Below are 46,499 nucleotides of genomic sequence, written 5' to 3' on the forward strand. Positions count from 1 at the left end.
ATCACGCCGATGATCGCCATGGCGCATCGGCTGCACAGTATCGGCGCGGATTTCGCATTGCATTACAGTGTGCGCAGGCGGTCCGATGCGGGGTTCCTGGATGATTTGGCAACGGTGCCTTGGGCCGGACATGTGCATTTGCATGTCTCTGAAGAAGGTGGCCGCGCTGATCTTGCGCGTCTGACAGAATACAAGACCGGCGCACACATCTACACCTGCGGGCCAGACGCCTATATGCACGCCGTCATGGAAGCGGCAGAGGCCAACGGCTTTCCCGAAGACGCCCGCCATCTTGAATATTTCGCGGTGCCAGAGCAACCGGACTATATCAATCACCCGTTTACACTGACACTGAAAGACGGCCGCGAAATTGCGGTATCAGCGGATCAATCTGCCTCTGACGCGCTACTGGCTGCGGGCGTTCATGTGGACGTGAAATGCGCCGATGGGCTGTGTGGCGTGTGCAAATGCGGCGTGTTGGAAGGCGCGGTCGAGCACCGCGACTTTGTGCTATCAAAGGCGCAACAAAGCCGCGCGATGATTCTGTGCCAAAGCCGGGCAAAAGAGGCGGGCGCAACGGTTAAGATCGACCTCTAGGTCCAGTGCACGCTTTCAGCCCCGGGCAAGGCATATCGGGCGCGCAGCGGCTGATCATAGCCAATGCCTGCGCTGTCACAAAAGGCGATGATCCATTCGTCATCCATCGTGATGAACTCCAGAACCGCCGCCTGAAACGCGGGATCGGTCGCTCTTTGACGCAGGTCATCGACAGAACCGCCCGTGGTGCCAAGAAAGGTGGTACAAAGATCATCATTTCCGGCCAGCCAGGCGAGGCCTTGTAGCGCGATAACCTCGGCCTGTTCTTGTTTCATTCTAACTCCTGACGTCGACGGAAACAGTTTATTAACCATTAAAGCAGATTTTACATCCTACAAGCCGCTCCATCATCAAGGAAGGATGTTCAAGTTGCCAGCGCGCATTCTGATTTTCGACAGCATCGCAACAAACCGGATCCTCCTGAAAGTAAAAATGATTGCTGCCCGTTTTGCTGTGGACGCTTGCGCCAACCTGGCCGAGGCCGAAATTGCGATTGCCGCACATCGGCCAGACATTATGCTCATCAATATGGCGCAAGCTGACGCGGACCAGACCGCGTTTTGTGACAGGCTCCGCGCTGTCGCAGATGCGGCACCGATAGCGATTATTGCCATCGGCGTGCCTGATACCTCCTATGCACGGTTCGCCGCACTTGATGCAGGTGCGGATGATGTCATGTCACATCCTATAAATGATGCGCTTTTGCTGGCCCGTATCCGCAGCCTTCTGAGAGTGCGCAGCATCCATCAAGAGCTAGTCTCGCGCGACACCATCAGCCGGGCACTTGGTTTTCAGGAAACCCCAGCCCTGTTCGAGGACGCAGCCCAGATTGCCTTTGTGACCTCTGGGCCAAAGCGGTGGGCAGACCTGTCAGCGACATTCAGCGGCACCATGCCCCATAAAGTCCAGCTTCTTGATATGGCGAATGTCTTGAATGTTGTGGATCTGACCCCCGCCCCTGATCTCTTTATTCTTGATGCGACATCAGGCGCTCTGCGGCAAAATGATTTCTCTGCCTTGGCGTCCGATCTGCGGTCGCGCAGCGAAACACGGCTTGCCAAGCAACTGGTCGTGGTTGATGCGGACTTGCCTCAGGTTGCTGCCATGTTTCTTGATCTCGGGGCGGATGATGTTGTGCAAGCAGACAAGGACATGCGCGAAATGGCACTGCGCGCCAAGGCTTTGATCCGGCGCAAACACCAAAATGACCGGCTCCGTGATACGTTGCGCAGCGGGCTTCATGCGGCCATTACCGATCCGCTTACCGGTCTTTACAACCGCCGCTATGTTATTCCCCACCTCACGCGCATGGCCGAGGATGCAGACAAATCAGACAGACCATTCGCGGTGATGATGATCGACATCGACCACTTCAAGGTCGTGAACGACAGCTATGGTCATGCAGCTGGCGACCGCCTGTTGATCCAGTTGGCTGACCGGCTGTGCAAGAATTTGCGCGCTGTCGATATGGTCGCGCGGATGGGCGGAGAGGAATTTCTGGTTGCGATGCCACGGACCACCATCAGGCAAGCCAAACTTGCCGCTGACCGGCTACGTCGGGTGGTCAATAATACGGTTTTTGACCTTGGCGCCGGCCAAGAAGATATCAAGGTCAGTGTGTCGGTTGGTGTCGCTGTCAGCGACAAGGCATGCGGGGAAACGCCAGGTTTGGAAAGAATCTGCGATCTGGCCGATAAGGCGCTCTATGCGGCGAAATCAGCAGGCCGCAATCAGGTTGCGATCAGCAAATCAGCCGCCTGAAGGACGGGTTCTTTCGGGGCGGTCGCGCGACAGTTCCTGGATCAGTTGATCCGCAAAGGCGGCGCGGCGTTCCGGGCTCATCTGGGATATCATGTCCACAAATGCATCTTGGGCCTTGGCTTGCACCTCTGAGACACGTGCCGCGTGTTCGGCCATCAGGCCGCGCAGCGCGGCCTCGTCAAAGGGCTCGGCCTGAATTGCCGCGACCATTGCGGACACACGGCCCCGCAGATCGAAACTGCGCAATCCGCGGTCCCGGCGCAACGCCCGCCCGATCTCGCGCCGCTCGTCTTGGGTCAAGGCGCGGGTCACCGGACCCAACCCCAGATCAAAGCTGCGCGGTGGGCCGTCGCCGAAACGCCCCGAAATCACAGCCCCCGCAACCACACCGACAACGGCCAGATTCAGGGCCAGCGATAGCACCAACACACTACGCCAAAGGCGGCTTGGCTTCGCGGCTTGCTTCTCTTGATCAGCCATCGACAAAATCCCCAGCCACAAGCAACACTTCGGTCGGGATCAGTTCCAAACTCTCCTGATCACCGATCAGAAAAGCGGTGATGTCCTGCACTGATGTCGGCGGGGCCACGCCAACCCAGATGCCGGCAACCGTCGCAGCCGCGAGACCGCCCAAAGAAGGCCAGCCGCCGATCGCCTCCAGCATCCGGTTCCAGATATCTTGTCGCGGACGGTCGCGCACAACGTTTTGGGGCTGGACCGTCGCGGCATCCGACAGAACACGCGTCATCAGCGCGTCGCTTGGCACGACGGCAAGATTGCGCATATCAGCGAACAGATCGTCCAGATCATCCTTTTTTGGGTCAGTCATCGTCGTACCCCAGTTCTGCTTTCCGCCCTGCCATCAAATCGGCCAAGGCCCGTTTTCCGCGTGCTGTCAAACTTTCCACGGACCGCACGCTGATGTCCATGATTTGCGCGATATCTGGATTGGATAACCCTTCGAGATGTCGCAGCGCCACCGCCTGAGCCTGCCGTTCAGGCAGTTGCGCCAGAGCATCCGACAGGGCCTTCATGCGCGTCTGCGTCTGCATATTTGCAGCAACGCTTGGTGCGCTATCCATTGGTTCTGCGACCTGATCCAGCGACAGGCCACCCCGGCGTTTGCGGAGCCTGTCGGTGCAAAGATTGGCCACAACACGGTAAAGCCATGTGCTGACCTGTGCTTCATCCTGTCGCCACGCGGGTGCGATCTTCCAAAGGCGCATCATTGCATCCTGAGCCACATCTTCTGCCTCGGTCGGGTTTGCCAGCATTCGGGTGGCCTGCGCCAAGACGCGCGGCAACAGGCGCTGGGTCAAGATCCGCGCAGCCTGCTGATCGCCATTGGCGAAGGCCGCCAAGACTGCGGCGTCCGATGCTCCCGCAAAAGGATCTGACTGTGGGTTCATTGGGCAAAGTGCTAGCCGGATTGGCTGACCAAGGCAATTGGCGGCAGGGCATGAGACACGCCCGGCCGCCGTCCTGATTAGCCCCGATCGCGCGGGCCTTGACCATGGCGATCACCGTGCCGTTCTCTTGCAGTGTCGAATTCCTCTTGGGAAATGGTGCCATTTCCATCGGCATCGACACGTTCGAACATGCGGGCTGCGCGATCACCATCACCGCGACGCGGCTGCATTTCATCTTGTTGCAGCACCCCGTCACCGTTTTCATCCAGACGTGCGATCATCGCGGCAGCACGTTCCGCTGCACGGGCGTTAGAGGCTGCAATCAGTTCGTCCGCAGACACCGCGCCATCGCCATTTGCGTCGACTGTTGCGAAACGTGCCTCGCCATGGGCTAGCAGTTCTTCGCGTGTCAACGCACCGTCGCCATCCAGATCAAGTGTCGTGAAATCAGGACGCTCGCGCTGGTTTTGCGGCTGCGCTGCACCGGCGGTTGCGACCAATGCGGCGAGAACGGCGGCCATCATGATTTTCGTTTTCATCGTGTTTCCTTTTGCGTTTGGGGCAGCGCTGTGTCGCTGCTGACCCTCCTTCAACGCAGGTCAGGAAAACTTCCGTCGCGGTCTTTGCAAAAAAACCTGTTGCACGGCCCGCGCCACAGATAGCCGGCGCAACTTGCAGGGTCCGGAGCGAAAACCGGCAGCACTGTCAGCCAGCGATGGGCGGGCTTTGACGGCCCGCCAGCACCGCTTGATGTGATGGATCTTCCGCCTGCGCGGCCAAGCAACTTGACTGCAGATCACATGTCGCTGCAGGATCGTGAAACCAGAACGCAATTCATCGGCTGGCTATCGTTGGATGGTCTTGCGGCAAGGGCCGGACTCATCGAACTCGGACGTTATTTGAAGGAAAAGAACACATGCTCAGTAGAATAATCGTTCCAGTTCGCGGCGATGGCATGATCGAAACGGTGCTTGGGCATGCTGCGGCGCTCGCACGCCTTCATAATGCACATATCATCGTGACCCACTGTCGCGCACGGGCCGAGGATCTGATGCCCTTTAGCCGTGCGCTGCCAGCTTTCGCGCGCGAGACCATGATCCAGCAGGCGACCGAACTGGCAGACCAGCAAGAACAGGCCGTTCGCGCGCAATTGCACGCGCTGACGCAGTCGCTTGCACTGACCGAAACCGACAGACCTATGCCGCGCACGGCTTCGGTCGAATTTCTGGAAGAATATGGGATGATGGCCGATGTCATCAAACATAACGGCAGGCTGGCAGATATCATTGTCGTCGCCAAGCCGGACCGAGACCGCAACCTCGGTGCGAATTCACTGAAGTCAGCGCTTTTCCGCACCGGCCGCCCGGTCTTGATGTGTCCGCCCAACCGCGCCGTGCCACCGGATTTCGGAAGTCGCATTACAGTCGCTTGGAACGGATCGTTAGAAGCATCGCGCGCCGTCGCAATGACCCTCGATATTGCCAAGTCCGCCCAGTCCGTCACAATCCTCGCGGGCGGGAAAGGCGAGCCGCATGGCGCCCCTGCAGAGGAACTGGTCGAGTACTACCGTCTACGCGGTATCTCTGCCGAAGTGCATCGCTTTGAGGTCCGAAACCCAGCAGAGGCCTTGTTGCGCATCACCGAAGAACTCCACGCCGATCTGCTGATTATGGGTGCTTACGGACAAAACCATGAGCGCGAAACTCTCTTTGGCGGAAATACGCAAGTCGTTGTAGACAAAGCAGAAATTCCTGTGGTTTTGGTACACTAGTGTATTCATTGCCAGCGCAACAAAGTTTTACTTGAAATGCAATTTCAACAAGATAATTACTAATGCTACTTAGGCTTGTTAATCATGGAGACCATTCTCCTGTAACACTTTTCTCGATTTCTTGGCGGCTTAAGTCCATAAAGGGAGTAATAAAATGAACTTGACCAAACGAACGCTGCTCGGAATCGTTGGCGCATCTATTTTTGCAACAGCACCAATTCAGGCATTCGCCCAAGACTGGCAACCGCGGAAACCTATTGATTTTGCCATTATGGCTGGTGCGGGTGGGGGTGCCGACCAGATCGCACGCTTTATCCAGGCAATTGCCGAACAGGAGGACCTGACAACGCGTCCGCTTGTACCAAATAACAAGGGCGGCGGTTCTGGCGCAGAAGCCCTGATCCATCTCAGCACAACCAATGACCCCGATCACACCATCCTTGTGACACTTAATTCTTTCTTCACGACCCCGTTGCGCCAGTCAGACCTGGGTATTGATATCCAGACCTTTACCCCCATCGCGATGATGGGCGTCGATCCGTTTGTGCTTTGGGTACACAAGGACAGCGGTATCACGACTTTCGAGCAGTATATCGACACCGTCAAAGAAATGGGTGGCGAATATGTGATGGGCGGAACTGGAGCAGGTCAGGAAGACAGCATCGTGATTGCCTTCATGTCCGGCGCCTATGACCTGGACGTCAAGTACATTCCTTATGACGGCGGTGGCGCTGTTGCCAAAGACCTTGCAGGCCAACAGATCATGGCAACCGTGAACAACCCTGCCGAGGCCAAAGGTTTCTACGAAGCCGGTGATTTTGTTCCGCTTCTGGCATTCTCTGATGAACGCATCCCTGCTTATCCGGATGTGCCCACGATGAAAGAGATGGGTCAGGATTTCTCTTACTACAACCAGCGCGCTGTTGTTGGTGCGCCGGGCATGTCTGATGAGGCCGCGGCCTACTATCAGGAACTGTTCGCAACGATCTACGAAACCGAAGCATGGCAGGGTTACCTTGAGTCAGAAAGCCTCTCTCCACTTTGGATGAATGCAGATGAGCAGCGCGACTACTGGGCACTTCAGGTTGAAAACCACAAGGCGCTGCTTGCCGCCTTGGGTGAATAAGAACGACGCGACCACGACACTTTATGCCTTACGTCGGGTTTGAATAAACAAGGAGGGCCAGATGCGAGTTGGCGAAATTGTAACCGCCGGATTTCTGGCCCTCTTCTCCATCTATCTGATGTGGAAGAGCACCGAACTACCCATTGGATATATCGCAGGAACGGGACCAGGCGGGGGCGCCTGGCCTTTTTGGCTTTCTTTCATCATGCTGATCTCTTGCTTGGCGATCGCGTTCAACTGGTGGCGTGGCACAAGCCCGCCTTCTCAGTCGGATGAACCGGTCCTCGATAGCCACGGCTGGCGTTCGCTGATTTTCGTCGGCGGTGGGATCATCGGCTTTGTCGCGCTCGTAAGCATCATTTCGATGTATGGCGCTATCGCCGTGTTCTTGTTCTATTACACTTGGTTTCTCGGACGGCATAGCCTGGTCCTGAGCTTATCCATGGCGATCATCAGCCCTATCGCTTTGTTCTTCTTCTTTGAAGGGGCGATGCGGATCACGATGCCTTCCGGTTTGCCTTTCACCGATCCGGTCTTCAACTTTCTCTACGACATCATTTACTGAGGCCGCGCCGCCTCTACCCAAAGGAAGCACCTGACGATGGAAGTCCTTTCTCTACTTGGCAATGGTATGCTGTTGTCGCTTCAGCCTCTGAACATCCTGATGATCCTTCTCGGGGTCACCATGGGCTTGTTTATTGGTGCAATGCCGGGGCTGGGGTCCGTGAACGGCGTCGCGATCTTGCTACCGGTCACGTTTCTGGTGCCTCCTGGTTCGGCAATCATCTTTCTTGCAGCGATCTACTATGGGGCGATGTATGGCGGGGCCGTGTCCTCGATCACTTTGGGAATTCCGGGTGCGTCGACGGCGGTGGCAACGACATTTGACGGCAGGCCGCTTGCGCTTCAAGGACGTGCGAGTCTTGCCCTTGTTACAGCGGCTCTTGCGTCCTTCGTTGGCGGGACGGTTGCGAATATCCTCTTTACCTTGTTTGCACCGCTGTTGGCGTCGGTCGCGCTGTCCTTTGGCCCGCCCGAGATCTTTGCCCTGATGCTGCTGGCATTTGCGACCTTCGTTGGCTTGGGAGGAGATGACATTCCCAAGACGATTTTGTCGATCTGTCTTGGTCTTGTTCTAGGCGCTGTCGGCTTTGACCAGATATCAGGTGCGCCTCGACTTGTTTTGTTCGAATACAACGGCTTTTTGCAGGGAATTGGATTTCTTGTCCTTGCGATTGGTGTCTATGGCATTGGCGAAATGCTTTGGACCATCGACCAGACCCGTGGTGAAGTCACGGCAACAACACCAAAGATGACCCTAAAAGGGATGGCGTCGGATACAAAAGAAGCGACCAAACGCGGCTGGAAAGGCAGCATGATCGGCTCTTTCCTCGGCTTTTTTGTGGGTATCTTGCCTGCGGCTGGCGCAACACCGGGATCGCTGATGTCGTATGGCGTCGCCAAAATGGTGTCGCGCAATCCCAAAGAGTTCGGCAAGGGCTCTATCGATGGTGTGGCAGCACCCGAGGCTGCAAATAACTCGGCATCGACCGGTTCAATGCTTCCGATGCTGACGCTGGGTATCCCCGGTTCTCCGACAACGGCTATCTTGCTTGGCGGGATGGTGATTTGGGGCTTGGTGCCGGGGCCAAGGCTTTTTGTGGACGAAGAAGAGTTTGTCTGGGGATTGATCGGCTCGTTCTATATCTCGAATGTGGCCGCTGTTCTGATCAACCTTGCGTTCATCCCGGTCTTCATCTGGATGTTGCGGATGCCCTTTACGATACTGGCACCGGTTATTTTTGTGCTTTCGATCGTCGGCGGCTACGCGGCCATGCGTGATATCTTCGATCTCTGGCTGATGATCGGTTTTGGGTTCGGGGCGTTCTTTCTGCGCAAGTTCGATTACCCACTTGCGCCAGCTGTACTTGCTATCGTGCTGGGCCCTATTGCAGAACCGACATTGCGCCAGTCGCTGCTGCTGTCTTCCGGTGATCCGTCGATCTTCTTTACACGTCCTATCGCTGGGCCGATCACGATCGCTGCCTTGATCCTGATTTTCCTGCCTGCATTCAACTTGATCCGCAGGAAACTCGGAAACAAGAAAAAGCCAGCGTAACAACGCTGGCTTTTCACGCGCTAGAAAGAACGGGGTCTCGTCAGCTGTAAAGACCAGCGACCTTGCCGCGTAGCTGAACCAGGGCAAGAACTGTGTCGATCGTCGGAGTAGGCGTTCCAGTGACACGGCCCAATTCCTGGACAGACCCAACCAGCGCATCAATCTCCATCGGGCGCGCAGCGTCCAAATCTTGCAACATGGACGTGCGGTGCGCACCGACTTCCGCACCCCCCTGAATACGACGATCAACGTCGATAGGGAACTTCACACCAAGTTTTTCGGCAATCGACTGCGCTTCAAGCATCATGTTCCGTGCAACCTCACGCGTACCGGGATCAGTGCAAAGCACATCAAGGGTCGCGTGTGTCAGGGCTGAAATCGGATTGAACGAGAGATTGCCCCAAAGTTTGACCCAGATCTCATCGCGTATCTTGGGACGCACCGGTGCCTTCAGGCCCGCCGCAGTCAGGGCTTTGGACAGTTCCATCGCGCGTTCGGTTTTCTCGCCGGAAGGCTCGCCAAGAGAAAAGCGGTTCCCTTCGATGTGTTTGACAACACCGGGTTCTACCACTTCGGCTGCGGGATAGACGACGCAGCCCAAAACTCTGTCAGGGCCAAAACCATCCCATTGCGCGTTGCCCGGGTCGACACTGGCCAAACGCGTGCCTTCCAGATCACCGCCACTCTTGTGGAAATACCACCAAGGCACACCGTTTACGCCTGAAACAATGGTCGTATTCTCACCGATAAGTGGCATCATCTTGTCAACGACAGGCGGGACCGAATGCGCTTTGAGCGTCACAATGACATAGTCCTGCGGCCCAAGATCGGCAGGGTTATCCGATACCGTCACCGGCACCGTCTTTGACACGCCCTCCTCGATCAGGGTCAACCCGTTCGCTTTCATGGCAGCCAGATGCGGTCCGCGCGCGACCAGACTTACGTCGGCACCAGCCTCGGCAAGCTTTGCGCCCATGTAGCCGCCAATTGCGCCCGCGCCAAAAACACAAATCTTCATGACGTTGCCGGATCAACAAGGCCCAGCTTTTCAGCCAGACCGATCCGCTGCATTTTCCCAGTCGCTCCTTTGGGAATTTCGTCAAGAATGATCACTTTGCGCGGCACCTTGAAATCGGCAAGCCGTTCAGCTGCAAAGTTCCGGACATCGCGCTCGGTTATTTCTTCTCCCTCACGCAACACAACTGCCGCGGCCACTTCTTCGCCAAGCTTCGGATGCGGGAGCGCAAAGGTCACGACCTGCGCAATAGCGGGATGCGCAGACAGCACGCCGTCGACCTCAAGCGGGCTGACCTTTTCGCCGCCACGGTTGATGATCTCTTTCAAACGCCCCGTCAGAGTGAGATAGCCATCAGCATCAAAGGTGCCCTGATCGCCGGTGCGGAACCAGCGCTTCCCATCAACTTCAAAAAAGTTCTTAGCGTTGGCATCGGGGTTGCTTTCATAGCCGGGTGTCACATTGGCCCCGGAAATCACGACCTCGCCAATCATGCTATTGTCAACCAATTGCGGCTCGACTTCATGCGCGATGCGTACTTCCGGCCCCGCAGGGACCCCCACGGCACCCGGCTTTTGCGCTCCGGGTCTGAGCGGATTTGAACACATCTGATGTGCAGCCTCGGTCATGCCGTATCCTTCAATCACAGGAACGCCGAAAGTCTCGAACAACTTTTCCATGACAGGTCCGGGCAACGATGCCGAAGAGGACCGCAGCAAACGCAGACGCGCGCCCTCGATCACATCGGCGTTGCGCGCGGCGCGCGACAGGATTGCTTGGTGCATCGTTGGAACCGCTGTGTACCAGGTCGGGTCCGCATCACGCAGCCAGCCGAAAAAGCGCAACGCGTCAAATCCGGGCGCGCACCATACCTGACCGCCTGATGACAAAGTGGCAGACACAGCCGCCAAAAGCCCGTGGATGTGAAACAGTGGCATCACATTCATGCACCGATCATCGGCAGTCAGATCCAGCGACTTGGCAATGTTCTGCGCGGATGCCGCGACGTTTGACTGAAGCAGCGGAACGATCTTGGGCCGCGATGTCGTGCCGGAAGTGTGCAGGATCAGGGCAACATCATCTGCTTCGGGTGGCGCTTGATCGCAGGTGCCTGTGCTTTCGGTCTGCAGCGTGAAGTATCCAGCGGGTTTCCCCGCATCGCTCTTGAGCCGCAGGACCGTGATACCCAGTTTTTCGGCGGCAGCGCTCGCAGGGCCGTCGTCGCCTTCCATCAAGACCACCGCCTTGGCTTTCAAGTCTTCCATATAAAATGCGAATTCGTCTTCGCGGTAGGCAGGGTTCAGCGGTGCCGTCACAGCTGTCTGTGCAATGGTGATGAAGGCGGTCGCCATTTCGGGACCGTTTGGCAGCACGATCCCCACCCGATCGCCACGCCCGATGCCCGCTCCATGCAGCAAAGTCGCCACGTCTACAGCAAGCGCTCTTAGCTCACCGTAGGTCAACCAGTCGCGATCCGGCGCGCCGATTGCATGTGCCGAGCTCTCGTGGCTCTCGAGTAGTCCTTTAAGCGTGTCTGCCAATTCTATTCTCCACCCAAAATTATCCGTAAACAGTAGCGCACCCGCTCCCGATTTCAACGCAATAAGTAACAAAGCTATCGAGGTTTATCCATGCCAGATCAAGGATCGCTATCTTGACATATCCGGTGACAGAAATTGGCGGTCGAGCGGGTGGCGATGCCTGTGATCGGTGGCATACCATTGGACATCGGATATCCAAATAAGAGCACTGAACGACAGCGATTTGGCGCAACGCGGACGCTTGCGATCACTGAATTGGATGACCTACTCGCGGGCAAATTCCGGCAATATGATCTGGAAATTCCTTCTTGCTCTTGGATATCCCGCGCCTAGCGCCACGACCTTCGGCCAAAGCTGAAATCCGCCCGAGGGTTTGCGGGGCACGATGCCCTTTGCAAATCATGCGCATATGGTCCATGTGAGGGGCAACGATGGAGAACACAAATGTCGGACGCCTACACCCAGATCGAAGACCGCCCCACACGCCAAGCGCTGCTGCGTGGCTGGCGCGAGCGCTGCCCGAACTGCGGGAAGGGTCACATGTTCACCAAATATCTGAAGGTGGCCGATACCTGTCCGGAATGCGGCGAAGAACTCTTTCATCACCGTGCGGATGACGGCCCCGCCTATCTGACGATCCTGCTGGTGGGCCACATCATGGGTTTCGCCATTCACCTGATGTGGGTTCATTTTCGGCCCGAACCCATCGTTATGGCGACTGTGCTCACCACCGGTGCTGTGGCCTTGTCGCTCTTTCTTTTGCCGCGCATGAAGGGCATGGTTGTGGCCATTCAATGGGCCCGGCGGATGCACGGGTTCGGCCACAACCACTGAGGCAGGACAAAGGGCAAGCATGGACAAAACGGCCATTCGCGACGCTGCGACCCTGATTGTCCTTCGCGACGCTGACAAAAATCCCGCAGTTCTGATGGGCCAGCGTGGCGCTTCTGCGGCCTTCATGCCCGGCAAATTCGTATTTCCCGGTGGAGCTGTGGATCGCAATGATGCGGCGGTCCCGCTGACCCCGCTACCGGACCTGGACCAAACCCGCCTTGAAAGCGAAAGCACTGTTCCTGCCGCCGCACTGGCCGCCGCTGCGATCCGCGAGTTATGGGAAGAGACCGGCCAAGTCCTTGGCACCCCAGCACCGTGGACCGATCCACCGCAAGGTTGGCGCGGGTTTGCCGCCACTGGCCACGTTCCCAATGCAACGGCTCTGCAGTTCTTCTTTCGCGCCATCACGCCGGTCGGCCCACCGCGCCGCTTTGATGCGCGGTTCTTTCTGGCCGACGCCGCCGATCTGGTCACGCCACCCGATGATTTTTCCAATGCCGAGGATGAACTGGCCCATCTGCAGTGGGTCCCTTTGGCACAGGCCCGCCAGTTCAATCTGCCCTTTATTACCCAAGTGGTACTGGCCGAATTGTCCAGCCATATTACGCGCGGTGGCCCACCCGCCAGCGTGCCCTTCTTTCGCAATGATGACGAGGCGCATCTGGTCAGCCGCTTGGGTGGCCGCAGCCTGCTTTAGAGCAGCAAAACCAGCAGCACTATGCTGAACGTCAACACGAGCAATCCTTGCCATTCGCGCGCCGTCACTTTCTCCCCAAAAACGAATGCACCGATGATCAGAGAAAACAGCAGTTCGATCTGGCCCACTGCGTTGACGTAGGCCGCGTTTTGCAACGTGTAGGCCGTGAACCAGCAGATCGACCCGATCATGCTGGTCAGTCCCACCAGTCCCGCCACGCGCCATGCGGCCAAGACCCGCATGATTTCGCCCCGCTCACGCCAGACCAGCCACAGCGCCATCGCCACGGTCTGCAACGCCGTCACAATGGCCAAGGTCATAGTAGCGCGGTAAAACACATCGCCATCGCCCAGCGACAGCGATGCCCCGCGATAGCCATTGCCGGAAACTCCGAACAGGACGCCAGCGCCCAGACCCAAGGCGGTCGCGCGGCTGAATATCCGCTGATACCAGCGCCCGATACCGCCCGGCTGATCCGACAGCAAAAGCACGCCCACCAGACCCAGACACATCGCGGCAATCGTGGGCGCGGTGAACGTGTCACCAAGAATCAGGAAACCGACAAGCGCGCTGAGCAGGACTTCGGTTTTCTTGAAAGTGATCCCAACGGCGAAGTTGCGGTGACTGAACAATGCCACAACACACATGGTCGCCAAAATCTGCGATGTGCCGCCCGCCAGCGCAAAAGGCCAGAAGGCCGCAGGAATATCCGGCGCACCCTGCCCCGTTGTCGTCGCATAGAGGATCGCGATGACAGCGACCAAAGGCGCGGAATAGATGAACCGTGCAAAAGTTGCTCCGGCGGTCGAAAGCGCCAGACCTTTGAGTTGCTTTTGCAGCATAAACCGCAAGGTTTGCGCCGCCGCCGCACCGATTGTGATCAGGATCCAGGGTTCCATGAACCCCCTATGCCCCTAAAAATCTAGCGCCGCCAGAGGGGGTGCGCGACCGGGTCTTTCGGCGTCACAAGATAGCGCCGGATCACCTCGCGGTAGGATGCAAACACATAGCCGCCATTGCGCCGCAGATAGTGGTCGCGCCGCGCGCGGTAAAGTCCTGGCAGGGCATACCACGCCACGCGCGGGTGCATGTGATGGACCACATGCAGGTTGTTGTTAAGGAAGAGGAAGCCAAAGACACCACCGTTTTCGACGATCACACTGCGTCCGCTGGCACGCTCGTGCGCTTGGTGTTCCAGAAAGGTGCGCAGCTTGATGATCGACATGCTCAGATAGGCGGCAACCAGATAGGCCCAGATCGGCATGGGTGAGACCGCAACCACTGCCAAGACCACAGCCACCGCCGGCAGGTGCCAAAGCCACCCACGCATAATGGTTGCATCGCGCGACCGCCATTCGCAGATCGCAAAGGCGATCGTCCCGATCAGTGGCCCGACCAGCAAGCGCCCCGCAACAGTATTGTTGAACCGCAAAAGCGCTTGGAACATGCGCGGCAGCCGTTCCCATACGCCGGGGTCCAGATAATTGGTTTCGGGGTCATCATAGGGGTCGGTCAGGATTTCATCATGGTGGTGTGCCAGATGCGTCGCCTTGAAACGGGCATAGGGCACGGTCAGCATCAGCGGCGGCCAGATGATCAGATCGTTCAGCCATTGGCCGCGGAACGGGTGGCCGTGGATCACTTCATGTTGCAGCGATGCGTGCAAGGCGATGGTGATGCCGCCAATTATGATCCCCAAGGGCAGCGGCAAGAGCCAAAGTGCTGCACCCCAAGTGGCATAGCATGCCAAGATCAACATCAGCGTCGGCCACTCGATCTGCGCAGGCACGATCTTTTCTTTTTTTCCCATGACTTAGCACTAGCGGACCAAGCGGATTGGAACCATCCAGAGACTAGTTCACAAAATCCCAAATTTGTGATTAAAATGGAGTATGGTGATAAAAATTGACAAACGTGACCGTGCGCAGCTTTTCCGTGATCGCCTGATCGCGGGTATGACGCAGGCCAATATGACCCAGAGCGCGCTGGCACGGCGGGCTGGTGTTGACCGCTCGACCCTGTCGCAACTGCTCAAAGACACGGGCGCACGCTTGCCAAATGCGCAACTGGTCGCGGAATGCGCGGCGGGGCTTGGGGTCAGTGCGGATTGGCTGCTGGGGCTGTCGGACCGTCCCGAACAGGCGGTCGATCTGGTGGCCGCCGCCATTTCCATGACCGAAGCACCGCGCGCGATGGTTGATGACCAGATATTTGCATGGCACCAAGAGGCCGCAGGATACAAAATCCGCCATGTCCCCGCTGCCCTGCCCGATATGCTCAAGACAAAAGACATGCTGCGTTGGGAATATGCGCCGTCGGTGGGCAAGACGATCGAGCAGGCGATTGGCGCCAGCTCTGACAGGCTGGACTGGATGCGCGGCGCGCGCTCGGACTACGAAATGGCGATACCGCTGTCCGAACTCGATACCTTTGCCCGCGCCGAAGGGTATTACGCAGGTCTGTCTGTTGGGTTGCGCAAGGCCCAGCTTGAACAGTTCCGCGACCTGCATACGCAGCTTTATCCGTCGTTGCGGCTGCATCTTTATGACCAGCGCCAGTTGTATTCGGCCCCTGTGACGATCTTTGGGCCACTGCTGGCTGTGATCTATATCGGACGCAACTATCTTGTGTTCCGCGATACCGAACGGGTCACGGCGATCACCGCCCATTTCGACCAGCTTGTGCGGGCCGCAAGCGTCAGTCAGCGTGATCTGGCGGCCTACTTCGACCGCCTGATCACGCGGGTGACCTAGCCGCGCACTCCGACAGCTTTGCCCGCCCCTTCGGGTTTCGGCAGGGTCGCATGCGCTTGGGCCAAACGCGCCAGCGTTGCGGCCAAGGCAGGGGCGGGTTCTGCGGCTTTGCGTGTGGCAAGGCTCACGTGGATCAGCATATGCTCGCCCGTCGCCAGTTCGCGGTCGCCCTCGAACATACGGTGGAAGAGGTGCATTTTCTTGCCCGCGCCCGCAAGGACTTGGGTTTCGATGCGGATGACCGCACCGGCATGAACTTCGTCCAGATGGCGGATATGGGTTTCTGCCGTGAAAAAGCTGCCGCCCGTCGCGACATAGTCGGCATCGCATCCGACCAGAAGCATCATCCGGTCCGTGGCATCACCAAAGGCCTGCAAATAGCGGGCTTCGTTCATGTGCCCGTTGTAGTCGGTCCAGTCCAAGGGGACAGGACGGTGAACCGTCACGATCGGTTTGCTGAGATCGGCAGGCAGGGCCACGTCGCCCTCAACTCTGCGGTCTTGGGCGTTGAGCAGTTTACCCGCACCCCAATCCTGCGCCTTGAGCCCGCGCAGAATGGTCACAAGGTTATTGTCCCGCGCCCGTTCCAACTCGCGGATCGTATATTGACCCGATTGCGCATCAGACTGGCCCGCGACAGCGTCGATCAATTCTTCGGTCAGTTCCGGCACGTCCATCAGTTTGGTCCAGGGCCATTCAAGGCAGGGGCCGAATTGTTCGATGAAATGGCGCATGCCCGCCTCGCCGCCCGCGATGCGGTAGGTCTCGAAAAGGCCCATCTGCGCCCAGCGCAGACCGAAACCATAGCGGATCGCGTTGTCGATTTCCTCGGTCGTGGCGATACCGTCCTTGATCAGCCAAAGGGCCTCGCGCCAGACAGCTTCGAGAAAGCGGTCGGCGATATGGGCATCGATCTCGGCGCGCACATGCAAAGGGTACATGCCGATACCGGTCAGGATCGCCTTGGCCTTGTCCACGATGGCGGGAGAGGTGGCAGCACTCGGGACCAATTCGGCCAGAGGCAGCAGATAGACGGGATTGAACGGATGGACCACGACGATTTGTTCGGGACGGACTGCACCCTGCTGTAATTCGGATGGCTTGAACCCGCTGGTTGACGATCCGATCACCGCATCATGCGGGCAATGGTCCTGAATCGTCTTGTAGACCTTCAGCTTGAGGTCCAGCCGCTCTGGCACGCTTTCCTGTATCCAGTCCACGCCAGCGACAGCCGTATCAATCGTCGCATGATAGCTCAGCGTGCCTTCGGCAGGCAAAGCAACATCTGACAGGCCCGGCAAGGACCGCCGCGCATTGGCCAAGACTTCGTTGATTTTACGTTCGGCTTGCGGATCAGGGTCGAAGACGCGCACATCCCAGCCCATCAACAGAAAACGGGCGGCCCAGCCGCCACCGATCACGCCGCCGCCGATTATCGCTGCTATATGAGGTGTCATTGATCAGGATCCAGATTTGTCGTTGGGGTGGTCGAATTCGTCTGCCGGTATGGACTCACGGCGGATGGACGGGTCACAGGCGACCATGGCGGTGTTGCTGTCACGGATGATCAGACCACCGCTTGCGCGGCATTCATCAAAAGTCATTCGACTTCCGATGACCATGTATTCGCGCATACCGCTTCCCGATGTCGCCATCCCTGCTCCCTCGCATGCGGCCAAAGCCAGGATGCTCACCAAAACCAGACGTCTCATGACGGCACCTCCAAAAGTCTTGTCAGATCGTAACCATTGAATTCGAGTATATCACGCGCTGCCTCGAACCTGTCTGCACGGATTTCGGGGGTTCGGTTCAAGATCCAACCCGAACGCCCATTGGGTGCGCCGACAACAGCCGTGCGATAATCCTCGTCAGTCCACAAGACCCAGTAGTCCGCAGCGACAAAGGGCACCGAAGGAAAGCGCACCTTGAGACGGCCCGGACCGACAATCTCGGCGGTTCCTTCGATGCGTGCTGTCTCGGCCCCGGCGGGGTTGCGGCAAATGTTGAGAACCGAAAGCAGTCCGTCGTCGCGCAACCCATATTCTGCGGTAACGCCGACACAGCCTGTCTGGAACGGCACGGGATAGCGGGCGACCTCATACCAGACACCCAGATAGCGCTCTGGTTCAAAAAGCGCCTTGGACGCGATGGGCGCATCAGTATCGCGATAAACGGAAAAGAGCCCGCCGCTGTCTTGCGTTGCGCACCCTGCCAAGGCGAGGACGAAAAGGAATGCTCTCACTTGGCGACCGGCGCGCGCTTGGTCAGACCCAGCTTAGCCCGGACCTCGGCAGGGCCGATCACCTTTGCGCCTAGATTTTCGATGATGCCTGCAGCCCGTTCGACCAACTGCGCATTGGTCGCCAATACGCCACGATCCAGCATCAGATTGTCCTCCAAGCCCACACGGACGTTCCCGCCCGCCAGCACAGAGGCGGCCACATAAGGCATCTGGCTGCGTCCAAGGCCAAAGGCCGAGAAGGTCCAGTCATCCGGGACGTTATTGACCATCGCCATGAAAGTGTTGAGGTCATCAGGGGCACCCCAAGGCACACCCATGCAAAGCTGCACGAGTGCGGGGCTATCCAGCACGCCATCCTTGACCAGTTGCTTGGCATACCACAAATGGCCGGTGTCAAAGGCCTCGATCTCGGGCTTGACGCCCAGTGCCGTCATCATCCGGCCCATCGCGACCAACATGCCCGGCGTGTTGGTCATGACGTAATCGGCTTCGGCAAAGTTCATAGTGCCGCAATCAAGCGTGCAGATTTCGGGCAGGCACTCGGCCACATGGGCCACACGTTCGGTGGCCCCCACCATATCGGTGCCAGCGATCGTCGGTAGCGGGTTTTCCACCCCGCCAAAAATGATATCGCCGCCCATGCCTGCGGTCAGGTTCAACACCACATCCACCTCTGCATCGCGGATCCGGTCGGTCACTTCGCGGTAAAGATCGACACGGCGCGAGGGCGCACCGGTTTCAGGATCACGCACATGGCAATGCACGACGGCGGCACCTGCCTTGGCGGCATCAATCGCGCTTTCCGCGATCTGCTGGGGCGAACGGGGCACATGCGGGCTGCGGTCTTGCGTCGACCCTGATCCGGTGACGGCGCAAGTGATAAAGACTTCGCGGTTCATCTGAAGTGGCATTGGTATTTTCTCCCTGACCGGTCTTTGATTTTTGCAGACCTTCGGCAACTTGGCAGGCTTACGCAAGGCATATTTCTTGACAGCCAAGCGACATTCCTGAAAAGAAAGCGGCATGACACAGATGGCCCAATTCCAGACAGTCTATTTTACCAGCGCCAAATAGCGGCTGCTGGGTTCTTTCTGACATCTTACCTCAACAGCCGCCCGCAAGGGTTGCTGTGATCTGCTGTCCTTGCGGAGGCAAAACCGCAAGGACGACACGATGACCGACATTACACATGTGACCCCCAAAGACATGCCTGACCTGCTGGGGATGATCCGCAAGCTTTGCGCCTTTCATGGCGACACCTGCGTGATGGGGCTTGCCGCGACACAGGCGCAGTTCATTGACGGGCCTTTGACGGGCCTGATTGCGCGGATGGATGGCAAGGCTGCGGGCTATGCCGCGCTGGAACCGCACTGGAGACCGATGCTGCACGGCGATCTGCTTGATATCGCGCATCTGTTTGTCGAAGAACCTTTGCGCGGGCGCGGCATTGGCAAAGCGCTGATTGCAGCGGCCCGCACGCATGCAATGCAGGTTGGCGCGTCTCGTTTGGTGATCGGAACGTCACCTGACAATCCGGGTGCGGCTTCGGCCTACCGCGCGATGGGGCTGGCCGAGATCAGCACAGCCCCGGGACCACGGTTTGAAATTCCGATAGATGCGGGATGGTAAGGTGGATTGAAATCCACCTTGCTCAATAGGGCATGGGATGCGCTTTATGTACCTGATCAATCTCGGCGATCAGGTCATCGGACAAAACCACATCCTTGCCCGCCAAAATCTGCTCTAGCTGCGCAGAGGTCGTGGCCCCGAAGATCGCGGAGACCGCAAAAGGACGTGTCCGCTGCCACGCCATCGCCATATGCACCGGATCAAGCCCATGTTTGGCTGCCAGATCCAGATAGGCCTGTGTCACCGGCCAAAGCCGCTCTGTCACGCGCCCACCCAGATCACCGTTGATCGACAAACGGCTACCTGCGGGCACCTGCCCGTTCTGGTATTTGCCCGTCAGAAGACCACACGCCAGTGGCGAGAATGACAACAGGGTCACATCCTCGTTCACCGCCATTTCAGCCATATCGGTGTCATACAGGCGGCAGAGCAATGAATATTCGTTCTGCACGGACGCCATACGCGGCAAGCCTGCGCTTTCCGCCTGATCAATCCACTTGGTCATGCCCCAGGCGCTTTCGTTGGACATGCCGATCGCGCGGATTTTGCCCGCCTTGACCATGTCGCCCAGCGCGCCGAGCACATCCATCATATGGTCCATCGTTTGTTGGCGGTTCTGGCCCGAAGGGTCATAGGTCCAGTTCTGGCGGAACATATATGAGCCTCGGATGGGCCAGTGCATCTGGTAAAGGTCGATCACGTCCGTTTGCAGCCGCTTGAGCGAGGTCTCAACCGCCTCGCGGATCACGGCACCATCATAGCCGCGCCCTTCTCGGACCCAACCGGGGTTGTTACCCGATACTTTGGTGGCAATCACGACCTCATCACGCCGCCCGGTCTTGGCCAGCCAGTTGCCCACGATCTGTTCCGACAGTCCCACGGTTTCGGCGCGGATCGGATTCACCGGGTACATCTCGGCGGTATCGATAAAGTTGATTCCCGCATCCAGCGCCATGTCGATCTGGGTATGCGCATCTGCTTCAGGGGTCTGGTTGCCATAAGTCATGGTGCCCAAGCACCATTCAGAGACCATGATATCGGTCCGGCCAAGGGGGAGTTGTTTCATCGGTCTGCCTCTAAATGAATGTCGAGCCAGACCCTAATGTGATGCGCGGCAGGGGCAAGGGCACAAACACGACATTCGGGTGGTCGATTAGGTCTTGGCAGCAGCCCGTGACCTAGCGCAGGGTCCGCCTATGCGTATGCTCATTTCCTTTGCGGCTTTGTTCCTGTCCATCGCCCTTTTGCAACTGTCCTCGGGCGGGGTCGGTCCGCTGGATGCGCTGACGGGGTTGGATCGCGGATTTTCGCAGCCGGAGGTCGGTTTTCTGGGCTCTGCGCATTTCTTTGGCTTCTTCATCGGTTGCTGGTGGGCCCCGCGCCTGATGGGCAGTGTCGGGCATAGCCGTGCCTTTGCGACCTTTACCGCGATGGGGGCCATCGGGTTGGCCGCGCATGTGATCGTGGTGGACCCTTGGTTCTGGGCGCTTTGCCGGATCGGATCGGGCCTTTGCGTCGCGGGCTGCTATACCGTGGTCGAGGCATGGTTGCAGGCCAAAGTCACCAACGAAACCCGCGGCCGCGCGATGGGCAGCTACCGGATGGCCGATATGGGTGCATCACTGGTGGCGCAGCTTATGATCGGCACATTGGCCGATCTGGAAACCTATATCGCCTATAATATCCTGACGATCCTGTGTTGCGCGTCCTTGCTGCCTTTGGCGCTGACCCGCCTGCCGCAACCCGAAACGCCCAAAGCCACACGCCTGCGCCCTGCCCTTGCCTGGGCCTGTTCACCCATGGGCGTGGCCGCAGTGATCGTTGCAGCGCTATCGAGCGCGTCATTCCGGATGGTGGGTCCGATATACGGGCAGGAGGTCGGTTTGACCCCCAATCAGATCGGCTCTTTCCTTGCCGCCTATGTGGCGGGCGGTGCGCTGGCGCAGTATCCGGTGGGTTGGCTGGCCGATAAGTTCGACCGCCGCTGGGTGATGATCTGGCTGTCGGTCGCGGCGATTGTCGCCTGTGCCGTTACGGTGGCCACCTCCGGAAACGGGACTACCAGCATCCTTTTGGCCTCGGCTTTCTTTGGCCTGACGACCTTTCCGATCTATTCGGTCGCAACGGCCCACGCCCATGATTTCGCGACCTCTGAGCAAAGGGTCGAACTCTCTGCGGCCCATATGTTCTTTTATGCGATCGGCGCGATTGCCGCCCCCTATACCACATCGGCCCTGATCGGCAGCTATGGTCCAGAGGCGCTGTTCTACTTCATCTCGGCGGGCCATGTCGTGCTGGTGATCTTCGGCCTGTTCCGGATGCGCGTGCGGCGCGCGCCAGAGGACCGCACACGCTATGTTTATGCGCCGCGCACCAGTTTCAGCATTGGCCGCCTGTTGGGGCGCAGCCGCGAACGCTAGAAGTTGTAGATCACAGCGACCCGCGTGGTCGTGACGTCCGAAGTGAAATCGGTGTCCATGAAGTCGCGGATAAACTCGCCGCGCAACGTCAGAGTGTCCGATATCGCCCGCTCTGCCCCAAGGCCGAAGTTGAAACCGCCTGCGGTACCTGCGTCAAAATAATACTCGGTCACGCCTCCCGCAAAGCGCAGCGTGTAATCCCCCCAGTCATAGCTGGTCCAGATCCGCACCCGTGACGTGTCATAGTCGTTGTCGCCCGCGATCCGAAAACCGGCCTCGGCCTCGGCGCCAATGCCGAATGCTCCAGACCCAAGCCCCATGCCCGCCACGACTGACGCGACGGTCTGGGCATCGCCCGAATGCGGGAAGTGATAATCAGCTGTGCCACCGACATAAAAGTCTTGCGCTTGTGCGGCTGTGCCCAAAGCGGCGAAAGTCAGGGCGGCGATCAGGGTTTTCATCGGGTCTCTCCTTGGACGAATGCGCGATTTTCTGATGTGTACCCAGACCGCCCGCAAAACGCCAGCGCCACGCAACATCTGGCATCTGCGCCACAGCCTCGCTAGATAGGGCCAAACGCGTAAGGACAATCATCATGGCCCGCCATCTGATCACATCAGCCATCCCCTATATCAACGGGATCAAACACCTTGGAAATCTGGTGGGCAGCCAATTGCCTGCCGATCTATATGCCCGCTATCTGCGCCAGCGCGGGCACGAGGTCCTGTTCTTATGTGCGACCGACGAGCACGGGACCCCGGCAGAGCTTGCCGCTGCCAAGGCGGGCAAACCTGTCGCCGATTATTGCGCCGAAATGCATGATGTTCAGGCGCAGATTGCCGATGGGTTTCGTTTGTCGTTCGATCATTTTGGCCGCTCTTCCAGCCCGCAGAACCACAAACTGACCCAAGCCTTTGCGGGTCGTTTGGCCGAAGTCGGATTGATCAAGGAAGTCACCGAGGAACAGGTCTATTCCGTGGCCGATGGCCGTTTCCTGCCCGACCGTTATATCGAGGGCACCTGCCCCAACTGCGGCTTTGAATCTGCGCGCGGCGATCAGTGCGACAACTGCACCAAACAGTTGGACCCGACTGATCTGATCAATCCACATTCCACCATTTCCGGATCGACAGAATTGGAGGTGCGCGAAACCAAACACCTCTATCTGCGCCAGTCCGAACTGAGGGATGATCTGGCCGCATGGATCGAAAGCAAGAAAGACTGGCCGATCCTGACCACCTCTATCGCCAAGAAATGGCTGAACGATGGGGACGGTTTGCAGGACCGCGGCATCACCCGCGATCTAGACTGGGGGATCGCGGTCAAGCGCGGCACCGAAGACTGGCCCGGCATGGAAGGCAAGGTATTCTACGTCTGGTTTGACGCCCCGATCGAATACATCGCCTGTGCACAGGAATGGCAGGACGCAGGCAAAGGCACCGACTGGGAACGCTGGTGGCGCACGGACAAAGGCGCGGGGGACGTGACCTATACCCAATTCATGGGCAAGGATAACGTGCCGTTTCATACGCTTTCGTTCCCCGCCACGATCCTGGGCAGTCAGGAGCCATGGAAACTGGTCGATTACATCAAGTCGTTCAACTATCTCAACTACGACGGCGGCCAGTTCAGCACCTCGCGCGGGCGCGGCGTGTTCATGGATCAAGCGCTTGAGATTCTCCCGCCAGACTATTGGCGTTGGTGGCTTTTGTCCCATGCGCCGGAATCCTCTGACGCGGAATTCACGTGGGAAAACTTCCAGACGGACGTGAACAAAGACCTTGCCGACGTGCTGGGCAATTTTGTTAGCCGGATCACTAAGTTTTGTCGGTCGAAATTCAGCGAGGACGTGCCGGCGGGCGGGTCATATGGCCCTGCCGAACAGCAGCTGATCACCGATCTGACCACCCGCATCCGCGCCTATGAAGGTCATATGGACGCGATGGAGGTCCGCAAATCGGCGGCAGAGCTGCGGGCGATCTGGGTCTTGGGTAACGAGTATCTGCAAGCCAACGCACCTTGGACCACCTTCAAGACCGAGCCGGAAACCGCCGCGATGCAGGTCCGCCTCGCGCTGAACCTGATACGGATTTATGCGGTGCTGTCGGCCCCTTTCATTCCAGACGCCTCGGCCACGATGATTGCAGCGATGCAGACAGAAGATGACAGCTGGCCCATGGATGTGGCGGCCGCCTTAGAGGTTTTGCCAGCAGGTCACGCCTTTACCGTTCCGGAAAACCTGTTCCGCAAGATCACCGACGAAGAGCGCGAGGAATGGGCGGCGCGTTTCGCGGGCACACGCGACTGAGCCATCGTGAGAAAGCCGCTGTCAGATAAGCCTCAAGTCGTTTTCGAAACGGTTGATGCCTTGCGTGACTGGCTGGCAGCAAAGGACGAAAACGCAGACGGCATCTGGGCGGTGACCTACAAAAAGGCTGTGCCTGACAAATACATCTCGACAGGGCAGATTGTCGATGCGTGCCTGTCCTATGGTTGGGTCGACAGCCTTGTGCGGGGCCTCGATGCAGAACGCACGATGCTTTATATCTGCCCCCGCAAGACGGGGTCGAACTGGAGCCGTGTGAACAAGGACAAGGTCGCCAAGCTGACAGCCGAAGGCTTGATGACCCCAGCAGGCCAAGCCGTGATCGACCGCAGCAAGGCTGACGGAAGTTGGACCGCGCTTGATGACGTCGAAAACCTTGTGATCCCTGCGGACCTGCAAAGCGCGTTTGATGCATATCCGGGGTCGCTGGCGCAGTGGGAGGGATTTCCACGCTCGGTCAAGCGTGGCGCGCTGGAGATCGTGCTGAACGCGAAACGCCCCGAAACGCGCGCCGCGAAAATCGCCCAGATCGCGCGCGACAGCGCCGCAGGCAAGCGCCCGTTTCAATGGACCGGACCAAAAGCAAAGGGCTAGGCCGTTGACGCAGGTTCAAACCTTCGGCACACCCCAAGGAAAGTCACAGGAGACCTGGACAATGATCATCGGCCACATTGGCGCACGGGCGGGCAGCAAGGGCGTCCCGAACAAGAACTTTCGGATGATGCATGGCAAGCACCTGATCGACTGGTCGCTTGACCAACTGCTGGACAGTGACCGTGTGGATCATGTTGTCGTCTCGACAGATTCGCCCGAAATGTATGAACACGGGCTGAAACGCGGGTGCCTTGATATCGGCCTGCGCCCTGCGCATCTGGCCACCGATACGGCGGGCAAGTGGGGTGTCTGGCAACATGCCTTGGGCGAGGTTGAAAAGCAGACTGGTCCGGCAACGGCCTTTCTGGACCTTGATTGCACCTCACCGCTTCGGCCTGACACGGCCATCGCCGAGGCGCTTGATCTGTTTTTTGCCGAAAGCCCCGACATGGTCATGTCGTGCTGCGAGGCCCGCAAGAACCCCTATTTCAATCTGGTCGAACCGGATGCGACCGGCGCGCTGCATGTCAGCAAACCCCTCCCCGGGGGCGTCGTGGCCCGTCAGCAAGCCCCTGCGGTCTTTGAACATGCGGCATCGACCTATGTCGTGGCCCCTGCCTATCTGCGCCGCGCCTCCAGCCTGTTTGAAGGGCGCGTGATCCCTTACATGATGGCCCCCGAAACCTGCGTCGACATCGACAGCCCGTTTGATTTCAAACTGGTGGACTTTCTGATGGGTGAGAAATTGAAGGAACAAAGCGATGCATGATCAACTCAAAGACAAAACCATCTTTATCACCGGTTCAGGCGGTGTTCTGGGGAGTACCTATGTGCGGCGGATGCTGGCCGCCGGCGCGCGGGTCGTTGCATCGGATTTGACAGGGCACCGCGCGGATGCCTTGGTCGCCAGCCACGGCGACAACCCGAATTTCCGTTTCTACGATCTGGATGTGGGTCAGGAGGACGAGGTCGTGGCGATCTTCCAGCGCATCATGGCGGATGGATGGGAACCCAATGTCGTGCTGAACAACGCTGCCATCACAGGCGAGTTGCTGATGGGCGCAGGCAAGGCCTTTCCCGATTTTGCCAATACCAGCGTTGAAGACTGGGAAAGGACGCTGCGCACCAATATGACCGGCGCTTTCATGATCGCGCGGCAGATGGACCGCGATATCGTCGGGCGCTATCCGGCAACGTTGATCAATGTGGCGTCGATGTACGCGCTCAACGGACCGCACCACCAGATTTACGAGGACATGCCGTTCAAATCATTCTCGGCCTATTCCGCGACCAAGGCAGGCATCCACGGCCTGACCCTGTGGCTGGCGGGCTATTGGGCCAAGCGCCAAGCGACGGTGAACACCATCGCACCCGGTGCCGTATTCAACGGACATTCCGACGAATTCCAGCGCCGTGTGGGTGAGTTGATCATGGCTGGCCGCATGGCTGCACCGGATGAAATCGCCGATGCGATGCTGTTCCTGTGTTCAGCGCAATCGGGCTATATGACCGGCCAGTTGGTCAATGTGGATGGCGGCTTTAGCGGATGGTAGCGGATACCTTTCTGGTCATTGGTGCAGGGTCGATCGGGCAGCGCCACGCCCGCAACCTTGCGGCATTGGGCCAGAAAGCTGACCTGATCCCCTACCGCGCATTCGACGCCGCAACAGTGGCCCAGCGCCGCGATGTGGCAGGCGTCATCATCGCCACGGCGACACCCATCAGGCTATCGCTGATCACCCTTTGCGCGGCACAAGGCTGGCCCTTTTACGTCGAAAAGCCGCTCGGGTGGACCCAAAGCCAGATTGCCGAGATTTACGCAGCCGCAGGGCCAATCGGGGACCGGTCGATGGTCGGTTTCATGATGCGCTATCACCCTGCCCTGCGTGCGCTTGCCCAGCTTGATCTTTCCGATATCTACAGCTTTGCCTTCGAGATCGGGCATGACGTCCGGCAATGGCGGGCGAATTGGTCATTCGCGCAAAGCTATGCGTCCGATCCGGCAGGTGGCGGGGTGCTGCTGGACCTGTGCCATGAACTCGACATCGCACATTGCCTGTTTCCAAACGCCAAGGTGACGCGCGCCACCAGCCTTGACCACCCCGATTTCGCAGGCGTCGATTTCGCGACACGTGTCAGCCTTGCCGCACCGCTGGGAAGTGTCGCGATGGATTATCTGTCGCCTGTCAGCCTGCGCAGGGGGCAATTACGCGGCACGCGTCAGGTCATTGATCTGGACCTGCTTGCCCCTGCCTTTACCCGCAACGACGGGACCGGACAAAAGACCACAACATTCGATTTCGATCGCAATGACATGTTTCTGGGGGCGATGGGTGATTTCATTGCACTCGCCACAGGCCACCCGCCATCGGACAACCCTTTGATCCCCCGCTTTTCAGACGTTCGGGCAAGCTGTGATCTGATCGCGCAAGCATGGGAAGCGCGGCAGTTTGCAGGGCAAGTCGCCGTCGCGTTCTAGCGCCAGCCTTGCCAGACCTTCAGGGCGGCCTGCTTTTTGGCAAAACTTTGCGTCAAGGCTTCGGGATCATATTCGGTCTCGATCCATGTAACGATCCCGATAGGCGATTGCGCGTTGCGCGCGGCGTAGACATCGAGGAAATGATCCAGAATACCGGTGGCCGTGCGGCGGATATGCAGATAGCGAAAACTGAGCTGACGGCGCGCAACCTGAAGCGGTTGGTCTTCCTGCACCATCAGATAAAGCGCCGCTGCCAGCCCTGTCCGGTCTGCTCCTGATTTGCAGTGCATCATGAAGGGGCGCTCCATCGTATCGAAAGCCTCAAACAAGGCCTTGAGCTGATTGACCTTCGGCGCCTGACGCGCTGACATGGAAACGTTGACCAGCGTAAGGCCCAGCTTCAGACAGCTTTCCTCTTCAAACAGGTAGTGTGGCTGTTGTGCGACCCCGCGCAGATTGAGAACGGTCTTGATGCCCATCTGGGCATAGGTCTCGAACCTCTTGGGCGAAGGATGATTAGAGCGGTAAGCCCCGGGCGCAAACAGCGCAAAGTTGTGCCAGAAGATCCGCAGGATGCCATGGTCCAGCCAGTTCAGATGCCACAGGGATCGTTTGCGTTCGACAGGATCGGTAATGTCATGGCCAAAAGACCCGCGCAGGGCGCGTTCTTTTTCGTCGAGGGCTTTCCAAATCTTACGGATCATCTTGGGCTTTTCGTATTTTGTGGTTGTACTTGGACCAGCCACCTTGCCTTTGCAAGTGCCAGCACTCCATTGCACCACCACGCAAAACCCCATAAACACGCGACAACATCGCAGGCAGGAGTACAGATATGGACATCGCAGGTCGCAAGATCGGACCTCAGTTTCCCCCGCTCGTGATCGCCGAAATCGGCATCAACCACGGTGGCGACCTGGCCGTTGCCAAAGAAATGGTGCGCCTTGCCGCCGGGTCGGGTTGCGAGATGATCAAGCACCAGACCCATATCATCGAAGACGAGATGACCGAGGAAGCAAAGCAGATTTTCCCGCCCAATGCCGATGTGTCGATCTGGGATGTGATGGCCGCCTGCGCCCTGTCTCTAGAGGATGAAGCCGAACTCAAGCGCTACACCGAAAGCCTTGGCATGATCTGGATTTCGACGCCGTTTTCGCGCGCGGCGGCGGATTTTCTCAACGCGCTTGATGTGCCCGCCTTCAAGATCGGATCGGGAGAGGCGGATAACCTGCCGCTGATCCGCCACATCGCCCGCATGGGCAAACCTGTCATCATGTCGACGGGGATGCAGACCATCGAAACAATCCGCGCCTCTGTCGCGATTCTGGATGAGGCCGGGATCGACTATGCGCTGCTGGAATGCACAAATCTCTATCCGTCACCCCCCGAAATCGTCTCTTTGCAGGGTGTGACTGACCTGAAAAACGCCTTTCCCAATGCGGTCGTGGGCTTTTCGGACCATTCCATCGGGCCGGAGATGGCGCTGGCGTCCGTGGCCCTTGGGGCCTGTATTCTGGAACGGCACTATACCGATACGCGCTACCGGAAAGGTCCCGATATCATCAACTCGATGGACCCGTCTGAATTGCGCCATATCATCGACCGGTCCCGTGAAATCCATACAGCGCTGCACAACCCCAAACAGCGTACCGCCGCCGAGGAAGATGTGTACCGCTTTGCCCGCGCCTCGGTCGTGGCGGACAAGGACTTGCCCGCAGGCCATGTCATCACCGAAGCCGACATATGGGCGCGCCGCCCCGGATCGGGCGAGATTGCAGGCTATGATTTTGACAAGGTCGTCGGCAAGAAACTGACCCAGCCTGTCCACCGGAACAAACAGCTCAAATGGAGCGATCTGGCATGACCGCATTGCGGCGCAGCGACATTCCGGTCTGGCTGATCAGCCTCAAACGGGCCACAGCGCGACGGGCGAATATGATCCCGCGAATGGATGCGCTGGGCTTGGACTACCAGATTTTTGATGCCGTCGATGGCCGTCTTGAAGCCGAGTCTTTGGCGCACAACGTCAACCGCCCTGCGTTTGAGCGCAACACGGGCGGCGCGCTTTTGCCGGGCAAGATTGGGGTTTACCATTCGCACTTGCAGGTTTGGGACCGGCTGATCGCCAGCCAAGCACCTGCTGCCCTTATTTTGGAAGACGATGTGGTTTTCCATGATGATTTTCTTGAAGGGCTTGATGCGGCACTTGCCGCAGCCGATCATTGGGATGTGATCCGTTTCAACGCGATCCGCGCGAAACTACCGGTCAAGCAGGGCACGACAGGACGATATGCCGTCAATGCCTATATCGGTCCTTTCACCGGCAACGGCGCCTATCTGATCAAACGCGAAATTGCTGCGCGTCTGCGTCCGACGCTTCTGCCGATGACGCGCCCGCTGGATCACGAGTTGAACCGCTTTTTTGTCCACGGCTACCGCCAGCGCGGTCTGGAGCCTTGGCCGAGCCATGTGGATGACGAGGGCGAAAGCCAGATCACCGGACGGGCGTTCTCGGATGTAAAGAAATTCTCGCTACCCCAAAGACTGCCTTATTACGGTCTCAAGGCTACCAATTATGTCCGTCGCACAGCCTATCTTGCCGCTGACGGCGCGCTCTTGCCCTCCTCTCGTAAATTGAGCGGCTGATAACCAAGGTCGTCCGGATATCGTTTGGCTTGCACTTTAGGTTCAGCAAGTCATGCGGGTTGGGTTAATGTGTGGTCCTCCGCTCGCCAAAGAAGGCCTGGAGCTTTCGAGCGCCCTGTTTTTGATCGGGTGCCTGAATGCACGGAGTTTCCTTTCTGGGGCATGTCGAAAAAACTATAGCCTTGTGAATGCGCATCTATCTTGCGTCCGTCACCATGAGAACATATCATGAACATATGACTCAACGCGATCTTTCTCGGACAGGTTCGATTCTCGGTGACGCGGCCCGCCATGCCGACCTTTCGGACATCACGAATGCGCCGGAGAAAGCGATGACCTTGAGCACTGCCAAAGAATGGACGCGGGGTGGCCTGACAGACAGTGCAGATTCGTATGCGCCCTTTGCCCGTGTGGCCGAACAATCGAACCAGTCTTGATATATACTGTCCCCCTCCCCCGCATTGGCACCGATCTCGCGTGGCGCGATGCGGCCAAACGTTTGATCAGCGCGGGCGTGTCGCCGCAAAACGTCCTGTGGGATTTTGACAATACTATGGGCGCGCTTTTCGACACTGCTACCCCGCTGCCGCCGATCACCCGCCAGATCAAGGCCCCCCAGAGTTTTGTCGCGATGGCGGATACTGTGATCTGGCACAAAGACCCGCAACGCTTTGCCCGGCTCTATGCATTGCTCTGGCGGTTACGGCATCAGCCGGGGTTGATGCAGGACAGTACCGACCCAGAGCTGGCTAAGCTACAGCAGATGGAAAAGGGTGTGCAACGCTGCAAGCACAAGATGAAGGCCCTTGTCCGGTTTCGGGACCTGCGCCAAGGTGATACGCGGCGCAGCTTTGCCGCATGGTTCGCGCCGACCCACCACACGGTTGAACCTAACGCACCATTTTTCGCACGTCGCTTTGCCGATATGGACTGGATGATCGCAACGCCCGATGTGACCGCGCAGTTCATCGACGGCAACCTGTCCTTCCACCCCGGCCAGCCGAAGCCCGACCTGCCTGAAGACGCGCCCGAGGCGCTTTGGTGCAGCTATTTTTGCAATATCTTCAATCCGGCGCGGCTCAAGGTGCAGGCCACGAGATCAGAGATGCCAAAGAACGACATGCAGAACCTGTCAGAGGCGCGCCACTTCCAAAGCTTGATCGCGGGTGCCGAAACGAAGGGTCAACAGAGGCGCGATAATGCCGCGACCCTCCCGCCCGAATGGGCCGAGAAGATCAAAAAGCCGTTACGCGGCGACGACCCGCAGGGCAGTTAACCAAATGGGCCAGAAGTATTCCGGCTGCTCACCAGAACGCAGCGATACTCTGCCTCGGATTGCCGTGAAATCTCTGCGATCTCGGCATTCAGTTCGGCTTGCAGGCCAAGACCTGAGCCGAAACCGCCGGTACTTTGTGCAGCAAGGCGCGCGCCTGCCGAACGGATAGCGCCATCCACATAGCGATGTGCGCTGGATGCGCGTGACTGGGTTTGCCGTTCGGTTTCACCGGGCAGGCAGGCATAGGTTCGCTGCGTCACCTGATCGGCGCTCATGAACTGCACTTGTGTGCGACCCGGATAGGAATTGGTGGCACCGCATGCTGTCAATGCAGCCAATCCCAGCCCAGCGGTCGCGGCTTTGAACAAACCCATCATTGTGTCCTCGCTTCAGAGTTTCGACGTATATTTCTGCGAATATCTGTGCAGAGGTCTTTGCCGAAAGTGAGGCGAAATCGTGTTGGGATGCAGCGGCGCGCAGGGTCTGGTGCTTAGGTGTTGAAGAGAAAGTGCATCACATCGCCATCTTTGACGATATAGGCCTTACCTTCTGCGCGCATCTTTCCTGCCTCTTTGGCGGGTTGTTCGCCGCCAAGTGAGACAAAGTCGTCATAGGCAATGGTTTCTGCACGGATAAAGCCACGCTCGAAATCGCCGTGAATGACACCGGCCGCTTGCGGGGCAGAGGTGCCTTCCTTGATGGTCCAGGCGCGGGCCTCTTTGGGGCCGACGGTGAAATAGGTTTGCAGGTGCAACAGGGCGTATCCCGCGCGGATCAACCGGTCGAGGCCCGCTTCTTCCAGCCCCATCTCGCCCAGGAACATCTCGGCCTCTTCGCGGTCCAACTGGCTGATCTCTTCTTCGATGCGTGCGCTGATGACCACGGCAGAGTTGCCTTGCGCTGCGGCCATTTCAGCCACGCGGGCGGACTGGGCATTGCCGGTGCCGGCACTTTCTTCTTCGACGTTGCAGACGTAAAGCACAGGCTTTGTTGTGAGCAATTGCAGCATGCGCCATTGCTTTGCGTCTTCTGGATCAATCTTGACGGTGCGCGCAGGCTTGCCCTGTTCCAAGGCGGCCTGTGCCATTTCAAGCAAGCGCACCTGATCGACTGCGTCCTTGTCGCCGCCACGCACTTTGCGCGTCAGATTCTGCAAACGCTTCTCGATGCTTTCCAGATCAGACAGCATCAATTCGGTTTCGATCACATCGGCGTCTTCGACCGGATCAACGCGGCCTTCGACATGGGTGATGTCGTCATCTTCAAAGCAGCGCAGTACATGGGCGATGGCATCGCATTCGCGGATGTTGGCCAGAAACTGGTTGCCCAAGCCCTCGCCTTTGCTGGCCCCTTTTACTAGGCCCGCGATATCGACAAAGGTCATGCGGGTCGGGATGATCTGTTTGGAACCGGCAATCGCGGCCAATTTGTCCAGCCGTGCGTCTGGCACCGCGACATCGCCCACATTGGGTTCGATCGTGCAGAACGGGAAATTCGCGGCCTGTGCAGCAGCCGTTCTGGTCAATGCATTAAACAAGGTCGATTTGCCCACGTTCGGCAAACCCACGATACCCATCTTGAAACCCATCACGGCTCTCCTTTGATCCTAGCGGCGCTTCTAGGGGCGGAACGCAACCGGTGCAAGCGACACGAGGCGACACTCTGCCATTGATTTTCAGTGCTGCATCAAGCACACCGTGCCAAGTTTGCAGACCGGGGACCAAGATGAGCAGAATCGACGCAAAATTCGCGCAGTTGCGCACTGACGGTAAGAAGGCCTTTGTCGCCTATGTCATGGCGGGTGACCCGAACTATGACACCGGGCTTGAGATCGTCAAAGGCCTGCCCGCTGCGGGTGTCGACGTGATCGAGCTTGGCATGCCCTTTACTGATCCTATGGCAGATGGTGCGACGATCCAGCTTGCCGGACAGCGCGCGCTGGAAGGCGGGCAGAATCTGGAAAAGACGCTGCAATACGCCCGCGAACTGCGCAAAACAGATGACACGACCCCGATTGTGATGATGGGTTATTACAACCCGATCTATTCGCGTGGAGTGGATAGATTTTTGTCCGATGCCAAAGCCGCAGGCATTGACGGGCTGATCATCGTCGATTTGCCGCCCGAGGAGGACGAGGAGCTTTGCATTCCCGCCCAGAAAATGGGGATCAACTTTATCCGGCTGGCCACCCCGACCACCGATGCAAAGCGCTTGCCAAAGGTGCTCGAGAACACATCCGGCTTTGTCTATTACGTCTCGGTTACAGGCATCACCGGCACCGCCGAGGCACAGGCGGGCGATGTGGCCCCCGAAGTCGCTCGGATCAAATCGCAGACCGACCTGCCCGTGATCGTGGGTTTCGGGATCAAGACACCCGACGCCGCCGAAGCCATTGCGAAAATCGCAGATGGTGCAGTTGTGGGCTCTGCCATCGTCGAAAAGATCGGCGCAGGGCAGTCCGTATCCGAGGTGCTCGCTTTCGTGAAATCACTGGCAGACGGGACCCATCGCGCCTGACACCTGTCTGTGCCCAAAGGACACCCGATCATGTATGTCCCGCCTCACTTTCTTGAGATCAACACCGATGAAATCAAGGCGATCACCCAAGCCGCACCACTGGCTTGCATCGTGGCCCAAACCGACGAAGGGCTGATTGCCAACCATATTCCCCTGCTCTCCGCCCCTGATGGTAGGTTGATCGGTCATGTCGCGGCGGCCAATGACATGCACAGGCTCATCGCCACAGGGCAAGAGGTGCTGACCATCTTCCGTGGTCATGATGCTTATGTCTCGCCGAACTACTATCCGTCCAAGGCAGAACATCACCGCCACGTCCCCACGTGGAACTATCAGGTGGTGCATGTCTATGGTGCGATCAGCTTTCAGTATGACGACCACGCCAAGCGCGCAGCCGTCGCCCTTTTGACCCGCGACCACGAACGGCGGGTCAATGGCCCGAACGCATGGAAGATGGCAGATGCGCCCACAGACTACATGCAGCAAATGCTGGACGGAATTGTCGCCTTCGACATCAACGTGCGCAAGATCCTTGCAAAATCCAAGCTGAGCCAGAACCGCGATCCGCAGGATTTCAGGGGCGCGATCTCTGGCCTGCAGGGTGCTGGGCATGATGCATTAGCTGCAGAAATGGAAAACAGGTTGCCGAAACCTGCGTGATCTGGACATTTGCAAACGATATTGCGTCAAACGCGTTGTATTGGTAACAAGACCTAACCAATTCAAGGAATATGGCGATGCCAGTCATCACGACGATTGCGGATCTCAAGCGGCTTCATAAACGCCGCACCCCCAAAATGTTTTATGACTATGCCGAAAGCGGCAGCTGGACCGAACAGACCTTTCGCGAAAACACTTCCGATTTTGACCAGATCAAGTTTCGCCAGCGGATCGCGGTGGATATGACCAACCGCACCACGGCCACCCAGATGATCGGACAGGATGTGGCGATGCCGGTGGCGCTTGCCCCCGTCGGCCTGACCGGGATGCAATGTGCGGATGGCGAGATCAAGGCGGCCCGCGCCGCAGAAAAATTCGGTGTGCCCTTTACCCTTTCCACCATGTCGATCTGTTCCATCGAAGATGTGGCCGAAAATACCGAAAAACCGTTCTGGTTTCAGGTTTACACCCTGAAGGACGATGAATTCATGCAGCGGCTGTTTGACCGTGCGCGCGCCGCAAACTGTTCCGCGATTGTCATCACGCTTGATCTGCAAATCATGGGGCAGCGGCACAAGGACCTCAAGAACGGCCTGTCCGCCCCGCCCAAGTTCACGGTTGCCAGCATGGCCAACCTTGCGACCAAATGGCCGTGGGGCATCGAGATGCTGCAAACCAAACGCCGCTTTTTTGGCAATATCGTGGGCCATGCAAAGGGCGTGTCAGACCCTTCGTCTTTGGCATCTTGGACCGCTGAGGCCTTTGACCATGCGCTGGATTGGGATCGTGTTGCGCAATTGATGAAGATGTGGGGCGGCAAGGTCATCCTCAAGGGGATTCTGGACGCAGATGATGCCCGCAAGGCGGCGGAACTGGGCGCAGATGCGATTATCGTATCCAACCACGGCGGGCGCCAGCTTGATGGGGCGATGTCGTCAATCAAGGCTTTGCCCGCGATCTTGGAGGCCGTGGGCGACAAGGTCGAAGTGCATATGGACAGCGGAATCCGGTCGGGCCAAGACGTGCTCAAGGCGCTCGCGATGGGGGCCAAGGGCACCTATATCGGGCGGGCTTTCGTCAATGGTCTGGGGGCGATGGGCGAGAAAGGCGTGACCAAGGCGCTGGAGGTGATCCACAAGGAGCTGGACCTCACCATGGCACTTTGCGGGCGACGGGACGTCAAGACGCTGGATCGTGATATCCTGCTGGTTCCCGAGGATTTCGAAGGGCGCTGGGCCAGATAAACAGAACCGACGCGGCCACAAAACCGCAATTGCGATCTGATTGTAGACCATCAGGCATCATCTGTGTGAAAAAGTGTCACTGCCTTAACCGTTTTGCTTTGGAATCATTGACCTTTCGTGAATTGTTGCCGATCATTTTCCGACCGATCGTCGCGGCAGCGCGATGCTTGTTTTTGTAGATAGTTATCTTGTTGGGAGTCTTTTATGCGCACTCGTACGTTGCTCTGCGCCGCAGCCTTTATCATGTCAGCGACAACATCATATGCTGGCGGTCTTGCTGACCAAATCGTTGAAACACCCGGTACATCAGACAGCGAAGTGGTTGTTGCGGGTTCGTCGATCAATCCCGCATATATCGTCTTGGGTGTACTCGCAGCTTTGCTTGTTGTTGCGGCGTCATCGGACGATGACGACCCCACCCCTGTGGTGACCACGCCTCCCCCTCCAGCGCCACCATTGATCCCCCCCAAACCTCTTTAAGATCAAAGTCACGGGATGAGCTTACCCACTCTTTCCAGTTGCAAGGTCCGGATAGACCAGAAGCTGACACAGGAACGGGTGGGGCGCTTGCGGTCCCGCACCCACCCTTGCGTGCCTTAGGCTTGCGGCAGGGGCCTGAATGATGGCATCCGCCTGACCAGCAACGCCAAAGGCAAGGCCGACAGCAGCAATCCTGCGACCGCCAGAAACGCGATACGCAAGCCAAAAGCCTCTGACATCAGGCCCATCAGCATTGGCGCAAAGAAGAACCCCGAAAAGCCGATCACGGCGGTGCGGCTGATCGCTTCGGTCCGCAGGTGCGGTGCCACCAACTTGCCGACCAATGCCAGCCCCATCGGGCCAATGACAGAAACGCCAAGCCCCAGAATGCCGAACCCCAGATAGGCCATCATCGGCGTTTGTGCCAAAGCGGCAATCACTGCCCCAGTTGCGGAAATCACAGAGGCCCCGACGACAACAGGTACCTCGCGCACCCTTTCGGCAACCGCCTGACCCGAGAAACGACCGACCGCCATAGTGATCCCCAGCATTGCTGGCCCAAGCGCCCCCTCGGCAGCACCGCCACCCAGCGTGCGCTCCACATGCAGGGCGGACCATGCTTCGACTGTGGCCTCTGACATGAAGGCCACCAAGACAATCGCGCCACACAGAACGATAGGCCAAAGCGGGTAGCGCCCGGCATAGCCTTCTTCGGCGTCCACATAAGTCACATCCATACGCATGATCGGCAGCAACAAAAGCGCAATCACGCCGAAACCGGCAAAGACGGGCGCTGGCGGCAGGCCCGCCTCGCGCGTGAAGCCGACGACCAGTGCGCCGATGGCATAGGCTACCGAGAACATCGCATGATTGGCGTTCATCAACGGCCGATCGTACTTTGCCTCCAACTCGCTGACACGGGCGTTCATGATCACATCAAGCAACCCCGACGCGAGCCCAACAAGCCCCATGACGCAGGCAAATAGCAAAGGCATCGAAATCTGCCCGGGGAGTAACCACACAAGCGCAAGAAAGGCCGCCCCCACCTGCATCCCCCGCGCACCCAAGATGCGATCGGCGCGCGGTGCCAGCCACATCGCCGAGACAAGCCCGGTCGCGGACCCCAGCAAGAGCGTTCCAAACAGCGCGTCCGATGCACCCAGTTGTGCCTTGATCACCGGGACATAGGCTGCAAAACAGCCCCAGAACATCCCGACCACCACAAAGGCTGTGGCAGGGCGGCGGGACAGATAGAGGGCGTTGAGAATGGACATGCGCCATTGGGTGCATCTGAAAACGTGCCAAAGCAAGTTTCAAATGCGCACAACCTCAGAAAACCTCTTTTCAATCCATCCCAAAGCCCCTATAGCGCAGGCTTCATCGGGCTCGGACACCCTTGGAGGCGGGCCCCTTTATTTTGGAGAAATACTATGGCTGGACAGATCCCAGATCTGAACGCCAAGGTACGCGCGGGGACAGGCAAGGGGGCCGCCCGCCAAGCTCGCCGTGATGGCGACGTACCTGGCACTGTTTATGGTGGTGGCGCAGAGCCCCAATCCATCAGCATCCCTTTCAACTACCTGCTGACCATGCTGCGCAAAGGCCGCTTTATGTCCACGCTCTTCAACCTGAAGATCGAAGGTCAGGAAGACGTGCGTGTCATTTGCCGTGGCGTTCAGCGTCACGTGGTCAAGGACCTGCCCACACATATCGACCTGCTGCGCCTCAAGCGCACAAGCCGTGTGAAACTGTTTATTCCGGTCGAGTTTGCCAATACAGCGACTTGCCCCGGCATCAAAAAGGGCGGCGTGCTGACAGTTGTGCGCAACGAAGTCGAACTTGAAGTACTGGCTGGCGATATCCCTGATCACATCACCGTTGATCTGGCCAATTCCCAGATGGGCGATGTCATTCACATCAGTGAAGTGACACTGCCTGAAGGTGCAAAGCCAGTGATCGAGCGTGATTTTGTCATCGCAAACATCTCTGCCCCACGGACTGTTCTGGCTGACGACGCCGAGGAAGAAGTCGAACAAGAAGAAGCGTAAGCGCTTTTGCAATCGCATAAGAAAGGGCGTCCCGATTGGGGCGCCCTTTTGCTTTGTCGTATAGAGTGCCCGCTGCGCCCTAGCTGGCCACGGCCTTCATAAAGCGGTCACGGATCACCACAGGGTCCATCGTGATTACAGGCAGCTTGATGTTGCCGCTGTCGCATTTGCAAACAATGATCGTCATCTGCTTGCTGTCGATGGCCGCTTGCAAGACCTTGCCTGTGTCCACGTCCTTGCAAACAACGACGTTCTCGCAGCCGCAGGCCTTGGCCACATCTTCAAGCTTGGTTTTCTTGCCCGCATAGGTCGGCTGATCACCGGTGGAGCCGTATGATCCGTTGTCGATGATCAACAGAATGTAGTTATCAGCCACGTTGTTCGCGATCGTGGGCAGCGTGCCAAGGTTTGTCAAAACAGAGCCGTCGCCGTCGATGGAGATGACAGTCTTGTCTTGCGCCAAGGCCAGACCAAGACCGATGGAGGATGAAAGACCCATCGTGCCCAGCATGTAAAAATTCGTGGGCTGATCGTCGATCATATGCAGCTCTTGGCTGGGCAGGCCGATGTTACAGACGACCAGTTGGTCACGCAGGATGGGCGCGATATCGCGCAGGATTTCTGAACGGATCATTGGTCGCCGTAGCCTCCCCAAAAGGACGCATCCGTCAGGATCGCCACAGGTTTGTTGCACATGAATGTGTATTTCAGGATCGCGTCGAGTTCGCTTGCGTCGCTTTCCTTGTGGAAGTGATAGGTCGGGATATTCATCTGGTTCAGCAGCGCCTTGGTATGGACCGCCATTTCCACCTGACAGGCCACCGGCTCGCGCAATTCACCCCGATAGCTGATCAGCATGGGCAACGGCATCCGGTAGTACTGGATCAGCGTCGCCAGCGTGTTGATCGTCACTCCGATCGCGGTGTTCTGCATGATGATCGCAGGGCGTTTGCCGCCCATATAGGCCCCTGCGCAAAGTCCCATGCCTTCGTCTTCTTTGTTGGACGGGATGTGAAAGATTTCTGGCCGTGCTTCGACTTCGTCGATCACACCGGCCAGCTGCTTGCATGGCACTGTCGTGATGAATGACACATCGTTGGCGACAAAGTCATCCACGATTTTCTTGCTGATACTCAAGGTCTTAGGTCTCCTGATTGCGCCAAAAAAGGGGGGGCGTGGTTTGCTGGGATTACTCCGGCCCTAGGGCCGCAGGATGATCTTGGGGGCCGCGACGCGCCCTGCGCGGATATCGGCAAAGGCTTGCTGGCCGTCGGACAGATGCCGTTCCTCTGTCCAGTCCAGCGCGCCCAGCCGCCCGTCAAAAATTGCGGCAGCCGTGTCGCGAAAGTCTTGGGCTGTGTAGGTATAGGTCCCGATAAAGGTGATTTCTTGCAAGGTCATTCTGCGGATATCAAGACCCCCTGTCCCCTCGCCCAACCCGATATGCATGATCACACCGCCGGGGCGCACGATGGCAGAGGCATCCGCACGGGTGGCAGCATAGCCAACCCCGTCGATCACCAGATCGGCTTGGGTCACTGTGCCGGGGGCGACGGCGGTAAATCCGTCGATCCCGTCCAAGGTTTCACGGCGCAAGGCGTTGGGTTCCACCACCTTGATATCGGACGCGCCGAAAGCACGCAGGCAAAGTGCAGCGCCAACGCCAATCGCGCCGCCACCGATCACCACACAGCGCGCTTGGGTCAGTGGCGTATCAAGGGCCGCAGCGCCCAGTCGCACGGCATGCCATCCACAGGCCAAAGGTTCTGCCAAGGCCGCTTTCTCGAACGGCACGTGGTCAGGCACTTCGACAAGGTTTCTGTCGGCCATGATCACGAATTCGCCAAAGGCACCTTCGCGGGGCGGCATGGAAATGATCATCCGGTCGCCGCACAGATTGTCACGGCCCGCCTTGCAAGCCGCACAGGTCCCGCAGGTCGTCAGCGGGTTGATCGTCACGCGCTTGCCATCAAGTGCGCCACCAATAACAGTTCCTGCGGCCTCGTGGCCCAGGATCAGCGGCGCGGGCCTGCGTTCATCATGCCCAAGATAGGCGTGCATGTCCGACCCGCAAATGCCCGAAGCCGCGATCTTGATCAGGCTTTGGCCCAGCGCTGGCACCGGGTCCGGCATATAGCGATAGACCAGCTTTTCAACGGCATCATAAACCAGTGCTTTCATTTCGCTGTGAACCCCCCGTCCACCATAAGAACCTGACCTGTCACATATGCAGACGCATCAGAGCAGAGAAAAAGAAGCGGACCGTCGATGTCGGACAGTTCGCCGTTGCGGCCGATGCATGTTTGCGCTGCATTGCGGGCCGCGCGTTCTGGATCGGCAAAGACCGGACCAGTCAGTTCGGTGGGGAAAAAACCCGGACCGATAGCGTTCGCCGTGATGCCGTCCTTTGACCAAGCCTCTGCCATGGCGCGTGTCAATTGGGCGATCCCTGCCTTGGACGCACCATAGGCGATCCCGCCCGGAAATGCGCGGGTTGTCTGGAGCGAGGCGAAATTCACGATCCGGCCCCAGCCACGCGCTTTCATCTCGGGCGCGAAGGCTTGGCTTAGAAAGAACGGTGCGGCGAGGTTGAGGTTCATGGTCACGTCCCAGCCTGCTGCTGTCACGTCATCCGCAACTTCGCGGGTGTTGATCCCTGCGGCATGCACCAGAATGTCGGGGGCGCCAAAGGGCGCGCTTATCTGCTCTGCGATCTCTTTGATCCGGTCGCGCTGTGACAAGTCCGCTGCAACAACCGCAGCGTTCTTGCCCGTCGCCGTGGCCCATGCATTAAGCGCTTCGGCGCGGCGTGCCACCCCGACGACCTTTGCCCCTGCAGCGGCCAAGACAATCGCAGCCCTTTGACCCAGCCCCGCACTCGCGCCCGTAACGCAAGCGACGCGACCCGTCAGGTCAAAAAGATCGACAGGATCACTCATCAGGCGTCAGATCGAAATTCTCGCCGGGGAAGTATTTGGCAAGGCGGACATCTGCCGCGCGGGCGTGCCCTTCCATCCCTTCAAGGCGGGAAATACGCGCTGTCGCTTCGGCCACGCGCTTGGAGCCTGCACGGGTGGCCTGCTGCCAAGTCACGATCTTCATGTACTTATGCACCGACAGACCGCCGGTATAGGCCGCAGCGCCGGATGTCGGCAGAACGTGGTTCGTGCCAGAGGCCTTGTCGCCGTAGGACACGGTGGTTTCCTCGCCCAAAAAGAGCGAGCCATAGCAGCTTAGTCGATCACGCCACCAAGGCAGATCTTGCGCCTGAACAGTCAGATGCTCGGGTGCATATTCGTCAGAACAGGCGGCCATTTCTTCGCGATCTGCGCAGACAATCACTTCGGCATAATCACGCCATGCTGCTGCGGCGTTGTCGCGGTTCACCTCTGGCAGATCAGCGATCAGATCAGGGACGCGGTTCATGACGTCTTCGGCCAAGGCGCGGTCATCCGTGACCAGCCAGACAGGAGAGTTATAGCCATGCTCGGCCTGGCTCACCAAATCGGTCGCCACGATATGTGGATCAGCGGTCTTGTCCGCCAAGATCAGGCTGTCGGTGGGGCCCGCGATCATATCGATCCCTACGCGACCAAACAGGATGCGCTTGGCTTCGGCGACAAACTGGTTGCCAGGGCCGACAAGAATGTTCGCCTTGGGCAGACCAAAGAGGCCGAATGTCATCGCCGCAACACCCTGCACCCCGCCCAGCGCCATGATCGTATCCGCGCCAGAGATATGGGCGGCATAGATGATCGCGGGTGCAACACCAACGCCCGGGCGTGGTGGGGATGTAGCGGTGATGTGGTTACAGCCAGCAACCTTGGCTGTCGTCACCGTCATGATCGCAGAGGCGATGTGGCTGTAACGGCCACCGGGGATATAGCACCCGGCGGCATCGACAGGGATGGATTTCTGACCTGCGATCAGGCCGGGCACAACCTCATACTCGAAATCGCTGACCGTTGCCTTTTGCGCTTCGGCAAAGCGGCGCACATTGTCATGGGCGAACTGGATATCATCCTTGAGCTTTTGCGGGACCAGATCGGCAGCGGCGGCGATCTCTTCTGCGGTCAGAATGACGTTGCCATCGTATTTGTCGAATTTGGCGGCATATTCCAGCGCCTTGGCGTCACCGCCTGCCTCGATCTCATCAAGAATTCCCTTGACCAGATCGTGCACATCCGACGCACCGGACTGCGCGGTGAGGGTCGCTTTCTTGAGGTATTCGCGTGCCATATGAGGATTGCCTTACTTTGCATAAACGAAAACAGGGTGAGGATCAGGGCTGGGTCCGTGGTTCGGTTGATTGCGCATGCGCAAAACTCCGATGACGTGTCCCCTCCCCGGTCGCGTCTTGATTCGCACTTAATGTAAGCCTTTACATTGCGCCCATGCAAGCCTTTACATTGACCTGAGTGCGTTTTCACTAGGCCCCTGTTTTCTGTCAGGCTAGACAGAGGATCACGGCACTGCATAAGGACCGCAATGACCAACCAACGCCCGACACCCACGCTGCACGACGTCGCCGCCTCTGCGGGCGTATCGACGGCGACCGTGTCACGGGTATTGAACTTTCCCGACAAGGTTGCCCCCGCGACGCGCGACAAGGTGCAGACCGCAATCGAAGCCTTGGGCTATTCACCAAACTTCGGGGCCAAGGTCATGGCGGCCCGTCGCACCAACACGATCGGCGCGATCATCCCAACGATGGAAAACGCGATCTTTGCGCGCGGCCTGCAGGCGTTTCAGGAAGAATTGCGGTTGCATGGGTTTACGATGCTGGTGGCCAGCACCTCTTACCAGGCTGACATCGAAGAAGAACAGATCCGCGCCCTTGTCGCCCGTGGCGCTGACGCGCTTTTGCTGATCGGGCATGCGCGGTCGCCCGAGATTTACCAGTTTCTGGATGCCCAAGGCATTCCCACCCTGATCACATGGGCCTATGACACAGACGCACCCCGCCCTTCCGTCGGCTTTGATAACAAGGCGGCCATGCAGATGATGGCGCGGCAAGTGATCGCCCATGGCCACAGGAACCTTGCCTTGATTTCAGCACCGACGGCGGACAACGACCGTGCAAGCGCGCGCCTGCAAGGGGTCAAGGCGGCCATGGTAGCGGCAGGATTGGACCCCGCCGCCTTGCAGGTCATCGAAACACGGTATGCCATAGAAAACGGGGCCAAAGCCTTTGCCGCATTGATGCATTGCGCTCCGCGGCCCACAGCCGTTCTTTGCGGCAACGATGTTCTGGCGGTGGGTGCCTTGCGCCAAGCCCATGAGATGGGGATTCCCGTACCGGATGCGGTATCCATTGTCGGCTTTGATGATATCGAACTGGCGCAAATCGCCTATCCGCCGCTGACGACCGTGCATGTACCGCACCAGCAGATGGGGCGCAAAGCGGCACAGACCTTGGTTGCGATGGTAAAGGAAGGAAGCATGCCAGAATCCATTGCCCTTGATGCCAGCCTTGTGCTGCGCGGCACTCTGGGCAATGTGGCGCAAAGCTGACGTCTCCATCTGGCGCTGCGCTGCGGCATAGGCTAGGCTGGCGCCATGAAACTGCTTGTCGGCCTTGGAAATCCCGGCGCGAAATACGCGCAAAACCGCCATAACATCGGCTTTATGGCGATGGACCGCATTGCTGCCGATCACGGGTTCAGCGCGTGGCGGGCCAAGTTTCAGGGGCAAACCTGCGAGGGGCGTTTCGGTTCGGAAAAGGTAACCCTGCTGAAGCCTGAAACCTTCATGAACCTGTCAGGGCAAGCGGTGGGAGAGGCGATGCGCTATCTCAAACTGGCCCCCGATCATGTGATCGTATTTCACGACGAGATCGACCTTGCCCCCGGCAAAGTCCGGCTCAAGACAGGTGGCGGGCATGCGGGTCACAATGGGTTACGGTCCATTCACGGGCATATCGGGCCAGACTATGACCGCGTGCGCATGGGTGTCGGGCATCCGGGGCACAAAGACGCCGTGCCGGGCTATGTGCTGCGCGATTTCCCAAAGGCGGATGCGGAATGGCTGGATGACGAATTGCGCGGGATCAGTGACGGGATCGCGGACTTGATCGCTGGCGACGGGGCCAAGTTCCTGAACGCGATTGCACTCAGGGTGGCCCCGCCCCGATCCTCGAAATCCGTGCCCAAACCGGCACCTTCGGCCACACCTGAAGAGCCCACACAAGACACACGCTCGGCGATGCAGAAACTGATGGATCGGTTCCGGTGACCCCTGCGGCCATCCGCGCGGCATTCCTTCATCAATCCAAAGCCTGCGCCAGCCTTGGGTCGCCCTTCATGGGGCAATTGATGGCGCTTTGTGCGACGCAAGACTGGCCCGACGGGATCATCAAAGACCGGATTTTTGCGTGGCAAGGTGACATTGGCCCGCGCGGACAATCGGTGCCGCTGCGGCTGGCAGGGGCGCTGCATGCCTTGCATCTGCAAGGGCACGCGGTCTTGGCAGGGGTCTATCCACCACATCAGCCTAGCGATGCGGCCTTGTGGGAGGCTGTCTGCGAAACGCTGGTCGCGGATGAAGGTTACATCAACACCTGGATGAACAGTGCCCCACAAACGAACGAAGTCCGCCGCGCGGCCACATTGATTGCCGTGGGGCATTTGCTGGCGGACCGCTTTGGATTGCCTATGCGAACCTCGGAATTGGGCGCAAGCGGCGGGTTGAACCTGCATTGGGATGCCTATGGGCTGCAGTTGCAGGACGCCCGTTTTGGCCCGTCAGAGGCAGCACTGGTGCTGCACCCTGAATGGGCTGGCCCTTTGCCGCCGACAAGGCAGCCCGACGTCGTGTCGCGCGCGGGCGTTGACCTCAACCCGCTTGATCCGGCCAATGCGGACCATGCGCTGCGACTGCAAGCCTATTTGTGGCCCGATCAACCCGAGCGCTTGTCCCTGACGCAAGCGGCGATCAAGGCCGCCAAGACCCCCGTCGCACAGGGCGATGCTGTTGACTGGCTTAAAACGCGACTAGACCATCAAAAGGGGCAATTGCACCTGATCTACAGCACCGTGGCTTGGCAGTATTTTCCCGACGACAAGAAAGCGGAAGGTGCGGCCATGATCGCAAGTGCTGGCGCGCGCGCAACCGCAGCCACGCCATTGGCATGGTTCGGCATGGAAAACGACGGTGGAGAGCATGGCGCGGCGCTGACCCTGCGGCTTTGGCCGGGCGATCTCACGCTTGATCTGGGTCGGGCCGATTTTCATGGGCGTTGGATCGAATGGACCGGACCCTAGTGGTGCAGCGGTTGGTCGCGCTTCTTTGATGGCTTTCGGGTGGTCTTGGCGCGAAATGCCTTTAGACTGATAGCGGAAAAGACGCCGCTGAATTTAGAAAGTATCCAACGACATGGAAAAAGACCCCTCTTTCAACGTGCTTGGCAGTACACTGGTCCCCTGCTCGGTCGATCCGATGACGGGTTTTTTCCGCAATGGTGCCTGCGACACATGCGCGGCCGATCAAGGCAGCCACACGGTCTGCGCGGTGATGACGGACGAATTCCTGGCGTTCTCGAAATACGTTGGCAATGATCTCAGCACACCACGGCCGGAATTCGGATTTCCCGGACTGAAGGCGGGCGATGGCTGGTGCCTATGTGCCAGCCGGTTCCTTCAGGCCCATGACGAAGGCTGCGCCCCAAAAGTCAGCTTGCTTGCGACCCATGTGCGCGCACTCGAGATTGTGCCGATTGATGTGTTGCGCGCCTATGCCGACAGCAGCGAGATCGAGTGATCAATCCACCGCCATCAGATCGTCGATGAACAGGCTAAGAAGCTGGTTGCGCCCCGTCACACCTGCCTTTCGATAGATGGCGTTGGTTTGGGCCTTGATCGTGCCTTCACTGACATCACGAAGTCCGGCAATTTCTTGGGTCGACATGCCCTTAATGGCGAAAAGCGCGACATCCCGCTCTGCGGGGGTCAACTCCCACCGAGTGAAGCGCTCTTCCATGACTTCCATGAAAGCACCTGAAGCAAGGCGAAGCTGATCTTCAACCGCGACATTGCGCGCCATGGTCCGGCGCAAGACAAGCCAGCCAAAGCCGACGCCGAGCAAGAGGCCCAATGCCGCACCAAGTTCGATCAATTCGCTCAGCTGCCATGCGATAGGCGCGACGCCCAAGACGGACCCCAGAATTTGCGACACGAAAAAAATGGCGCAGAGCATTTGCACCACAACGATCGCCAAGACGGTCCATCGGCCTGTCAAAGATGATGTCTCCCTAGGCTCAAAGAGGCCTGATCGCTTTAGTCATCATCGTCGTCGTCATCATCGTCGTCGTCATCATCGTC

General features: G+C 58.4%; 54 protein-coding genes. 29 read left to right on the plus strand and 25 right to left on the minus strand.

What is annotated here, in order from left to right; translation table 11 throughout:
* On the plus strand, positions 1–597 hold a 597-nt coding region (locus NWQ23_RS06895; protein WP_306165524.1), incomplete at its 5' end, for a flavin reductase family protein.
* Here the strand turns inward: NWQ23_RS06895 and NWQ23_RS06900 are convergent.
* Entirely contained in the window at positions 594–872 is a 279-nt protein-coding gene (locus NWQ23_RS06900; RefSeq protein WP_306165525.1) for a DUF3572 domain-containing protein, read from the minus strand. The two genes, NWQ23_RS06895 and NWQ23_RS06900, sit on opposite strands and share 4 nt — an antisense overlap.
* An 85-nt stretch (positions 873–957) precedes the next feature.
* On the opposite strand from NWQ23_RS06900, the gene NWQ23_RS06905 reads away from it, so the two are divergent.
* The gene (locus NWQ23_RS06905) at positions 958–2,358 is read left to right on the plus strand and encodes a diguanylate cyclase (protein ID WP_306165526.1); all 1,401 of its coding nucleotides are present in this window, start codon (positions 958–960) and stop codon (positions 2,356–2,358) included.
* Here the strand turns inward: NWQ23_RS06905 and NWQ23_RS06910 are convergent.
* From NWQ23_RS06910 to NWQ23_RS06925, 4 genes are all read right to left on the minus strand, one after another.
* Positions 2,347–2,838, minus strand: a complete 492-nt coding sequence (locus tag NWQ23_RS06910) for a periplasmic heavy metal sensor (RefSeq protein ID WP_306165527.1) — start codon at positions 2,836–2,838, stop codon at positions 2,347–2,349. The genes NWQ23_RS06905 and NWQ23_RS06910 overlap by 12 nt on opposite strands.
* On the minus strand, positions 2,831–3,187 hold the full coding sequence (locus NWQ23_RS06915) for a hypothetical protein (RefSeq protein ID WP_306165528.1): 357 nt from the start codon (positions 3,185–3,187) through the stop codon (positions 2,831–2,833). The genes NWQ23_RS06910 and NWQ23_RS06915 overlap by 8 nt, the downstream gene beginning before the upstream one ends.
* On the minus strand, positions 3,180–3,767 hold the full coding sequence (locus NWQ23_RS06920; protein ID WP_306165529.1) for an RNA polymerase sigma factor: 588 nt from the start codon (positions 3,765–3,767) through the stop codon (positions 3,180–3,182). The genes NWQ23_RS06915 and NWQ23_RS06920 overlap by 8 nt, the downstream gene beginning before the upstream one ends.
* A 77-nt stretch (positions 3,768–3,844) precedes the next feature.
* The gene (locus NWQ23_RS06925) at positions 3,845–4,306 is read right to left on the minus strand and encodes an EF-hand domain-containing protein (protein ID WP_306165530.1); all 462 of its coding nucleotides are present in this window, start codon (positions 4,304–4,306) and stop codon (positions 3,845–3,847) included.
* Between the two features lie 377 nt (positions 4,307–4,683).
* Between NWQ23_RS06925 and NWQ23_RS06930 the strand changes: the two genes are divergently transcribed.
* The 4 genes from NWQ23_RS06930 to NWQ23_RS06945 all read left to right on the plus strand — a co-directional run bounded on the left by NWQ23_RS06930 (position 4,684) and on the right by NWQ23_RS06945 (position 8,783).
* Positions 4,684–5,538 carry a universal stress protein gene (locus tag NWQ23_RS06930; RefSeq protein WP_306165531.1) on the plus strand — a complete coding sequence of 285 codons (855 nt, stop codon included), beginning with the start codon at positions 4,684–4,686 and terminating at the stop codon, positions 5,536–5,538.
* 154 nt (positions 5,539–5,692) lie between these two features.
* Positions 5,693–6,664: a tripartite tricarboxylate transporter substrate binding protein gene (locus NWQ23_RS06935; protein ID WP_306165532.1), complete on the plus strand. Its 972-nt coding sequence runs from the start codon at positions 5,693–5,695 to the stop codon at positions 6,662–6,664.
* A 61-nt stretch (positions 6,665–6,725) separates the two neighbouring features.
* A complete protein-coding gene (locus NWQ23_RS06940) occupies positions 6,726–7,229 on the plus strand; it encodes a tripartite tricarboxylate transporter TctB family protein (protein ID WP_306165533.1) in 504 nt (167 codons plus the stop codon).
* Between the two features lie 36 nt (positions 7,230–7,265).
* Positions 7,266–8,783 (plus strand): tripartite tricarboxylate transporter permease, encoded by a 1,518-nt coding sequence (locus NWQ23_RS06945; RefSeq protein ID WP_306165534.1) that lies wholly within the window; start codon positions 7,266–7,268, stop codon positions 8,781–8,783.
* A gap of 40 nt (positions 8,784–8,823) precedes the next feature.
* On the opposite strand, the gene NWQ23_RS06950 is transcribed toward NWQ23_RS06945, so the two are convergent.
* Positions 8,824–9,801: a 2-dehydropantoate 2-reductase gene (locus NWQ23_RS06950; RefSeq protein ID WP_306165535.1), complete on the minus strand. Its 978-nt coding sequence runs from the start codon at positions 9,799–9,801 to the stop codon at positions 8,824–8,826.
* A complete protein-coding gene (locus NWQ23_RS06955) occupies positions 9,798–11,339 on the minus strand; it encodes an acyl--CoA ligase (RefSeq protein WP_306165536.1) in 1,542 nt (513 codons plus the stop codon). The genes NWQ23_RS06950 and NWQ23_RS06955 overlap by 4 nt, the downstream gene beginning before the upstream one ends.
* 444 nt (positions 11,340–11,783) lie before the next feature.
* Here NWQ23_RS06955 and NWQ23_RS06960 point away from each other — a divergent pair, with 444 nt between their 5' ends.
* Positions 11,784–12,173, plus strand: coding sequence for a DUF983 domain-containing protein (locus tag NWQ23_RS06960; protein ID WP_306165537.1), 390 nt, complete (start codon positions 11,784–11,786; stop codon positions 12,171–12,173).
* Between the two features lie 19 nt (positions 12,174–12,192).
* Positions 12,193–12,870 carry an NUDIX domain-containing protein gene (locus NWQ23_RS06965; protein ID WP_306165538.1) on the plus strand — a complete coding sequence of 226 codons (678 nt, stop codon included), beginning with the start codon at positions 12,193–12,195 and terminating at the stop codon, positions 12,868–12,870.
* On the opposite strand, the gene NWQ23_RS06970 is transcribed toward NWQ23_RS06965, so the two are convergent.
* Positions 12,867–13,769, minus strand: coding sequence for a DMT family transporter (locus NWQ23_RS06970; protein ID WP_306165539.1), 903 nt, complete (start codon positions 13,767–13,769; stop codon positions 12,867–12,869). The genes NWQ23_RS06965 and NWQ23_RS06970 overlap by 4 nt on opposite strands.
* A gap of 23 nt (positions 13,770–13,792) precedes the next feature.
* On the minus strand, positions 13,793–14,680 hold the full coding sequence (locus NWQ23_RS06975; RefSeq protein ID WP_306165540.1) for a fatty acid desaturase: 888 nt from the start codon (positions 14,678–14,680) through the stop codon (positions 13,793–13,795).
* A gap of 82 nt (positions 14,681–14,762) precedes the next feature.
* Between NWQ23_RS06975 and NWQ23_RS06980 the strand changes: the two genes are divergently transcribed.
* Entirely contained in the window at positions 14,763–15,623 is an 861-nt protein-coding gene (locus tag NWQ23_RS06980) for a helix-turn-helix domain-containing protein (RefSeq protein WP_306165541.1), read from the plus strand.
* Here NWQ23_RS06980 and NWQ23_RS06985 read toward each other — a convergent pair.
* The 4 genes from NWQ23_RS06985 to NWQ23_RS07000 are packed head-to-tail and all read right to left on the minus strand — an operon-like array spanning position 15,620 to position 18,776.
* On the minus strand, positions 15,620–17,080 hold the full coding sequence (locus NWQ23_RS06985) for a carnitine 3-dehydrogenase (protein ID WP_306165542.1): 1,461 nt from the start codon (positions 17,078–17,080) through the stop codon (positions 15,620–15,622). The genes NWQ23_RS06980 and NWQ23_RS06985 overlap by 4 nt on opposite strands.
* A gap of 3 nt (positions 17,081–17,083) precedes the next feature.
* Positions 17,084–17,335, minus strand: a complete 252-nt coding sequence (locus NWQ23_RS06990) for a hypothetical protein (protein ID WP_306165543.1) — start codon at positions 17,333–17,335, stop codon at positions 17,084–17,086.
* Positions 17,332–17,865, minus strand: coding sequence for a lipocalin family protein (locus NWQ23_RS06995; protein ID WP_306165544.1), 534 nt, complete (start codon positions 17,863–17,865; stop codon positions 17,332–17,334). Before NWQ23_RS06995 ends, NWQ23_RS06990 begins: the two co-directional genes overlap by 4 nt.
* Complete coding sequence (locus tag NWQ23_RS07000; protein WP_306165545.1) at positions 17,862–18,776, minus strand: 3-keto-5-aminohexanoate cleavage protein; 915 nt, start codon at positions 18,774–18,776, stop codon at positions 17,862–17,864. The genes NWQ23_RS06995 and NWQ23_RS07000 overlap by 4 nt, the downstream gene beginning before the upstream one ends.
* A 262-nt stretch (positions 18,777–19,038) precedes the next feature.
* Between NWQ23_RS07000 and NWQ23_RS07005 the strand changes: the two genes are divergently transcribed.
* On the plus strand, positions 19,039–19,494 hold the full coding sequence (locus tag NWQ23_RS07005) for a GNAT family N-acetyltransferase (protein WP_306165546.1): 456 nt from the start codon (positions 19,039–19,041) through the stop codon (positions 19,492–19,494).
* 22 nt (positions 19,495–19,516) lie between these two features.
* Here the strand turns inward: NWQ23_RS07005 and NWQ23_RS07010 are convergent, their stop codons facing one another.
* Complete coding sequence (locus NWQ23_RS07010) at positions 19,517–20,560, minus strand: aldo/keto reductase (protein WP_306165547.1); 1,044 nt, start codon at positions 20,558–20,560, stop codon at positions 19,517–19,519.
* Between the two features lie 130 nt (positions 20,561–20,690).
* On the opposite strand from NWQ23_RS07010, the gene NWQ23_RS07015 reads away from it, so the two are divergent.
* The gene (locus tag NWQ23_RS07015) at positions 20,691–21,914 is read left to right on the plus strand and encodes an MFS transporter (RefSeq protein ID WP_306165548.1); all 1,224 of its coding nucleotides are present in this window, start codon (positions 20,691–20,693) and stop codon (positions 21,912–21,914) included.
* Here the strand turns inward: NWQ23_RS07015 and NWQ23_RS07020 are convergent.
* Positions 21,911–22,375 (minus strand): hypothetical protein, encoded by a 465-nt coding sequence (locus NWQ23_RS07020; RefSeq protein WP_306165549.1) that lies wholly within the window; start codon positions 22,373–22,375, stop codon positions 21,911–21,913. The genes NWQ23_RS07015 and NWQ23_RS07020 overlap by 4 nt on opposite strands.
* Before the next feature lie 134 nt (positions 22,376–22,509).
* Between NWQ23_RS07020 and metG the strand changes: the two genes are divergently transcribed.
* The 5 genes from metG to NWQ23_RS07045 all read left to right on the plus strand — a co-directional run bounded on the left by metG (position 22,510) and on the right by NWQ23_RS07045 (position 27,313).
* On the plus strand, positions 22,510–24,222 hold the full coding sequence (gene metG, locus NWQ23_RS07025) for a methionine--tRNA ligase (protein WP_306165550.1): 1,713 nt from the start codon (positions 22,510–22,512) through the stop codon (positions 24,220–24,222).
* Positions 24,223–24,228: 6 nt separating this feature from the next.
* Positions 24,229–24,834 carry a YdeI family protein gene (locus NWQ23_RS07030; protein ID WP_306165551.1) on the plus strand — a complete coding sequence of 202 codons (606 nt, stop codon included), beginning with the start codon at positions 24,229–24,231 and terminating at the stop codon, positions 24,832–24,834.
* 61 nt (positions 24,835–24,895) lie between these two features.
* Positions 24,896–25,603 carry an acylneuraminate cytidylyltransferase family protein gene (locus NWQ23_RS07035; protein WP_306165552.1) on the plus strand — a complete coding sequence of 236 codons (708 nt, stop codon included), beginning with the start codon at positions 24,896–24,898 and terminating at the stop codon, positions 25,601–25,603.
* Positions 25,596–26,387: an SDR family NAD(P)-dependent oxidoreductase gene (locus tag NWQ23_RS07040; protein ID WP_306165553.1), complete on the plus strand. Its 792-nt coding sequence runs from the start codon at positions 25,596–25,598 to the stop codon at positions 26,385–26,387. The genes NWQ23_RS07035 and NWQ23_RS07040 overlap by 8 nt, the downstream gene beginning before the upstream one ends.
* Positions 26,381–27,313: a Gfo/Idh/MocA family protein gene (locus NWQ23_RS07045; RefSeq protein WP_306165554.1), complete on the plus strand. Its 933-nt coding sequence runs from the start codon at positions 26,381–26,383 to the stop codon at positions 27,311–27,313. The genes NWQ23_RS07040 and NWQ23_RS07045 overlap by 7 nt, the downstream gene beginning before the upstream one ends.
* On the opposite strand, the gene NWQ23_RS07050 is transcribed toward NWQ23_RS07045, so the two are convergent.
* Positions 27,310–28,017 (minus strand): tyrosine-protein phosphatase, encoded by a 708-nt coding sequence (locus NWQ23_RS07050; RefSeq protein ID WP_306165555.1) that lies wholly within the window; start codon positions 28,015–28,017, stop codon positions 27,310–27,312. The two genes, NWQ23_RS07045 and NWQ23_RS07050, sit on opposite strands and share 4 nt — an antisense overlap.
* Before the next feature lie 128 nt (positions 28,018–28,145).
* On the opposite strand from NWQ23_RS07050, the gene NWQ23_RS07055 reads away from it, so the two are divergent.
* From NWQ23_RS07055 to NWQ23_RS07070, 4 genes are all read left to right on the plus strand, one after another.
* Entirely contained in the window at positions 28,146–29,174 is a 1,029-nt protein-coding gene (locus NWQ23_RS07055; RefSeq protein WP_306165556.1) for an N-acetylneuraminate synthase family protein, read from the plus strand.
* A complete protein-coding gene (locus NWQ23_RS07060) occupies positions 29,171–29,956 on the plus strand; it encodes a glycosyltransferase family 25 protein (RefSeq protein WP_306165557.1) in 786 nt (261 codons plus the stop codon). Before NWQ23_RS07055 ends, NWQ23_RS07060 begins: the two co-directional genes overlap by 4 nt.
* Positions 29,957–30,192: 236 nt before the next feature.
* Complete coding sequence (locus NWQ23_RS07065) at positions 30,193–30,393, plus strand: hypothetical protein (protein WP_306165558.1); 201 nt, start codon at positions 30,193–30,195, stop codon at positions 30,391–30,393.
* Positions 30,390–31,232 carry a TIGR03915 family putative DNA repair protein gene (locus tag NWQ23_RS07070; RefSeq protein WP_306165559.1) on the plus strand — a complete coding sequence of 281 codons (843 nt, stop codon included), beginning with the start codon at positions 30,390–30,392 and terminating at the stop codon, positions 31,230–31,232. The genes NWQ23_RS07065 and NWQ23_RS07070 overlap by 4 nt, the downstream gene beginning before the upstream one ends.
* Here the strand turns inward: NWQ23_RS07070 and NWQ23_RS07075 are convergent.
* Together NWQ23_RS07075 and ychF are read right to left on the minus strand one after the other, a co-directional pair.
* On the minus strand, positions 31,229–31,606 hold the full coding sequence (locus NWQ23_RS07075; RefSeq protein ID WP_306165560.1) for a hypothetical protein: 378 nt from the start codon (positions 31,604–31,606) through the stop codon (positions 31,229–31,231). The genes NWQ23_RS07070 and NWQ23_RS07075 overlap by 4 nt on opposite strands.
* Before the next feature lie 116 nt (positions 31,607–31,722).
* A complete protein-coding gene (gene ychF, locus NWQ23_RS07080) occupies positions 31,723–32,820 on the minus strand; it encodes a redox-regulated ATPase YchF (protein WP_306165561.1) in 1,098 nt (365 codons plus the stop codon).
* A 137-nt stretch (positions 32,821–32,957) separates the two neighbouring features.
* On the opposite strand from ychF, the gene trpA reads away from it, so the two are divergent.
* From trpA to NWQ23_RS07100, 4 genes are all read left to right on the plus strand, one after another.
* On the plus strand, positions 32,958–33,749 hold the full coding sequence (gene trpA / locus NWQ23_RS07085) for a tryptophan synthase subunit alpha (protein ID WP_306165562.1): 792 nt from the start codon (positions 32,958–32,960) through the stop codon (positions 33,747–33,749).
* 30 nt (positions 33,750–33,779) lie between these two features.
* On the plus strand, positions 33,780–34,409 hold the full coding sequence (locus NWQ23_RS07090) for an FMN-binding negative transcriptional regulator (protein ID WP_306165563.1): 630 nt from the start codon (positions 33,780–33,782) through the stop codon (positions 34,407–34,409).
* 77 nt (positions 34,410–34,486) lie between these two features.
* Positions 34,487–35,653: an alpha-hydroxy acid oxidase gene (locus NWQ23_RS07095; RefSeq protein ID WP_306165564.1), complete on the plus strand. Its 1,167-nt coding sequence runs from the start codon at positions 34,487–34,489 to the stop codon at positions 35,651–35,653.
* Positions 35,654–35,857: 204 nt separating this feature from the next.
* The gene (locus tag NWQ23_RS07100) at positions 35,858–36,133 is read left to right on the plus strand and encodes a hypothetical protein (protein ID WP_306165565.1); all 276 of its coding nucleotides are present in this window, start codon (positions 35,858–35,860) and stop codon (positions 36,131–36,133) included.
* 116 nt (positions 36,134–36,249) lie between these two features.
* Here the strand turns inward: NWQ23_RS07100 and NWQ23_RS07105 are convergent, their stop codons facing one another.
* Complete coding sequence (locus tag NWQ23_RS07105) at positions 36,250–37,407, minus strand: MFS transporter (protein ID WP_306165566.1); 1,158 nt, start codon at positions 37,405–37,407, stop codon at positions 36,250–36,252.
* Between the two features lie 156 nt (positions 37,408–37,563).
* On the opposite strand from NWQ23_RS07105, the gene NWQ23_RS07110 reads away from it, so the two are divergent.
* Positions 37,564–38,181 (plus strand): 50S ribosomal protein L25/general stress protein Ctc, encoded by a 618-nt coding sequence (locus tag NWQ23_RS07110; protein WP_306165567.1) that lies wholly within the window; start codon positions 37,564–37,566, stop codon positions 38,179–38,181.
* A 79-nt stretch (positions 38,182–38,260) separates the two neighbouring features.
* Here the strand turns inward: NWQ23_RS07110 and comE are convergent, their stop codons facing one another.
* The 5 genes from comE to hisD all read right to left on the minus strand — a co-directional run bounded on the left by comE (position 38,261) and on the right by hisD (position 42,420).
* Entirely contained in the window at positions 38,261–38,815 is a 555-nt protein-coding gene (gene comE, locus NWQ23_RS07115; protein ID WP_306165568.1) for a sulfopyruvate decarboxylase subunit beta, read from the minus strand.
* Positions 38,812–39,318 carry a sulfopyruvate decarboxylase subunit alpha gene (gene comD, locus NWQ23_RS07120; RefSeq protein WP_306165569.1) on the minus strand — a complete coding sequence of 169 codons (507 nt, stop codon included), beginning with the start codon at positions 39,316–39,318 and terminating at the stop codon, positions 38,812–38,814. Before comD ends, comE begins: the two co-directional genes overlap by 4 nt.
* Positions 39,319–39,381: 63 nt before the next feature.
* Positions 39,382–40,362 carry an alcohol dehydrogenase catalytic domain-containing protein gene (locus tag NWQ23_RS07125; RefSeq protein WP_306165570.1) on the minus strand — a complete coding sequence of 327 codons (981 nt, stop codon included), beginning with the start codon at positions 40,360–40,362 and terminating at the stop codon, positions 39,382–39,384.
* Positions 40,359–41,120 carry an SDR family NAD(P)-dependent oxidoreductase gene (locus NWQ23_RS07130; RefSeq protein ID WP_306165571.1) on the minus strand — a complete coding sequence of 254 codons (762 nt, stop codon included), beginning with the start codon at positions 41,118–41,120 and terminating at the stop codon, positions 40,359–40,361. The genes NWQ23_RS07125 and NWQ23_RS07130 overlap by 4 nt, the downstream gene beginning before the upstream one ends.
* Positions 41,113–42,420: a histidinol dehydrogenase gene (hisD, locus tag NWQ23_RS07135; protein ID WP_306165572.1), complete on the minus strand. Its 1,308-nt coding sequence runs from the start codon at positions 42,418–42,420 to the stop codon at positions 41,113–41,115. Before hisD ends, NWQ23_RS07130 begins: the two co-directional genes overlap by 8 nt.
* 249 nt (positions 42,421–42,669) lie before the next feature.
* Here hisD and NWQ23_RS07140 point away from each other — a divergent pair, with 249 nt between their 5' ends.
* The 4 genes from NWQ23_RS07140 (at position 42,670) to NWQ23_RS07155 (ending at position 45,939) form a co-directional block, all read left to right on the plus strand.
* Positions 42,670–43,695, plus strand: a complete 1,026-nt coding sequence (locus NWQ23_RS07140) for a LacI family DNA-binding transcriptional regulator (protein ID WP_306165573.1) — start codon at positions 42,670–42,672, stop codon at positions 43,693–43,695.
* Positions 43,696–43,740: 45 nt separating this feature from the next.
* A complete protein-coding gene (gene pth / locus NWQ23_RS07145; RefSeq protein WP_306165574.1) occupies positions 43,741–44,415 on the plus strand; it encodes an aminoacyl-tRNA hydrolase in 675 nt (224 codons plus the stop codon).
* Positions 44,412–45,443 (plus strand): DUF2332 domain-containing protein, encoded by a 1,032-nt coding sequence (locus tag NWQ23_RS07150; RefSeq protein ID WP_306165575.1) that lies wholly within the window; start codon positions 44,412–44,414, stop codon positions 45,441–45,443. The genes pth and NWQ23_RS07150 overlap by 4 nt, the downstream gene beginning before the upstream one ends.
* 112 nt (positions 45,444–45,555) lie before the next feature.
* On the plus strand, positions 45,556–45,939 hold the full coding sequence (locus NWQ23_RS07155) for a DUF2237 family protein (protein ID WP_306165576.1): 384 nt from the start codon (positions 45,556–45,558) through the stop codon (positions 45,937–45,939).
* On the opposite strand, the gene NWQ23_RS07160 is transcribed toward NWQ23_RS07155, so the two are convergent.
* Positions 45,940–46,374, minus strand: a complete 435-nt coding sequence (locus NWQ23_RS07160) for a helix-turn-helix transcriptional regulator (protein ID WP_306165577.1) — start codon at positions 46,372–46,374, stop codon at positions 45,940–45,942.
* Between the last annotated feature and the right edge of the window lie 125 nt (positions 46,375–46,499).

It is taken from the genome of Yoonia sp., assembly GCF_030731595.1.
Classification (GTDB): domain Bacteria; phylum Pseudomonadota; class Alphaproteobacteria; order Rhodobacterales; family Rhodobacteraceae; genus Yoonia.

Excerpts from the sequence above, each read along its gene's own strand:
- NWQ23_RS07040 (WP_306165553.1), top strand. The coding sequence starts at position 25,596 with ATGCATGATCAACTCAAAGACAAAACCATCTTTATCACCGGTTCAGGC.
- NWQ23_RS07110 (WP_306165567.1), top strand. The coding sequence starts at position 37,564 with ATGGCTGGACAGATCCCAGATCTGAACGCCAAGGTACGCGCGGGGACA.
- NWQ23_RS07050 (WP_306165555.1), bottom strand. The coding sequence starts at position 28,017 with ATGATCCGTAAGATTTGGAAAGCCCTCGACGAAAAAGAACGCGCCCTG.
- NWQ23_RS07095 (WP_306165564.1), top strand. The coding sequence starts at position 34,487 with ATGCCAGTCATCACGACGATTGCGGATCTCAAGCGGCTTCATAAACGC.
- NWQ23_RS07020 (WP_306165549.1), bottom strand. The coding sequence starts at position 22,375 with ATGAAAACCCTGATCGCCGCCCTGACTTTCGCCGCTTTGGGCACAGCC.
- NWQ23_RS06990 (WP_306165543.1), bottom strand. The coding sequence starts at position 17,335 with ATGAGACGTCTGGTTTTGGTGAGCATCCTGGCTTTGGCCGCATGCGAG.
- NWQ23_RS06930 (WP_306165531.1), top strand. The coding sequence starts at position 4,684 with ATGCTCAGTAGAATAATCGTTCCAGTTCGCGGCGATGGCATGATCGAA.
- NWQ23_RS06985 (WP_306165542.1), bottom strand. The coding sequence starts at position 17,080 with ATGACACCTCATATAGCAGCGATAATCGGCGGCGGCGTGATCGGTGGC.
- NWQ23_RS07105 (WP_306165566.1), bottom strand. The coding sequence starts at position 37,407 with ATGTCCATTCTCAACGCCCTCTATCTGTCCCGCCGCCCTGCCACAGCC.
- NWQ23_RS06905 (WP_306165526.1), top strand. The coding sequence starts at position 958 with ATGTTCAAGTTGCCAGCGCGCATTCTGATTTTCGACAGCATCGCAACA.
- NWQ23_RS07130 (WP_306165571.1), bottom strand. The coding sequence starts at position 41,120 with ATGAGTGATCCTGTCGATCTTTTTGACCTGACGGGTCGCGTCGCTTGC.
- ychF (WP_306165561.1), bottom strand. The coding sequence starts at position 32,820 with ATGGGTTTCAAGATGGGTATCGTGGGTTTGCCGAACGTGGGCAAATCG.
- NWQ23_RS07010 (WP_306165547.1), bottom strand. The coding sequence starts at position 20,560 with ATGAAACAACTCCCCCTTGGCCGGACCGATATCATGGTCTCTGAATGG.
- NWQ23_RS07140 (WP_306165573.1), top strand. The coding sequence starts at position 42,670 with ATGACCAACCAACGCCCGACACCCACGCTGCACGACGTCGCCGCCTCT.
- NWQ23_RS07005 (WP_306165546.1), top strand. The coding sequence starts at position 19,039 with ATGACCGACATTACACATGTGACCCCCAAAGACATGCCTGACCTGCTG.
- NWQ23_RS07125 (WP_306165570.1), bottom strand. The coding sequence starts at position 40,362 with ATGAAAGCACTGGTTTATGATGCCGTTGAAAAGCTGGTCTATCGCTAT.
- NWQ23_RS07075 (WP_306165560.1), bottom strand. The coding sequence starts at position 31,606 with ATGGGTTTGTTCAAAGCCGCGACCGCTGGGCTGGGATTGGCTGCATTG.
- comE (WP_306165568.1), bottom strand. The coding sequence starts at position 38,815 with ATGATCCGTTCAGAAATCCTGCGCGATATCGCGCCCATCCTGCGTGAC.
- NWQ23_RS06935 (WP_306165532.1), top strand. The coding sequence starts at position 5,693 with ATGAACTTGACCAAACGAACGCTGCTCGGAATCGTTGGCGCATCTATT.
- NWQ23_RS06940 (WP_306165533.1), top strand. The coding sequence starts at position 6,726 with ATGCGAGTTGGCGAAATTGTAACCGCCGGATTTCTGGCCCTCTTCTCC.
- NWQ23_RS07090 (WP_306165563.1), top strand. The coding sequence starts at position 33,780 with ATGTATGTCCCGCCTCACTTTCTTGAGATCAACACCGATGAAATCAAG.
- NWQ23_RS06925 (WP_306165530.1), bottom strand. The coding sequence starts at position 4,306 with ATGAAAACGAAAATCATGATGGCCGCCGTTCTCGCCGCATTGGTCGCA.
- hisD (WP_306165572.1), bottom strand. The coding sequence starts at position 42,420 with ATGGCACGCGAATACCTCAAGAAAGCGACCCTCACCGCGCAGTCCGGT.
- NWQ23_RS06900 (WP_306165525.1), bottom strand. The coding sequence starts at position 872 with ATGAAACAAGAACAGGCCGAGGTTATCGCGCTACAAGGCCTCGCCTGG.
- NWQ23_RS07155 (WP_306165576.1), top strand. The coding sequence starts at position 45,556 with ATGGAAAAAGACCCCTCTTTCAACGTGCTTGGCAGTACACTGGTCCCC.
- NWQ23_RS07035 (WP_306165552.1), top strand. The coding sequence starts at position 24,896 with ATGATCATCGGCCACATTGGCGCACGGGCGGGCAGCAAGGGCGTCCCG.
- NWQ23_RS06945 (WP_306165534.1), top strand. The coding sequence starts at position 7,266 with ATGGAAGTCCTTTCTCTACTTGGCAATGGTATGCTGTTGTCGCTTCAG.
- NWQ23_RS06915 (WP_306165528.1), bottom strand. The coding sequence starts at position 3,187 with ATGACTGACCCAAAAAAGGATGATCTGGACGATCTGTTCGCTGATATG.
- NWQ23_RS07100 (WP_306165565.1), top strand. The coding sequence starts at position 35,858 with ATGCGCACTCGTACGTTGCTCTGCGCCGCAGCCTTTATCATGTCAGCG.
- NWQ23_RS07015 (WP_306165548.1), top strand. The coding sequence starts at position 20,691 with ATGCGTATGCTCATTTCCTTTGCGGCTTTGTTCCTGTCCATCGCCCTT.
- metG (WP_306165550.1), top strand. The coding sequence starts at position 22,510 with ATGGCCCGCCATCTGATCACATCAGCCATCCCCTATATCAACGGGATC.
- NWQ23_RS06960 (WP_306165537.1), top strand. The coding sequence starts at position 11,784 with ATGTCGGACGCCTACACCCAGATCGAAGACCGCCCCACACGCCAAGCG.
- NWQ23_RS06950 (WP_306165535.1), bottom strand. The coding sequence starts at position 9,801 with ATGAAGATTTGTGTTTTTGGCGCGGGCGCAATTGGCGGCTACATGGGC.
- NWQ23_RS07045 (WP_306165554.1), top strand. The coding sequence starts at position 26,381 with ATGGTAGCGGATACCTTTCTGGTCATTGGTGCAGGGTCGATCGGGCAG.
- NWQ23_RS06965 (WP_306165538.1), top strand. The coding sequence starts at position 12,193 with ATGGACAAAACGGCCATTCGCGACGCTGCGACCCTGATTGTCCTTCGC.
- NWQ23_RS07000 (WP_306165545.1), bottom strand. The coding sequence starts at position 18,776 with ATGCCACTTCAGATGAACCGCGAAGTCTTTATCACTTGCGCCGTCACC.
- NWQ23_RS06920 (WP_306165529.1), bottom strand. The coding sequence starts at position 3,767 with ATGAACCCACAGTCAGATCCTTTTGCGGGAGCATCGGACGCCGCAGTC.
- NWQ23_RS06910 (WP_306165527.1), bottom strand. The coding sequence starts at position 2,838 with ATGGCTGATCAAGAGAAGCAAGCCGCGAAGCCAAGCCGCCTTTGGCGT.
- pth (WP_306165574.1), top strand. The coding sequence starts at position 43,741 with ATGAAACTGCTTGTCGGCCTTGGAAATCCCGGCGCGAAATACGCGCAA.
- NWQ23_RS06975 (WP_306165540.1), bottom strand. The coding sequence starts at position 14,680 with ATGGGAAAAAAAGAAAAGATCGTGCCTGCGCAGATCGAGTGGCCGACG.
- NWQ23_RS07065 (WP_306165558.1), top strand. The coding sequence starts at position 30,193 with ATGACTCAACGCGATCTTTCTCGGACAGGTTCGATTCTCGGTGACGCG.
- NWQ23_RS07160 (WP_306165577.1), bottom strand. The coding sequence starts at position 46,374 with ATGCTCTGCGCCATTTTTTTCGTGTCGCAAATTCTGGGGTCCGTCTTG.
- NWQ23_RS07060 (WP_306165557.1), top strand. The coding sequence starts at position 29,171 with ATGACCGCATTGCGGCGCAGCGACATTCCGGTCTGGCTGATCAGCCTC.
- trpA (WP_306165562.1), top strand. The coding sequence starts at position 32,958 with ATGAGCAGAATCGACGCAAAATTCGCGCAGTTGCGCACTGACGGTAAG.
- NWQ23_RS06980 (WP_306165541.1), top strand. The coding sequence starts at position 14,763 with ATGGTGATAAAAATTGACAAACGTGACCGTGCGCAGCTTTTCCGTGAT.
- NWQ23_RS07055 (WP_306165556.1), top strand. The coding sequence starts at position 28,146 with ATGGACATCGCAGGTCGCAAGATCGGACCTCAGTTTCCCCCGCTCGTG.
- NWQ23_RS06970 (WP_306165539.1), bottom strand. The coding sequence starts at position 13,769 with ATGGAACCCTGGATCCTGATCACAATCGGTGCGGCGGCGGCGCAAACC.